General features: G+C 54.9%; 51 protein-coding genes, 1 tRNA gene and 7 pseudogenes (1 of these 59 running past the window's edge). 29 read left to right on the forward strand and 30 right to left on the reverse strand.

Features of this window, described 5'->3' with window-relative positions; genetic code table 11:
- Positions 1-1115 (reverse strand): multidrug efflux RND transporter periplasmic adaptor subunit MexE (gene mexE / locus F8N62_RS16815; RefSeq protein ID WP_150711784.1); only part of this gene is annotated, 1115 nt, incomplete at its 3' end.
- 305 nt (positions 1116-1420) lie between these two features.
- The gene (locus F8N62_RS16820) at positions 1421-2338 is read right to left on the reverse strand and encodes a LysR family transcriptional regulator (RefSeq protein ID WP_150711718.1); all 918 of its coding nucleotides are present in this window, start codon (positions 2336-2338) and stop codon (positions 1421-1423) included.
- Between the two features lie 268 nt (positions 2339-2606).
- On the opposite strand from F8N62_RS16820, the gene F8N62_RS16825 reads away from it, so the two are divergent.
- The 4 genes from F8N62_RS16825 (at position 2607) to pgm (ending at position 8834) form a co-directional block, all read left to right on the forward strand.
- A complete protein-coding gene (locus F8N62_RS16825) occupies positions 2607-3629 on the forward strand; it encodes a zinc-dependent alcohol dehydrogenase family protein (protein WP_150711719.1) in 1023 nt (340 codons plus the stop codon).
- Between the two features lie 561 nt (positions 3630-4190).
- Positions 4191-5678, forward strand: coding sequence for a hypothetical protein (locus tag F8N62_RS16830; RefSeq protein ID WP_150711720.1), 1488 nt, complete (start codon positions 4191-4193; stop codon positions 5676-5678).
- Positions 5675-7075, forward strand: a complete 1401-nt coding sequence (locus F8N62_RS16835; protein ID WP_150711721.1) for a PLP-dependent aminotransferase family protein — start codon at positions 5675-5677, stop codon at positions 7073-7075. The genes F8N62_RS16830 and F8N62_RS16835 overlap by 4 nt, the downstream gene beginning before the upstream one ends.
- A 112-nt stretch (positions 7076-7187) precedes the next feature.
- On the forward strand, positions 7188-8834 hold the full coding sequence (gene pgm / locus F8N62_RS16840; RefSeq protein WP_150711722.1) for a phosphoglucomutase (alpha-D-glucose-1,6-bisphosphate-dependent): 1647 nt from the start codon (positions 7188-7190) through the stop codon (positions 8832-8834).
- A 179-nt stretch (positions 8835-9013) separates the two neighbouring features.
- Here the strand turns inward: pgm and F8N62_RS16845 are convergent, their stop codons facing one another.
- Positions 9014-9709 (reverse strand): pirin family protein, encoded by a 696-nt coding sequence (locus tag F8N62_RS16845; RefSeq protein WP_150711723.1) that lies wholly within the window; start codon positions 9707-9709, stop codon positions 9014-9016.
- Positions 9710-9947: 238 nt separating this feature from the next.
- Here F8N62_RS16845 and F8N62_RS16850 point away from each other — a divergent pair, with 238 nt between their 5' ends.
- Positions 9948-12422 (forward strand): UvrD-helicase domain-containing protein, encoded by a 2475-nt coding sequence (locus F8N62_RS16850; RefSeq protein ID WP_150711724.1) that lies wholly within the window; start codon positions 9948-9950, stop codon positions 12420-12422.
- A 70-nt stretch (positions 12423-12492) separates the two neighbouring features.
- On the opposite strand, the gene F8N62_RS16855 is transcribed toward F8N62_RS16850, so the two are convergent.
- A complete protein-coding gene (locus F8N62_RS16855) occupies positions 12493-12765 on the reverse strand; it encodes a DUF1652 domain-containing protein (RefSeq protein ID WP_150711725.1) in 273 nt (90 codons plus the stop codon).
- A gap of 262 nt (positions 12766-13027) precedes the next feature.
- Between F8N62_RS16855 and F8N62_RS16860 the strand changes: the two genes are divergently transcribed.
- The 6 genes from F8N62_RS16860 (at position 13028) to F8N62_RS16885 (ending at position 18514) form a co-directional block, all read left to right on the forward strand.
- On the forward strand, positions 13028-13843 hold the full coding sequence (locus F8N62_RS16860; RefSeq protein WP_150711726.1) for a helix-turn-helix transcriptional regulator: 816 nt from the start codon (positions 13028-13030) through the stop codon (positions 13841-13843).
- Positions 13844-13893: 50 nt separating this feature from the next.
- Positions 13894-15300, forward strand: coding sequence for an NAD(P)/FAD-dependent oxidoreductase (locus F8N62_RS16865; protein WP_150711727.1), 1407 nt, complete (start codon positions 13894-13896; stop codon positions 15298-15300).
- A gap of 42 nt (positions 15301-15342) precedes the next feature.
- Entirely contained in the window at positions 15343-15684 is a 342-nt protein-coding gene (locus F8N62_RS16870) for a cupin domain-containing protein (RefSeq protein ID WP_150711728.1), read from the forward strand.
- 46 nt (positions 15685-15730) lie between these two features.
- A complete protein-coding gene (locus tag F8N62_RS16875) occupies positions 15731-16816 on the forward strand; it encodes a polyamine ABC transporter substrate-binding protein (RefSeq protein ID WP_150711729.1) in 1086 nt (361 codons plus the stop codon).
- 114 nt (positions 16817-16930) lie between these two features.
- Complete coding sequence (locus F8N62_RS16880; RefSeq protein ID WP_150711730.1) at positions 16931-18013, forward strand: AI-2E family transporter; 1083 nt, start codon at positions 16931-16933, stop codon at positions 18011-18013.
- A gap of 36 nt (positions 18014-18049) precedes the next feature.
- Positions 18050-18514, forward strand: coding sequence for a MaoC family dehydratase (locus F8N62_RS16885; protein ID WP_150711731.1), 465 nt, complete (start codon positions 18050-18052; stop codon positions 18512-18514).
- A gap of 12 nt (positions 18515-18526) precedes the next feature.
- On the opposite strand, the gene F8N62_RS16890 is transcribed toward F8N62_RS16885, so the two are convergent.
- Entirely contained in the window at positions 18527-19216 is a 690-nt protein-coding gene (locus tag F8N62_RS16890) for an MliC family protein (protein WP_150711732.1), read from the reverse strand.
- A gap of 152 nt (positions 19217-19368) precedes the next feature.
- Positions 19369-19548: pseudogene (locus tag F8N62_RS16895) on the reverse strand (helix-turn-helix domain-containing protein); the annotation flags it as partial.
- A 183-nt stretch (positions 19549-19731) separates the two neighbouring features.
- On the opposite strand from F8N62_RS16895, the gene F8N62_RS16900 reads away from it, so the two are divergent.
- The gene (locus F8N62_RS16900) at positions 19732-20340 is read left to right on the forward strand and encodes a dTMP kinase (protein WP_150711733.1); all 609 of its coding nucleotides are present in this window, start codon (positions 19732-19734) and stop codon (positions 20338-20340) included.
- Positions 20341-20403: 63 nt separating this feature from the next.
- Here F8N62_RS16900 and F8N62_RS16905 read toward each other — a convergent pair whose 3' ends face one another.
- Positions 20404-20772, reverse strand: a complete 369-nt coding sequence (locus tag F8N62_RS16905; RefSeq protein WP_224791372.1) for a hypothetical protein — start codon at positions 20770-20772, stop codon at positions 20404-20406.
- 184 nt (positions 20773-20956) lie between these two features.
- On the opposite strand from F8N62_RS16905, the gene F8N62_RS16910 reads away from it, so the two are divergent.
- Entirely contained in the window at positions 20957-22024 is a 1068-nt protein-coding gene (locus tag F8N62_RS16910) for an NAD(P)/FAD-dependent oxidoreductase (RefSeq protein WP_150711734.1), read from the forward strand.
- 32 nt (positions 22025-22056) lie between these two features.
- On the opposite strand, the pseudogene F8N62_RS31525 reads toward F8N62_RS16910, so the two are convergent.
- The 10 genes and pseudogenes from F8N62_RS31525 to F8N62_RS16960 all read right to left on the reverse strand — a co-directional run.
- Positions 22057-22173, reverse strand: a pseudogene (locus F8N62_RS31525) (transposase domain-containing protein); the annotation flags it as partial.
- Between the two features lie 32 nt (positions 22174-22205).
- Positions 22206-22331, reverse strand: a pseudogene (locus F8N62_RS31530) (transposase); the annotation flags it as partial.
- 240 nt (positions 22332-22571) lie between these two features.
- On the reverse strand, positions 22572-23459 hold the full coding sequence (locus F8N62_RS16925) for a DUF2950 domain-containing protein (RefSeq protein WP_150711785.1): 888 nt from the start codon (positions 23457-23459) through the stop codon (positions 22572-22574).
- Between the two features lie 26 nt (positions 23460-23485).
- Positions 23486-24931 carry a DUF3300 domain-containing protein gene (locus F8N62_RS16930; protein WP_150711736.1) on the reverse strand — a complete coding sequence of 482 codons (1446 nt, stop codon included), beginning with the start codon at positions 24929-24931 and terminating at the stop codon, positions 23486-23488.
- 232 nt (positions 24932-25163) lie between these two features.
- Entirely contained in the window at positions 25164-25820 is a 657-nt protein-coding gene (locus F8N62_RS16935) for a MarC family NAAT transporter (RefSeq protein ID WP_150711737.1), read from the reverse strand.
- A 57-nt stretch (positions 25821-25877) separates the two neighbouring features.
- A complete protein-coding gene (locus tag F8N62_RS16940; protein ID WP_150711738.1) occupies positions 25878-26456 on the reverse strand; it encodes a hypothetical protein in 579 nt (192 codons plus the stop codon).
- A 1549-nt stretch (positions 26457-28005) separates the two neighbouring features.
- Complete coding sequence (locus F8N62_RS16945; protein ID WP_191632390.1) at positions 28006-28989, reverse strand: TniQ family protein; 984 nt, start codon at positions 28987-28989, stop codon at positions 28006-28008.
- The gene (locus F8N62_RS16950) at positions 28955-29791 is read right to left on the reverse strand and encodes a hypothetical protein (protein WP_150711740.1); all 837 of its coding nucleotides are present in this window, start codon (positions 29789-29791) and stop codon (positions 28955-28957) included. The genes F8N62_RS16945 and F8N62_RS16950 overlap by 35 nt, the downstream gene beginning before the upstream one ends.
- Before the next feature lie 8 nt (positions 29792-29799).
- On the reverse strand, positions 29800-30621 hold the full coding sequence (locus F8N62_RS16955) for a TniB family NTP-binding protein (RefSeq protein ID WP_191632391.1): 822 nt from the start codon (positions 30619-30621) through the stop codon (positions 29800-29802).
- Positions 30622-30679: 58 nt separating this feature from the next.
- Entirely contained in the window at positions 30680-32527 is a 1848-nt protein-coding gene (locus tag F8N62_RS16960; RefSeq protein WP_191632392.1) for a Mu transposase C-terminal domain-containing protein, read from the reverse strand.
- 288 nt (positions 32528-32815) lie between these two features.
- Between F8N62_RS16960 and F8N62_RS16965 the strand changes: the two genes are divergently transcribed.
- Positions 32816-33685, forward strand: coding sequence for a hypothetical protein (locus tag F8N62_RS16965; RefSeq protein WP_150711743.1), 870 nt, complete (start codon positions 32816-32818; stop codon positions 33683-33685).
- Positions 33686-33696: 11 nt separating this feature from the next.
- Here the strand turns inward: F8N62_RS16965 and F8N62_RS16970 are convergent, their stop codons facing one another.
- Entirely contained in the window at positions 33697-34128 is a 432-nt protein-coding gene (locus F8N62_RS16970; RefSeq protein WP_150711744.1) for a DNA-binding protein, read from the reverse strand.
- A 466-nt stretch (positions 34129-34594) separates the two neighbouring features.
- Between F8N62_RS16970 and F8N62_RS16975 the strand changes: the two genes are divergently transcribed.
- Entirely contained in the window at positions 34595-35044 is a 450-nt protein-coding gene (locus F8N62_RS16975; protein WP_150711745.1) for an antitoxin Xre/MbcA/ParS toxin-binding domain-containing protein, read from the forward strand.
- A gap of 138 nt (positions 35045-35182) precedes the next feature.
- Here the strand turns inward: F8N62_RS16975 and F8N62_RS16980 are convergent, their stop codons facing one another.
- Complete coding sequence (locus F8N62_RS16980) at positions 35183-35467, reverse strand: helix-turn-helix domain-containing protein (protein WP_150711746.1); 285 nt, start codon at positions 35465-35467, stop codon at positions 35183-35185.
- An 86-nt stretch (positions 35468-35553) separates the two neighbouring features.
- On the opposite strand from F8N62_RS16980, the gene F8N62_RS16985 reads away from it, so the two are divergent.
- On the forward strand, positions 35554-36081 hold the full coding sequence (locus tag F8N62_RS16985; protein WP_224791373.1) for a hypothetical protein: 528 nt from the start codon (positions 35554-35556) through the stop codon (positions 36079-36081).
- 683 nt (positions 36082-36764) lie between these two features.
- Here F8N62_RS16985 and F8N62_RS16995 read toward each other — a convergent pair.
- Positions 36765-36947: pseudogene (locus tag F8N62_RS16995) on the reverse strand (lipocalin family protein); the annotation flags it as partial.
- A gap of 626 nt (positions 36948-37573) precedes the next feature.
- Here F8N62_RS16995 and F8N62_RS17000 point away from each other — a divergent pair.
- The 8 genes and pseudogenes from F8N62_RS17000 to F8N62_RS17030 form a co-directional block, all read left to right on the forward strand.
- Positions 37574-38323 (forward strand): aspartate/glutamate racemase family protein, encoded by a 750-nt coding sequence (locus tag F8N62_RS17000; protein ID WP_224791374.1) that lies wholly within the window; start codon positions 37574-37576, stop codon positions 38321-38323.
- A gap of 23 nt (positions 38324-38346) precedes the next feature.
- Entirely contained in the window at positions 38347-38736 is a 390-nt protein-coding gene (locus F8N62_RS17005) for a nuclear transport factor 2 family protein (RefSeq protein WP_150711748.1), read from the forward strand.
- 144 nt (positions 38737-38880) lie between these two features.
- Complete coding sequence (locus tag F8N62_RS17010) at positions 38881-40998, forward strand: FAD-dependent oxidoreductase (protein ID WP_191632393.1); 2118 nt, start codon at positions 38881-38883, stop codon at positions 40996-40998.
- Between the two features lie 56 nt (positions 40999-41054).
- Entirely contained in the window at positions 41055-42203 is a 1149-nt protein-coding gene (locus tag F8N62_RS17015; RefSeq protein WP_150711750.1) for a hypothetical protein, read from the forward strand.
- 49 nt (positions 42204-42252) lie between these two features.
- Complete coding sequence (locus F8N62_RS17020) at positions 42253-44115, forward strand: sigma 54-interacting transcriptional regulator (RefSeq protein WP_150711751.1); 1863 nt, start codon at positions 42253-42255, stop codon at positions 44113-44115.
- A gap of 101 nt (positions 44116-44216) precedes the next feature.
- Positions 44217-44519 (forward strand): hypothetical protein, encoded by a 303-nt coding sequence (locus F8N62_RS31920; RefSeq protein ID WP_224791378.1) that lies wholly within the window; start codon positions 44217-44219, stop codon positions 44517-44519.
- Positions 44516-44692, forward strand: a complete 177-nt coding sequence (locus F8N62_RS31925) for an OprD family porin (RefSeq protein ID WP_263597217.1) — start codon at positions 44516-44518, stop codon at positions 44690-44692. Before F8N62_RS31920 ends, F8N62_RS31925 begins: the two co-directional genes overlap by 4 nt.
- Positions 44625-44804 (forward strand): annotated as a pseudogene (locus tag F8N62_RS17030) (hypothetical protein); the annotation flags it as partial. The gene F8N62_RS31925 and the pseudogene F8N62_RS17030, both read left to right, overlap by 68 nt.
- Here F8N62_RS17030 and F8N62_RS32320 read toward each other — a convergent pair.
- Positions 44800-44880, reverse strand: a pseudogene (locus F8N62_RS32320) (hypothetical protein); the annotation flags it as partial. The pseudogenes F8N62_RS17030 and F8N62_RS32320 overlap by 5 nt on opposite strands.
- A 154-nt stretch (positions 44881-45034) precedes the next feature.
- Complete coding sequence (locus F8N62_RS17035) at positions 45035-45754, reverse strand: hypothetical protein (protein WP_150711752.1); 720 nt, start codon at positions 45752-45754, stop codon at positions 45035-45037.
- 127 nt (positions 45755-45881) lie between these two features.
- On the opposite strand from F8N62_RS17035, the gene F8N62_RS17040 reads away from it, so the two are divergent.
- Positions 45882-46625, forward strand: coding sequence for a hypothetical protein (locus tag F8N62_RS17040; protein WP_150711753.1), 744 nt, complete (start codon positions 45882-45884; stop codon positions 46623-46625).
- 67 nt (positions 46626-46692) lie between these two features.
- Here F8N62_RS17040 and F8N62_RS17045 read toward each other — a convergent pair whose 3' ends face one another.
- From F8N62_RS17045 to F8N62_RS17060, 4 genes and pseudogenes are all read right to left on the reverse strand, one after another.
- Positions 46693-47403 (reverse strand): hypothetical protein, encoded by a 711-nt coding sequence (locus F8N62_RS17045; RefSeq protein ID WP_150711754.1) that lies wholly within the window; start codon positions 47401-47403, stop codon positions 46693-46695.
- 471 nt (positions 47404-47874) lie between these two features.
- On the reverse strand, positions 47875-48057 hold the full coding sequence (locus F8N62_RS17050; protein ID WP_150711755.1) for a DUF1289 domain-containing protein: 183 nt from the start codon (positions 48055-48057) through the stop codon (positions 47875-47877).
- 22 nt (positions 48058-48079) lie between these two features.
- Positions 48080-48429, reverse strand: a pseudogene (locus F8N62_RS17055) (hypothetical protein).
- Between the two features lie 358 nt (positions 48430-48787).
- Positions 48788-49696: an MBL fold metallo-hydrolase gene (locus F8N62_RS17060; protein WP_224791376.1), complete on the reverse strand. Its 909-nt coding sequence runs from the start codon at positions 49694-49696 to the stop codon at positions 48788-48790.
- A 162-nt stretch (positions 49697-49858) separates the two neighbouring features.
- Here F8N62_RS17060 and F8N62_RS17065 point away from each other — a divergent pair, with 162 nt between their 5' ends.
- Entirely contained in the window at positions 49859-50851 is a 993-nt protein-coding gene (locus tag F8N62_RS17065) for a GlxA family transcriptional regulator (RefSeq protein WP_150711756.1), read from the forward strand.
- A gap of 207 nt (positions 50852-51058) precedes the next feature.
- Here the strand turns inward: F8N62_RS17065 and F8N62_RS17070 are convergent, their stop codons facing one another.
- Complete coding sequence (locus F8N62_RS17070) at positions 51059-51277, reverse strand: hypothetical protein (RefSeq protein WP_150711757.1); 219 nt, start codon at positions 51275-51277, stop codon at positions 51059-51061.
- 225 nt (positions 51278-51502) lie between these two features.
- Positions 51503-51592: transfer RNA gene (locus F8N62_RS17075), tRNA-Ser, on the reverse strand.
- A 308-nt stretch (positions 51593-51900) separates the two neighbouring features.
- Here F8N62_RS17075 and F8N62_RS17080 point away from each other — a divergent pair.
- The 3 genes from F8N62_RS17080 to F8N62_RS17090 all read left to right on the forward strand — a co-directional run bounded on the left by F8N62_RS17080 (position 51901) and on the right by F8N62_RS17090 (position 54630).
- Positions 51901-52590 (forward strand): crotonase/enoyl-CoA hydratase family protein, encoded by a 690-nt coding sequence (locus F8N62_RS17080; RefSeq protein ID WP_150711758.1) that lies wholly within the window; start codon positions 51901-51903, stop codon positions 52588-52590.
- A 214-nt stretch (positions 52591-52804) separates the two neighbouring features.
- Positions 52805-53527 (forward strand): lysophospholipid acyltransferase family protein, encoded by a 723-nt coding sequence (locus F8N62_RS17085; RefSeq protein ID WP_150711759.1) that lies wholly within the window; start codon positions 52805-52807, stop codon positions 53525-53527.
- A 131-nt stretch (positions 53528-53658) separates the two neighbouring features.
- Positions 53659-54630: a magnesium and cobalt transport protein CorA gene (locus F8N62_RS17090; protein WP_150711760.1), complete on the forward strand. Its 972-nt coding sequence runs from the start codon at positions 53659-53661 to the stop codon at positions 54628-54630.
- Positions 54631-54684: 54 nt separating this feature from the next.
- Here the strand turns inward: F8N62_RS17090 and F8N62_RS17095 are convergent, their stop codons facing one another.
- Together F8N62_RS17095 and F8N62_RS17100 are read right to left on the reverse strand one after the other, a co-directional pair.
- The gene (locus F8N62_RS17095; protein ID WP_150711761.1) at positions 54685-55413 is read right to left on the reverse strand and encodes an amidotransferase; all 729 of its coding nucleotides are present in this window, start codon (positions 55411-55413) and stop codon (positions 54685-54687) included.
- 94 nt (positions 55414-55507) lie between these two features.
- Positions 55508-56988, reverse strand: partial view of a 3-hydroxyacyl-CoA dehydrogenase NAD-binding domain-containing protein gene (locus tag F8N62_RS17100; protein WP_150711762.1) — the 3' portion only. It continues 661 nt past the right edge of the window; 1481 of the gene's 2142 nt are visible here — the last part of the coding sequence; its start codon lies beyond the right edge, outside the window; it ends in the stop codon at positions 55508-55510.

Genomic DNA, 56988 nt, shown 5'->3' on the forward strand with positions numbered 1-56988 from the left:
GGGATGACTTCAGGGCTGACCGGGGAGCCGGGACGAACCCGCTGCAGCCCCTTGACGATGACCGTGTCCTCTTTGCTCAAACCGCTGCGCACGATGCGCAACCCTTCGATCTTCGGACCCAGTTCCACCGAGCGGTAGACGGTCTTGTTGTCGGCATCCATCACCAGCACGAATTTTTTGCCGAGATCGGTGCCGACTGCTTCGTCGTTGATCAGCACGGCGGAGTAGGTGCCGCTGCCGACCAGTTTCAACCGGGCATACAAGCCAGGGGTGTACTGTCCGTCGGCGTTATCAAAGACCGCACGACCACGAATGGTGCCGGTTTTCGGGTTGACCTGGTTGTCGACGAAGTTCATCACGCCCTGGTGCGGGTTGCCGTCTTCGTTGGACAGACCGAGGTAAACCGGAGTGGTCGCACCGCGTTTGCCCTGGCGAGCGAGCTGGGTGTACTTGAGGAACACACGCTCGTCGGCGTCGAAGTAGGCGTAGACCTTGTCGGTGGAGACCACGCTGGTGAGCGCGGTGGTGTCGGCGGTCACCAGGTTGCCGGCGGTGATTTCCGCACGGCTGACGCGACCGCTGATGGGTGCGGTGACGCGGGTAAAGCTCAGGTTCAGTTTCGCCAGATCCAGTTGCGCTTGCAGGGCGCCGACAGCGGCGCGGGCTTCTTGCGAAGCGCTGGTGCGCGAATCGGCCAACTCGGCGGAAATCGCATTGCTGGTGCGCAGGCGCTCGCCGCGCTGGGCTTCGTTTTCGCTGCGGGTCGCGTTGGCGCGGGCCTGGGCAACCAGGGCTTCGAGGCGGCGGACTTCAGCCTGGAATGGGCGCGGGTCAATCTGGAACAGCAAGTCGCCTTTCTTGACCAGCGCGCCTTCGGTGAAGGCCACGTCATCGATCTGGCCGGAGACCCGTGGACGAATCTCTACCGTTTCCGGCGCTTCAAGGCGCCCGGTGAATTCGTCCCACTCATTGACCGGTTGTTCCAGCACCTTGGCGACGCTGACTTTCGCCGCAGGCAGGGTCGCGGCAGACTCCGGAGCCTTGCCGCACGCGCTCATCACCAGCACGGCCAACAAGGCCAACGGGAAGCGCAAATGTTTGAGTGATTGTTCCATGGATGCATCCGCCAATGTATTGAGAATGGGCGGATGATGCTCGGCGGGGGAGGTAACGCACGAATCGAATGAAGCGAAGGTAACTATCATTCGGAATGATATAAGTCCGAACACAGCCCTCTAGCATGCACCTGGGATCGGGACGCGATCAATGTGCCTGATGGCAACTCTGTGTTGCCCGGAATGCAAAGGAAAGTCGTTAGACCGAGTCGCTTCCTTCGCGGGCAAGCCCGCTCCCACAAGGATTGCGCTGAACCTGTGGGAGCGGGCTTGCCCGCGAAGGGGCCATCAGCCCCGACACAAGATCAGGCCAGACTGTCCGGATCCCCGAAAAACATCTGAATCCGCGACCTCAACCAGCGTTCTCCCGGATCGTTGTCCTGCGAACCGCGCCAGGCCATGTGCAATTCAAAGCTGCGCACTGGCAGCGGCGGATCTTCAGCCCGAACACCGCCGGCAGCGGTCAAGGCGTCGGCCGTGTAGTCCGGCACGGTGGCAACGATATCGGTGCCGGCAAGCAGCGTGCTCAGCCCGTTGAACTGCGGTACGGCGAGCACCACATGCCGTTTGCGCCCGAGTTTTTCCAGTTCTTCGTCAATAAAACCGCTCAAGTCACCGGCGAATGACACCAGTGCATGCGGCCGCGCGCAGAAGTCGTCCAGGCTCAACGGCCCGGGCACGGTGTCGGCGCGCAATAGCTTGGGCAGGCTGCGCCGCAACACTTTGCGCTTGGCGTTCGCCGGCAAGTCGGCGGTGTAGCTGACGCCGATCGAAATCTCGCCAGAGGCCAACAGGCTCGGCATCAGGATGTAGTTGGCTCGCCGCACCACCAGCACAATCCCCGGTGATTCAGCGCGCAGGCGCTTGAGCAGCATCGGCAGCAAGGCGAATTCGACATCGTCCGACAGGCCAATGCGAAAGACCGCAGTACTGGTGGCCGGGTCGAAGTCCGCCGCACGGCTGACGGCGGTGGAAATCGAGTCCAGGGCCGGAGAGAGCAGGGCGAAGATTTCCACCGCCCGGGCGGACGGCTCCATGCTGCGCCCGGTGCGCACGAACAACGGATCGTCGAACAGCCCGCGCAGGCGTGAGAGCGCCGCACTGATGGCTGGCTGGCCGAGGAACAATTTCTCCGCAGCGCGGGTCACACTGCGTTCATGCATCAATGTTTCGAATACGATTAACAGGTTCAGGTCGACACGACGCAGGTCATTACGATTCATCTGGAGTCCTGGCAGAGTCATCAAGCTTGACGAGAGCGGCCATATGAGAACAATGGCCGGCATGAATATTACGGGGAAAGGCTGCTACTCTGCACCGAGTAATTCAGATTTCCTACAAAGGCTGCTTCGGTTTCTTACGACATCAGTGATGTCGCCGGCGCTGCGGAATCAATGACAGGCATGTCGACTATTAATAGCCACTGATGGTCTTGGGTAGAAAGCCCAGATAGAGTTCAGGGCATTAGAGGTTTCTTTGACGAGGTTTGCGATGTCCCGCACGATCCGTTTTCACAAGTTTGGTCCAGCCGAGGTGCTCAAATGCGAAGAGCATGCGGCCGCTCTCCCTGCGCCGGGCGAAGTGCAGGTGCGTGTCGAGGCAATCGGCATCAGCTGGTACGACATTCTCTGGCGCCAGAACCTGGCGTCCTCCCAGGCACACCTGCCTTCAGGCCTCGGCCATGAAATGTCCGGTGTTGTCACGGCTGTCGGCGATGGCGTCGATGACCTGGCAGTCGGCGACAAAGTCGCCAGCTTCCCGGCTGAAAGCCCGAACGACTATCCGGTCTATGGCGAGCAAATCGTTCTGCCGCGTTCGGCACTGACCCGTTATCCGGACGTGCTCAGCCCGATTGAAGCTGCCGTGCATTACACGCCACTGTTGATCGCCTACTTCGCTTACACCGATCTGGCACGGGTCAAACCCGGGCAATTCGCCTTGGTTACCGACGCGAGTCACTGTGCTGGCCCATCGTTTGTACAACTGGGCAAAGCCTTGGGTGTACGGGTGATTGCCGCTACCAAATCTCCGGAAGAACGGGAATACCTGCTGTCGCTGGGTGCCGAGAAAGTCATCGTCACCGAGGAAGAAGATCTGTTGATGCGGATCAATAAGATCACCGGCAATCGCGGCGTCGACGTGGTGTTCGATGGCCTTGGCGGCCCACAGATGTCGTTGCTGGGTGATGTGCTCGCACCGCGTGGAAGCCTGGTGCTGTACGGCTTGCAAGGCGGTAACCAGACGCCATTCCCGGCCTGTGCCGCGTTCCAGAAGAACATTCAGTTCTTTGTGCACTGCATCGGCAACTTCACCGGCAAGCCGGAGCTGGGCATCGTCCAGGACCAGGTTGCACTGCAACGGGCCTTGCGTGACATCAACCAGATGACTGCCGACCGCGTTCTGCTGCCGCTCAAGACTCGGGTCTTCCCATTCTCCGAGTTCGTCGAAGCACACCGCTACATGGACGAATGCCCATGCCGCGAACGGGTCGCGCTTCAGATCGAACCCGCGTAACACCCCCTCAAAAGTCCGTGCCTGCACGGACTTTTTTGTTGCCCCTCTGGTAATTCGAGTGTCTCACCGAAGCGTCGGTGGGCCAGTTCAGCAGCTGAACTGGTTTTTGCCCTCAATCTGTATCTTCTAATCAGCATCTAAGCCCTGATAATTGAATGATTACTTTCATCTCAAGGAATGAGTCATGGCTGGGTATCTGGTTGATACTTTTCAATGCACATCGTTAATACTTTTCCGACAAACAGTTAAGCAACGTACCGGTCCGTCAGAAACTTGTGCGACTTCTTTCTTTATTTTTTGTACTCAATGGTTGTGGGACGTTGTCGGATATTTCCTAGGATATCTTCCGTCAGCCCAAGGTGCCGGTTCTAGAGGGCTTTGCAGCACGCCGGGTTGCTGCGGGTCAGTCACGATGTTCAGGTGTTTCAAATAATGACCAGAAACTTAAGTGCTAGCATCTGACAATCACAGTCCGCACTTTAATTCGTGGCAGGCAGCACATTGCCCACTGCCTATCGTTGTTTGCGCACTCTTGAACTTACGAGCATCAGGTATATATAGATGACCCATATCCACGACCAAGCGATGAACTATGTCTATCAGCAAATGCTGCAACGGTTGCTGAGTTTCTTCTCCCGCGCCGAACGCACGGCCCTGCAACTGATGATTCAGCGTCTGGTGGTCGCCGCCGGCGGCATGGAGCACATAGGCGAGTACAAGGTGCTGGCGATCCAGAACGGGTCCCGGGACAATTGCTACACCCTGGCGTTGCTACGCGCCGCACAATTGAGCATCGCCGGCCGGGCCCCCGCGACGTTTCGGTTGCGGGTCGCATCGTTGCGCATGAATGGCACCCGCTCGACGGCCCAGGAAAATATCCATCGCAGTTGCAGTGCATTGTTCCTCTTCGACGATCCGCGGGTAGAGGTATTGATGGCCGATAACCGAGAGGTGTTGCCTTTCAGTCATTCGGTGCCGATTTCCGACGCGGGCCGTGAAACCAACCGGCTCAACCTGTTGATGATGGGTCATCGCCGAGACTGGAACGGGCCGATGGACCTGTGGGACGACGGCTATCTGGCGGTCGGCGAGTTTTACGGGCAGATCGCCCGCTGGGACGGCGGCGTGGATGCGCTGGTCAGCAGCGATACGCCGCGCCAGCAAAAGCATTTTCTCCAGGGTTTGAAGCGCGCGGCAGCCAAGGCGGGGCTCAACGCGTCGCATCACCCTGACGCCGGTTTTGAAGAACTGTTCGCGGTGCTCGACCAGCTTGGCAGCGATTGCTATCGCGCCTTTTACGGCGAGCAGGGACCAGCCCCCTGGCGACCGGCCGAGCGGTTCGAGGCTTGCCGGCGCACGACATTCATCGATATTCACGACATGCTGGTCAGCAACCTGGAAGAGCGCTGGCCGCTGCTCACCGAATTTCTCGGCTTTCAGCCGGATGAATTGTCGGCTCAGCTCAGCGACAACGAATTTGTCAGCCTTTCTGTCTCTGCACATGTGCGCGGGTTGCAGGCGTGCTTCATGCAAAGTCTCAGTTATGAGGCCGGCGTGGCCGCGTATTTGCAACGGGCACTGGTGATGATGCGTCGCAAGCGCCTGCCTGAGCGGTTATGCGAGCAGGCGGTCGAGATGTTCGGCAGCCCGGCGAGCCGGTCCGAACAACGCGCGCTGGCAGCGGCCGAGGCTCAGCAGAACCTGGGGTTGAGCGAAGCTCAGTTGGTGTGCCTGCTCTTTGCGCCTTTTGTCGAAAACGGCGCGGCACTTGAGCGTTTTCTGCGCCAATGTCACCCGGGCATGCTGGTCGCGATGCCTGATTTGCATCGGGCGATGCAGGGCCACCCGGTGCCGGAACAGGTTGCCCAATGGATGGTTGACGTCAGCGGATTGCCCGTCAGCCATATCGGCAGGCTGTACCGCATGGGACCGGTGCGAGGCGTCGAGGGCAGGGGGGCTGATGGCGAAGCCGATGGCATGGACGGTCACGCCGCAGCCGACGAACCGGACGCCACATCGGTGGCGGGTGAATGGTCAGCGGGACGTTGAAAGGACCACGCGAGACCGATTTTGCTTATCAGGCGGTTTATCGGTACCTGACCCATCTGATCAACGAGCCGGTCGGTGACACGCGCGTGCGCCTGCCATCCTTGCGCCAACTGTCTGACCGTCTGAACGTGTCGATCTCGACCATTCAGTACGCCTATTCGCTGCTGGAGAAGGAAGGGCGCGTCTATTCCGTGGCCAAGTCCGGCTACTACGCGTTGCCAGTGTCGCCCATCAACTTGCTCGACAATGGTCACGACCTGCTCGAAACCGTCTATGTCAACGCCAGGCGTCCGGGCATGCTGGTGCTGAGCGCAGATGAGCCCGCACTGCTGCAACCGCTCGACAGTCCATTGCTGCTGTTGGAGCGAGAGCTGCTGCGCCAGTACCCGCGCTTACCCCAACCATTGGCGCAACCTTGCGGCGAACTGGAGCTGCGCACCGCCCTGGCGGCGCGCTACACCACCTCGGCGTTGCGCTGCTGGCATGCGGATGATGTCTACCTTGGCGCAGACTTGCGCGGGGTCCTGGAAATACTGATCGCCGTGCTGGCCCTCAAGGACGCCACGGTGGTGGTCGAGTCGCCGTGCGACTGGGCGATCCTGCGGCTGTTGCAAGCGGCAGACGTTGAGGTGATCGAGTGGCCGTTGCGCGGGGAGGGTGAGCTGGACGTCGAGCGGCTCAAGGAGTGGCTGGAAAGCCGTCCGGTGCGGTTGGTAATAATGTCATCCGGCCTCAACATGCCGCGGGGCAGTCTGGCCCCCGATGACAATCGGCAGGCGATTGCGCAGTTGCTGGAAAAACATGGCAGTTGGGTGTTGGAAAACGATTGTTACCGCGAACTGCAATTCGAACCCGATGGCTTGCGCTTTCGCGATGTGCTGGACCCGGACCGCCTGATCGTCTTTTCCACCTTCGAGAAAACCATCGGGCCGGAAGCGCCTTATGGGTATTTGCTGTCGCGCCATTTCAGCGCCGAATTGCAACGCCACTTCCTGCTGCGCTCATTTCGCTTGTCGCCGATTCGCCAGAAGGCCATCGCCCGGTTGTACGGGAACGGGCGCATCGATCAGCACCTCCAGGTGCTGCGCCGATTACTCAAGGAACGCAAAGCACAGATGACCCACCTGTTGCAGGAGCGCTTGGGCGATGCCTTGCATTTCGTCGAGCCCCAGGGGGGCGCGACGATCTGGGTGCGCTCACTGCGCCAGGTCGATGTGCGCCGGGTGTTCCAGCGGTTGCTCAAGCAACAGGTGGTAATTGCACCCGGAGAGCTGTTCAGCCTGCAGGGCCTTCACGCACAGCATCTGCGTCTGAGTCATGCGTTTGGCGGCGATCATGACCTCGGCGCCGCCTTGGGACTGTTGGGGGATGCGTTGCGCCTGGAATCGGTTGACTGAGCGCGGGGGGAAAACTTCGGTGGCGTCGTAGGATCGATCCCATCGCGCTGCGGTCAAACTGCCAGTAAACTGCGTTCCACTCCCTGAACCACTCGATCCCAGAGGTTTTTGCATGACACTCAGTCCTTTTGCGGGTAAACCGGCACCGGCAGAATTGTTGGTCGACATCCCGCGACTGGTAACGGCCTATTACACCGGCCAGCCCGATGCGGCCATCTCCACCCAACGCGTCGCTTTCGGCACGTCCGGGCACCGGGGCAGCTCGTTCGACCTGAGTTTCAACGAATGGCACGTTCTGGCCATCAGCCAGGCGATCTGCCTGTACCGCGAAGCTCAGGGCATCGACGGGCCGCTGTTCGTCGGCATCGACACCCACGCGCTGTCCACCCCGGCCGGTGCCAGCGCCCTTGAAGTGCTGGCTGCCAATGGCGTCACGGTGATGATTGCCGAGGGCGACGAGTACACCCCGACGCCGGCAATTTCCCATGCCATTCTCTGCTACAACCGCGGCCGCACGTCCGGGCTGGCCGACGGCATCGTCATTACGCCGTCGCACAACCCGCCGCAAAGCGGTGGCTACAAATACAACCCGACTAACGGCGGCCCGGCCGATACCCACATCACCAAGTGGATCGAAGCCAAGGCCAACGAGTTGCTGAGCAACAAGCTCGCGGGCGTCAAGCGCATCAGCTACGAGCAAGCGCTGAAGGCCGACACCACCCATCGTCACGATTACCTCAACACCTATGTCGCTGACTTGATCAACGTCATCGACTTCGATGCCATTCGTGATGCCAAGCTGCATTTGGGCGTTGACCCGTTGGGCGGGGCAGGTGTGCGCTACTGGTCGGCGATTGCCGAGCATTACAAGCTCGACCTGGAAGTGGTCAACACACAGGTCGATCCGACGTTCCGTTTCATGACAGTCGACTGGGATGGGCAGATTCGCATGGACCCGTCGTCCAGCCACGCCATGCAGGGGTTGATCGGCCTGAAACAGCGGTTTGATGTGGCGTTCGCTTGCGATCCTGACCACGACCGTCATGGCATCGTCACCCCGTCCGGTGGTTTGCTCGCGCCGAACAGCTATCTCGCGGTGTCCATCGACTATCTGTTCCAGAACCGTCCACAATGGCGCGCCGACGCGGCCGTGGGTAAAACCGTGGTCAGCAGCGGTTTGATTGATCGCGTCGCGAAACGCCTGGGCCGTCGCCTGTACGAAGTGCCGGTTGGTTTCAAATGGTTTGCCGACGGTCTGTTTGATGGCTCGTTGGGTTTTGGCGGCGAAGAAAGTGCGGGTGCTTCGTTCCTGCGCAAGGATGGCGGCGTCTGGAGCACTGACAAGGACGGTTTGATCCCGGCACTGCTGGCGGCAGAAATGACCGCTCGCACCGGTCGCGACCCAAGCCAGGCCTATCGAGCGTTGACCGATGAGCTGGGCGAGCCGTTCTCGGTACGGGTCGATGCCAAGGCCAATCCGCAGCAGAAAGCGCTGCTGAGCAAGTTATCACCGGATCAGGTGACCAGCACGCAATTGGCGGGCGAGGCGATCCAGAGCATCCTCAGTCACGCACCAGGCAACGACCAGGCCATCGGCGGTTTGAAAGTCATGACCGAAAACGGCTGGTTTGCTGCGCGTCCTTCGGGCACTGAAGACATCTACAAGATTTACGCAGAGAGCTTCGTCAGTGACGAACACCTGAAACAATTGGTGGCCGAAGCGCAAACCCTCGTGGATGGAGCGATTTCTGCGAAGTAAGTGAGGGCCCCTGTGGTGAGGGGATTCATCCCCGTTGGGCCGCGAAGCGAGCCCGGTTCCGAATGAATTTACGACTGCTGCGCAGCCGAACGGGGATGAATCCCCTCACCACAATAGTTGGCGTGCAAAAAAGGGGCGATCATAACGGTCGCCCCTTTTTTTGTCTGGCATTCAAAGCATCAAGCCAGATCCACCAACACAATCTCACTGTCCTCGACAGCAGTCACCCGCAACACCTGCTCATTCGCTACCGCTACACCGTCTCGAGCTTGTGCGCGCAAGCCATTGACTTCAATGACACCCGTCGCCGGAACCAGGTAGGCCCGACGGCCATTGTCCAGACGATACTCGGCAGATTCGCCGGCTTTGAGATTCGCCGCCACCAATCGCGCATCGGCACGAATTCGCAGGCTTTGATCATCCCCGGCCTTGCCGCTCGCCAACGTCACAAACCCTTCGCGCTGACCTTTAGGGAACGGTTTTGCACCCCACGAAGGAGCCAGTCCGGTTTCATTTGGGATGATCCAGATCTGGAAAATCCTGGTTTCCGTGGCTTCGAGGTTGTATTCGCTGTGGGCAATGCCGGTGCCGGCGCTCATGACCTGGACATCACCCGCCTCGGTACGGCCCTTGTTGCCAAGGTTGTCTTCGTGGGTGATTGCGCCTTCACGGACGTAGGTGATGATTTCCATGTCCCGGTGCGGGTGTTTCGGGAAACCGGTGCCGGAGGCGATCACGTCGTCGTTCCAGACCCGCAAGTTGCCCCAGTTCATGCGTTTCGGGTCATGGTACTCGGCGAACGAAAAGTGATGATGCGCGTCCAGCCAGCCGTGGTGGGCGCCGCCCAGGGAGTTGAAGGGTCTGAGTTCGAGCATGATCGTCTCCTGAAAAGGGTAGTTGATGGCGAGCATCATCTATCAGGCACTCATCGATAAAAAGCGTAAAAAATGCTGCAATACGATCGAATAAGTTGATTGAACGTCACCTCGAAATAGTCTCATCCCACCTTCACTTCATCGCATAAGCCGATGAGCTGTAAGCATTTCACTAGAACTCATAAGCAAATACAGACACCATAGCCTTCAACAGCCTCACACCCTGGAGTCAGTCCGCGTGCCGCAACACACCCCCGATCTTCCTCCTGAACTTCGTCCCCTGGCCGAGATGCCGCTGCTTAAACGCCTGGCCGCCCGGTTCTTCGGTCACGGCCTGACCCGGCTGCGCGCCCAGCACCGTGCCTCATGGCTGCATGGCCAGGCCGACGGCTTTCGAAGCGGGCACAGCGCCGGGGTGGACTATGGCTATAAGGAAGGCAAACTTGAGGGGTTGGAGGAAGGTCGGCAGGTACTGCTGATCCGCGACTCGCGTTGCACTGAACACCGGCCGCCGAATGTCGATGACAACCTGTTCGACGACTGGCGCCTGCCGTTGACCGTCGAGCTGAAGAAACGCATGAAGGCCGATGTCGCCCGATTGCTGCCCCCTCACGCCCAGCCCAGCGCCGCGCAATGGAAAATGATCTTCAGCGACACGCCATCGACCTCGGTGATCGCGGGTGCAGGGGCGGGCAAATCAACGACGCTGGTTTTGCGGATTCTGCTCCTGACTCACTATCTGGGCTTCGAGCTGAGTTCGATGACCGTGGTGACGTTCACTCGCGAATCGCGCAAGGACTTCATCAATAAGCTGATCGAGCTGTTTGCGGTGTGGGGCCGGGCGCTCAGTTTCAAGGAAGCGAGAGATCTGGTGCGTACGTTTCACTCGCGAATCCTGCCGATGGTGCGCAGCCTTCCGGGGTTCGAAAGGCTGCAAGCCTTTGAAAACCTCAGCAGCCGGCCACAGAGTGGTGATGAGGACGCCGACAGCAATCCTTTCGACTTGCGCATCAATGAAGCGCAGCGCCAGCAGCTCAACGCCTGCTATCACCAACTGCACAGCCGCGATGAACGCTTCCGCGAATTGATCAAGCCACTGTCTCGCCATGCATTGCAGCTCAAAGAGCTGGAGCGCGACCACCCGGATGTGCAGAAGCGCATGGCCGTCACCGAACTGGCGGCCAAGCGTGACGAAGAGTTGTGCGATGCGGTGGAGGATCTGTGGTTTCGCGCGGGTGCCTGGCCGATCAAGGGCATCGAGGCGAAGCGCCAGTCATTCGATATCAACGGGTCGACGTTCTACTGTCATGGCTACATTCCAACACTGGATGCCTGGGTGATGCTGGGGTTTGATTCCGGGGAAAATCCTCAGGTCAGCCGCCCGAATGCCAAACTCTCGGTCCGCGCAGAGTGGGCGGTCAAGCGCACACTGTTTCAAGCTTTCTGTCGTAAGCCATTGATCTGGATAGATAGTTACGAATCGTCAAAGCGTGTTTTAGCGTCGCTGGCAGGCGATGCCAGTGCCGGGCCGGGATTTGATTACAAGGTCAAGGGAGAGCTGGCTTCCGCGCCGCTGCTCGACTGTTTCGTCGCCGCCGCCGGGTTTATCGAGAACCTGGGCCTGGACGTGCCGAACGCCGTCAGCCAGATGAGTTTCGCCAAGGACGACCCTGACCGCTTTTTCTTCGAAGCCTTGAGCCTGTACTGGCGAGCGCTGGAAGATCATCTGCTGGATCAGAAGCCGCCGGTCATGACTTACAACCGTATGTTTGCCCTGTTCAGTGAACACTCACCGGAAAACCTGAAGCTGCTGAGCGATGAATTATTGCGACCACTGTCGCATCTGATGATCGACGAATTTCAGGACGTTTCGCCGCAAATTGTTTCCTGGATACGGGCCAGCCTCGCCGAGATTCGCAGCCGTGGGCCGGCCATGCATGTCGGGCGAGGCGCTCAGCGTTCGTCTTTGCTGTGTGTGGGGGATGACTGGCAGTCCATTTACGGCTGGCGCGGCAGTTCGCCGACGTATTTCATGGAATTCAACAAGGAATTCCCGTCGCCGAGCAGCACCAAGGTCATGCTCAGTGACAACTATCGCAGCCATCAGCACATCATTGATGCCGCCGAACACATCGTTCGAGCCGCACCGGCCATTGCTGGCAAAAAGGCCAAGGCGAGTGGCGAGGCGAAAGCGCTGCAGCCGGTCAACGTTCTGGATCGGGATGACCAGGGCATGGCCAAGCGCTTGATGGAGCATTACAGAAACGGCGATTCAATCTTGATGCTGTATCGAAAAAGTAGCGATAAGTTATTGATAGAACAGCATATTCAGTCTGTAGTTAATGTCGATTCTAGCTTGCCGTTTGAAAGCCGACGCTTGAAGCAACTGACCTATCACAGCGCCAAAGGCCTTCAGGCTGATGCCGTGTTTTTGCTCGGGGATTGCCAACACCTGACCAGCTCGCCATACAAGAATCAGGTCTACCGCATGGCCGGTCTTGGAAAGCCTGGCGACAACGAGGCTTACGACAACTCGCAGAAAGACGAAATTTTGCGTCTGGCGTATGTCGGCATCACGCGGGCGGTGAGCCATTGCTATTGGTACGTCGACGGTCAGGACACCCAGGCGGCAAATATGCCCAAGGCTTCCGACCGGGTTGGGCAGGGTAAGGCGTTTTTTGCTGATCACCGACAGGCTAAAACATTGGCGTGAAACGGAAAGATCGCAGCCCTGTAGGAGCTGCCGAAGGCTGCGATCTTTTGATCCTGCAAGGTTTACCCCGTCAGGCATAACTCCTGAGCGCCACCGGCGGGATGAACGACTCAAGCTCATCCTCCACCGCTTCAATGATCCGCTCCACATCCGCAGCATTCATGACCGTGGCACAGGGAATACCGGCTATGGCGATCATGGTCTCGCCGCTGGCGCGGTCAAACAGACGGGCGATCATGCTGCCCGGCGCGTCCATGCTCGCCTCAAACCCCATGGGATGAAAATGCCAGCGCATCAGCTGGCAGGCGTTGGGAAAGGTGACCTTACTGAACCCTTTATTCATATGTTGCCCGCCTTCTTCATCGAGCGCTTCCGTTAGCTCATTAGGAGGGAAGAGCCTTCATTGGCTCAACCGGTGACTGCCTTTAAAAGTAGCATCCGCGTGTGAAAATAATGTGGAATTTTCAGGCCGTTTGGCGATTGGTTGAGTTTTTTTTGATCCGGGTCACATCGATGCGATTTTTCAGCAGTAAGCCATCACCGAGAGATCATTGAAGCCGGAGCCGAATTTCGGCAAGCTCGGCTTTTTTCTCACCGAGCCCTTTATGCACGTCGAGGATGATGGCCCGTTGCAGACCCAGGCCACGAGCGACACGGTCATGCGCTACCACTTGCGCTGGAAACACCGGGATCTGGACGGCGTCATGGCGCTGTATCACCCGGACGTCCAGTACAGCGACTTCTTTCAGAACCGTGTGATGGGGCTGGACGAGTTGCGCGAGTACGTGCGCAGCAGCATGCCGCGCGACCCCGACGAAGCGCTGGAACATTCGGACCGCATTCGACTGGACGGCAACACAGCGTTCATTCAATACCGCATCACCCTTCGCGGTGGAGAGGGTTTGGTGTCTTTTCGGGCCAGTGAAGCGATCACGGTTCGCGACGGGCTGATCTGGCGCGTCAATGAATACGCCTCGCTGGTACACGAACAACCGACCAGCAAAACCGCCAGCCATCAGCGTCTGGCCACCAGTCGGCTAGGCTTGTCCCCGCGCCAGCTGAGTTTCATGGCGGAAGATTTGCAGCAGTATTTTCAGCGTCAGCAACCCTACCTCGACCCCGAGCTCGACCTGCAACGGGTGTCGAAGGAGTGCGGTTACAGCCGCAATCAAATGTCCTATCTGCTGAATCAGGTGTTGGGCCAGAGTTTCTACCGCTACGTCAACCAGGCACGGTTGCAACATTTGCTCGCGGCGCTGGACAGCGCCACGCCACCGCTGCGCATCGACGATCTGGCGTTTGCCGCGGGTTTCAATTCGCTATCGGCGTTCTACAGCTGCTTCCGTCAGCACACCGGCATGTCGCCCAAGGCCTACGTCAAACACATTTCTTTGCGTGCACGCGCGCAAGACAGCCGCTGAGCTCACGCACTAGGATCAACGCCATCGAAGTTTGAGTGGCGGAGTCTTGCATGCCGGCGTGGCGCACTATCAGTTTGTGGATGGACCAACTCGACGAGCCGCTGCTGGCGCGCCCGGCGCTTGAACAGGATCTGGACGTCGACGTCGCCATCATTGGCGCGGGGTACACCGGGCTCTGGACCGCGTACTACCTCAAGCGCCTGGCGCCCGGCCTGGACATTGCCATTGTTGAGGCGCAGACCGCCGGCTTTGGCGCCTCCGGACGCAACGGCGGCTGGCTGATGGGCAACATCCTTGGTGAGGACCGCTTGCTCGCCGATTTGCCGGCCGAACAGCGTCGTGCCTCATACGAGCTGCTGCACAGCATCCCTGATGAAGTGGAAATTGTCCTCGAACGCGAGGGCATCGCCTGCGATTACCGCAAAGGCGGGGCGCTGTATTGCGCCGCGCGTTATCCCGAGCAGGAAGCCAGCCTGCGGCATTATCTGGACAAGCTCTATTCCCAAGGCCTGAGCGAACAGCACTACCGCTGGCTCAGCCCCGAGCAATTGGCGCAACAGATCAGAATTGCCAAGCCTTACGGCGGGATCTACGCACCGCACGTTGCGACCCTTCACCCGGCAAAACTGGTGCGAGGGCTGGCCCGGACGGTGGAGCGCATGGGCGTCAGGATCTACGAGAACAGTCCGGTGACTCACTGGCAATCGGGCAGCCTGCGCACGGCGAAGGCGGCCGTGCGCAGCCGCTGGATCGTGCCGGCAGTAGAAGGCTACGCCGTAACATTGCCACCGCTGGGCCGTTATCAGTTACCGGTGCAAAGCCTGATTGTGGCGACCGAGCCGTTGTCTGCCGCCATGTGGGACGAGATCGGCCTGAGCCGGGGGCAGGCGTTCGGCGAGAGCAGCCGTCAGGTCACTTACGGCCAGCGCACGGCGGATAACCGCTTGATGTTTGGCGCGCGCGGCGGCTATCAGTTCGCCGGCAAGCTGCGTCATGACTTCGATCTGACCCGTAGCGAAGTTGAACTGCGCCGCTACCTGTTCAGCGAGCTGTTCCCGCAACTGAAAAACGTGCGCATCACCCACGCCTGGGGCGGCAATCTAGGCATGTCGCGCCGATTCAAGCCGCACATGCTCTGTGATCAGGCCAGCGGCATTGCGTTGTCGGGCGGCTATGGCGGGGAGGGCGTCGGCGCCAGCAACCTGGGCGGGCGGACGCTGGCCGATCTGATTCTGCAACGCGACACCGAACTGGTTCACCAGCCGTGGGTCATCCCGCAGGGCGGTCTGAATAGGCTCAAGGCATGGGAGCCGGAGCCCTGCCGCTGGCTGGGCTACAACGCGATCATCCGCAGCTTCGTCCACGAAGACCAGACCCTGGCCAACCCGGCAACCGCGCCATGGAGACGCAAACTGGCCAGCGGCGTGGCGGGGTTCATGGAAGGTTTCATGCAGTAATCGCCGCTCTTTATCCAGCAAGGCTTATCGACAGGTACTCCCATGCGCATCACCCAATTCAAGAACACCGCAACCCTGAAGCTCGATGAATCAAACCCGGTCGCTGTGCCACTGGGAACTCCCGTGGCGGTGGCTTCGACCACCAGCGTCGAACGCGACGACGGTGTCGAAACCGGCGTCTGGGAGTGCACCCCCGGTCGCTGGCGCCGGCAGATCGTTGCCCAGGAATTCTGTCATTTCATCCAGGGCCGCTGCACTTTCACCCCGGATGATGGCGAAACACTGTTCATAGAAGCCGGCGATGCACTGATGTTGCCCGCCAACAGCCTCGGGACCTGGGATATCCAGGAAACCGTGCGCAAGACCTACGTTTTGATTTTTTGATTTTGATCGCCTGCCAACAAAAATAAACGCCTACAGGAATCGACTCATGATCCGAAAGACACTGACCCTGGCTCCGCTTGCACTCGTCGCGACCCTCAGTCACGCCGCCGAAACCGTCAAGATCTACAACTGGTCGGACTACATCGCACCGGACACCACGAAAAATTTCCAGAAAGAAACCGGCATCGCCTTCAGCTACGACGTCTACGACAGCAACGAAACCCTCGACGGCAAGTTGATGACCGGCAAATCCGGGTACGACGTGGTGTTTCCGTCCAACCACTTCATGGCCCGGCAGATTCAGGGCGGGGCGTTGAAAAAGCTCGACAAGAGCCAGTTGCCGAACTGGAAGAACCTCAACCCGGTGCTGCTCAAAGCCTTGCAGACCAACGACCCTGGCAACGAGCACGGTTTTCCTTATCTGTGGGGCAGCACCGGTATCGGCTACAACATCGCCAAGGTCAAAGCGGTATTGGGCGACAACGCGCCCGTCGATTCCTGGGACCTGATCTTCAAACCTGAAAACATGGCGAAGTTGCAGAAGTGCGGCGTGGCAATCCTCGACAACGGCCCGGAATTACTGCCCGCCGCCCTGAACTACCTGGGCCTGCCGCATCACAGTAAAAACCCGGAAGACTATAAAAAGGCTGAAGCGCTGCTGATGAAAGTCCGGCCTTACGTCAGCTATTTCCATTCGTCCAAGTACACCAGCGACCTCGCCAACGGTGACATCTGCGTGGCCGTCGGTTTCTCCGGTGACATCTTGCAGGCCGAGAACCGAGCCAAAGAAGCGAAAAACGGCATCGACATCGGCTATGCGATTCCCAAGGAAGGCGCTGCCATCTGGTTTGACATGGTCGCCATGCCCGCCGATGCGCCGGACGAGAAAGCCGGCTACGCCTTCATGAATTACCTGCTGCGCCCGGACGTCATGGCCAGCATCAGCAACTACGTGCATTACGCCAACGGCAATGAGCAGGCCGACAGCCTGATCGACCCGGCGATCAAGAACGATACCAAGGTGTACCCGAGCGCGGAGATGATGGGCAAATTGTTCGCGCTGGAAGCGATGCCGTTAAACATTGACCGCATCCGCACGCGCGTGTGGAACAAGGTGCGCACCGGCAGTTGAACCATTGATGTGTGGCTGACGCAGGCCTCATCGCGAAGAGGCCTCGCGTTTTCCATCGAGCGTCTATGCTGGGCTAACCGATTCCATCCTGCTGCATTTATCAGGGAGGCATTCATGGAGCCCACGTCTTTCTCCGAGAAAACGCTGACACGCACGCTGCTCGACGTCTTCATTCGCGCCGGGCTGATCGCCGTGCTGGTGCTCTTTTGCTTTGAGATCTTCAGCCCGTTCCGCGACCTGATGCTGTGGGCGCTGATTCTGGCGATCACCCTTTACCCGTTGCAGGCACGGTTGAAAGGGCCCCTCGGTGAAAAAGACGGGCGTATCGCGACGCTGATTATCCTCGTCGCCATCGTCATTCTGGTGCTGCCGATTTACTTTCTGGGCACCTCGATTGCCGACTCGGTCGAGCGTGCGATGGAAGTGGTCAAGGGCGGTAACTTCCACATCCCGCCGCCGTCTGAATCGATCGCCAGTTGGCCGGTGATAGGCCAGCCGCTGTCAGATGTATGGTTGCAGGCCTCGACCAATCTTCCCGACCTGACTGCCAAGTACGTACCGCAGATCAAACACGCCAGCATGGGCCTGTTGAGCAAACTGGCTGGCGTCGGCATGGGGTTCCTGACCTTCATTTTTGCCTTGATCATTGCTGGCATTTTCATGGCCCATGGCGAGGGCGGCAGCCGCGCCGCCGTGCAGATCACCTCGCGCGTCAGCGGCCCGGCCAGGGGGCCGAAAATCGCTGCCCTCTGCACCGCGACGATCCGTGCGGTAGCGCTGGGCGTGGTCGGTATTGCGTTCATCCAGATGCTGCTGGTGGGGCTGGGTTTTGTCTTCAAGGGTATCCCCGGCGCCGGCTTGCTGGCCCTGGCGGTACTGTTGCTCGGCATCATGCAACTGCCGGTGACGCTGATCACACTGCCGGTGATTGCTTTCGTGTTCGCCACCGAAGGCGCCAATACCATCACTATCGTCTTTGCAATCTACGTGTTCGTCGCCGGTCTGGTGGACAACGTGCTCAAGCCATTGCTGCTGGGTCGCGGCGTCGATGTACCGATGCCGGTGGTGCTGATCGGCGCCTTGGGCGGCATGGTCACCAGCGGGATCATCGGGCTGTTCATCGGCCCGGTCGTGCTGGCGGTCGGGTATCAATTATTCTGGCAATGGGTGCAGGATCGGCCGGAAGGAGGAGGGTAACTCCGGCGAATGTCGTGCAACACAGAGGGATGGACCATGAGCGTGCATGCGTGGGAAAAACTTTACCTTGATGACCTGCGCCTGGACCAGGCGTTCGAAAGCGACCCGGTTCGTGTCGTGCCAGAAGCGATGTTGGCGTTCGCACGGGAATACGACCCGCAACCGTTCCACCTGCGCGCAGAGGACGGCGCATTGAGTGTGTTTGGCGGTCTGGCGGCGAGCGGCTGGAACACCGCGGCGCTGACCATGAAAATGCTGGTGGCCAGCGTGCCATTGGCTGACGGCATTATCGGTCTGGGCATTGAGCTGAGCTGGCCGACGCCGACTTATCCGGATGACGTGTTGCGTCTGTTCAGCACCGTGCAGGCGATCGATCCGTCCGCCTCGAAACCGGATCGGGGCGTGGTGACCCTGTTCATGGAAACGCTGAACCAGAACGACAAGGTGGTGCAGCGCGCGACCGGGAAGTTGCTGGTGTTCCGGCGACCGGCGCCTGATTGAACATCTCGCCCGCTAAGGCATCGCCTCTGCAGCACGGGCAGGTTCGTTCATTGAGGGCTCGGCGTTACAGCTCATTTCTTTGAAGCCAGGCGCGAGGAATCGAGCCGTGTCGCCGGCCTGCCAAAAGCTGAAGTTTCCCCGTTGATCCTTGGCGGTATAGCGGACGCCCGAATCGCTCTGCACCTGGCTCAAGGTGACCGATGTGTTCGCCCATTTCAGGTACACGACACCCGGCTGCGTGGTAATGAAAGTGGCCGCCATCAAGGTGTCGAGCCCGATGCAGCGAAAAGTCACCGGGCCTTCAGTGATTCGGTCCGGATCCCGGGTTCTCACAATCGCCGAGCCTTGGCGCAGCTGGTGCGCGCGCTCGGCATAACTGCGGATCGCACACGCCTTGGGATCGGCGGCGGAAGCACACTGATTGCGGCTCTGCACCCAGAACTGCTGGTCGATCATGACTTTGTCTGGAGGCGGTCTTGAGCGCTCATCGGTGAGGGCCAGCCGGTAGAGACGCATCAGCTCGACGTCGATCCGGGCCAGTTGCGCATCGCGACAGATCAGTTGTTCGATAGAGGCCTTGGTTTGCGTGCAGTCGAAACTGGTGGTGAAAACGGGTGCGGGGGCGGCATGGGCACACGGGCTCGTCGCCGCGTAAACACTGGCAACGACGAGGCTGCTGAAAAGGACATTAGATGACTTCATCTTTCGGTGAGTCCTGAGTCTTCCAGATGGTTTATTCAGCTGGGGGCGGTGAAGTGTTCATCACGCAGGCAATCCCTTTATAAACTTAAACCCCGGTGAGCAGGATAGTTGAGGTTCATCGGGTTTGTTTTTTGACTGTGAATTGGGAGAACTCAGCGTCTGCGCTCATACGTCGCTCGATAACTACTCGGCGCGACGCCAAAGAAGTCACGAAAGCGCCTATGGAAGTTGGCGAAACTGCAAAACCCGGTCGCAATCGCGATGTCGGTGATCGGCCGATTGCTCTGCAAAACGAGCTGTCGCGCCCGGGTCAGGCGCAGCTCAAGGTAGTACAACGGCTACCATGACCGATGTTCATCAGCGGCTGTAACCCTGGATTTTGAAACCCGCAGTCATAAACCCGGTTAAAGTGTTCGTCTGTTCATAAGGACCCTCCACTCGATTCGCATAGTCGCACCAAGCGGTTCCAGCGGACGAGCCGGGAAAAAAAACGTATATCAATCGTTGTTTGAAGAATGAATCGTCCGCTGTTTATTTCTCTAGATGGGCCCAAGGGCGCCGGCAAAACCACACTGTTGGAAGCCGTGACGAAAGTCCTGAGGGCAGATAACAAAATGGTGATCCGACTTTGCGAGAAAAAAAGCGATCCCTATAGGAGTGAAACAATGGCCCTCGTTAACCAACTCGTCAGAAATCCCACCCGGGATTTGGAGTTGAGGGTTTGTGAGCGCTTTGCGGATAGCCGTAGCTGGATTTCCCGGCACGTGCTGACTAAACAGCCATTAGGCAGCATCATCTTGATCGATCGCTGGTACCCATCTGATGCCGCGTTTCGCCGGTTAATCCCGTTTTCAGAGATTTTACAGTTGAACATTGATCGAAACGTGCGGGTGCCAGACTTGCATGTCGGGGTTGTCACCGACCCTGATATTTCATGGGCGAGGGCAGCTGCACGAGGGCGTGGGCTGGGCAGTACGGTGATCCATAAGCTGGAAGAACATGTTGCTTGTACCAAGGCCTTTGAGCGAGCGATTGCAGATCACGGCTGGGTTTTATGCCGTAATGAAGGAACGATCGAAGACGCAACGATGCAGGTGATTTCTGAGATCTATAGAGTCCTTTGATGCAGGTAGGAAAGACTTGGCTGTTGTTCACGAAGAAACCCTGCCTGATTCTTTTGTCTGTCCCTACGGTATCGCATAGACCTTGAACAGCTTTTTATCCGTGTCGCTGATGCCTCCAAGGTGATTGACGTATACCAGCTCCATTTCGCCCGTTCGATACATTTCACTCAACACAGTGTCGACAAGTAAACGAAAGTTTTCATCGTACCGATCAACTGCCATTGATGTCGGTGAATACTCAAAAACCCGATCCAGCAGGAGCAGATTTCCCGCCGGGTAGTGATGGTCTAGAAGATTCTTCAGCAACATGCGTTCTGCGACAAAGGCATCCACTCTGCTGGGGCTGAAACAGGTGTACCCCGGCAGCGCGGTCGGATCAACAAATGGGCAATCCCCAAGCAGTTCAAATTCGTAATCGGGTGGCGAATACATCTTTTCGACTTTCAGACAAAGATGTTTGTGTGTAACCGTAAGACAAAGTCACCTGCCCGATCTCAGCGATATCTGCCAGAGCTATGCAAGGTGACTCAGGCAGACGCTTACTCATGAGCGGTCAGGTTCGCATATCGATAGATAGGCTGTGTAACATCGCAAGGTCGACAGAACAGGGGGAGACATGGGAAATCCAGACAAACGAATCGTTATTGTCGGTGCAGGAATCGTGGGCGCGTCTCTGGCTTACCACTTGGCAGGTAAAAACGCCAAAGTCACCCTGGTCGAGGCTGAATATATAGCCTCCGGAGTGACTGGAAGCTCGTTTGCATGGATCAACGCCTCACACCCCGAACCAGACCCAATTGCGCAACTGCGCGGTACTGCAATCGAAGAGTACCGCAGGCTCGAGACGCAACTGCCTGACCTTAAGATTCGCTGGACGGGTGCCTTATCCTACTGCGCAAGGTCATATGAAGTGCCGGCCTCAGGTCAGCTGGCGTCGGCAGATCTCGTATCCAGATCGCAGATTCTAGACCTTGAGCCAAATCTCAAAAATCCTCCCCAGTATGCGTTGTATGCGGCAGCGGAAGGGGCGCTGGACGCAGTGGCAGCAACTTTTGCGTTGATCGCAGGTGCCCAGGAAAATGGGGCTGAAATACTCACCCACACGCGCGTTCTCGGCTTTACAACCAAAGGCAAAAAGGTCACAGGGATTGAAACCGCGATGGGCATCATTAATGCCGATATTGTCGTACTGGCGGCGGGTACAGGCATCACGAAGTTGACAGATATGCTTGGAGTGTCCCTTCCTATAGAGGCCTCACCCGCCATTTTCATCCGTTACAAGTCACAACCCAACCTCGTGCACACCTTGATTTCAAGCCCAGAAATGGAAGTCAGGCAAAGTTCGGACGGTGCGTTGCTGGCGGCCGAGGATTACTTGGATGACTCATTGCAAAACCAGCCAGCAGCGGTAGCACTACGAACGGCTAGAGCGATCCAGAACGAACTGCACGGGGTTGTTTCCATTGATGCGGAAATGGCCTGCGTCGGCCTCAGACCAATGCCTGAGGATGGCATCCCCATCATCGGTTATCTGTCACAAATCGGCGGCGTATACGTTTGCGCCATGCACCCTGGGGTTACTCTGGCGGCAGTAGTAGGCCGCCTTGTCAGCGAGGAAATTATCGAGCACAGGGCCTCATCTGCCCTTGCCCCCTGTCGGCCAGATCGATTCTTCCAAGATTAGGTGGCCTGATCGCGGATTGGCGCTCTTATTATTCAAGTAGCAGCACGTATGTGGCAGTAACGTGGATGCGGTAAAAGCTGCTCAATCTCACTGGCCTTCTGCGTTGGCAACCGCCTAAGCACATCTTTGAGGTAATCATACCCATTGAGCCAAAGTGGAGCGTGGAATCGACAATCCATTTATGGACGAGGTTTGCGTTGAGGCTGTGGCTGAGCGCGATGCTGGCAATCGAAGCGCCGGGCTGGGGGCACTCTTGAATGACCTGGGCCTTGAAGGACTTGGAATAGGAACGGCGTGTTGCCTGCATGAAATACCCACTTAAAAGGCTGGAACTGGTGCCCACTTAAATTCAAGTGCACACCATGTCTGGGCTTTGCGGGGTGGGGTAGATGACTTGGCCGGACGGATACTCAAATTCGTCAACGAGATCCCGAAGACCAGCGTCGGCAAAATCAACAAGAAACTCATCCGGGAGGGCGAGTTGAGCTGAAGGGCGTGAGTGGGTTCGGGTCTCACTGACCATCACCGGTGAGACCCGTTAAAACTGCTATTCGGGATCTACCTTGACCACCTTCCAACTGTCATCTGGATCAAAGCGCTTCATGGATTCGGCCAGTTTGGCTCCATTGGCACCCAGGTCTTTCTCGAAGACTTGTCCTTCATGGCTGATCATGAAGCTCATCACACCGGTGTCGTCGTACTTCGCCGGCCAGGCGATCAGCGCAAATCCACGGCTCATCTTGTCGCCAATGAGGTAGCTGAAGGCGCCGCCAGGTGCCGAAGGACCCTGGCCCTCAAGGATACGGAAGTGGTAGCCGTGCCAATCTTCACCGGCAATGGTTTCGCCGAACAAAGGCCCCAGCGGGCTGATCTGGCCGCTGTCGTCGTCGGTCCAATAGAGTCCATCATGCGTGCCGGGTGTGCTAAGGATTTTCTGCGCATATTCGAGTGCGCCGTCACCGTCACGATCCACTGATGCGTAGTCCATCTGGGCATCGTGATAGGTCAGAACCGCTTGCACGGCGTCGAGTTCATTGCGCCCGATTTGCCGGGCGCGGATTTCTGCTTTACCCGCCTTGATGTCGAAGTGCCAACCTTTTTGGCCTTTGACCAGCGGTATTGGCAATGTCCACTGTTCACTGCCCACCGACAGTAGCGCCTTTTTGTCGTCGGTTTTTTCAATGCGATGCTGCTCGCGGTATTGCTTCAAAAACGCGTCTACATCGCTGCGCTGCACACCTTCGCGCGGGATGTAATTGTGCCATTCATCACCCAGCAACTCGGTGAGGCGAGCCTTGTCGGCGTGTTCCGTGCCCAGCGCCTCGACAAACGCTTCAGCGGCCTTTTCAGGCGTTGGAAAGGATTGCTGCGCCGTCGCCATGCACGACCATGCGACACCGGTCGCAATCGCCAATAGGGGATAAAGCGCGCCCATGAGTGACTTGACCCGAGACTGTTTTTTCAACGACGGCCGCCCCTTGAACGTGGTGGACTGGAAGGTCTGCTGATTTGATGACCGGCTGATCGCGCCGCACTCGGGCGCTGGGCAGACACCTGGCTGGCCCGGCCACGGCTGGCTTGTGCGTTGGACTGAGACGGCGAGCGCGCCCCGGCGAATGCATTGTTACGAGCGCCGCCGGCGGACGCGCGATTTTGCGCAGCCTGGCGCGGCTGCGCGGAGTCCTGTCTGCGTTGATTTACCTGAGCGTTCTGTCTGCCCGAAGGCTGATTATCCCGAGTGGTTCTAGCAGTGCCTTGCCCCCTGTCAGACGGTTTCGGTCTGTCTGTACCCGCCTGCATTCTATTGCCTGCCGAGTTTCCAGACTGGGCCGCACGGGCTCGATCACGGGCTTCGCGATTGGTGGTGGCAGGTCTCTCGATACCGGCCCTGTCCATGGAACTTCGGGCTTTCTCACGTGCCTGGGTTCGCTGTGCGTTGTCACCCCGAAAGGCTTCGCGCCGATTGGCGCCGTCCAGTTGTCGGCCGAATTGTTCGCGACTGCGATTGTCCCGGTACGGAACACCATCGCGATGAGCGGTGTTGTGCTGCCATTTGTTATTGGTGATTTGATTGTTTCGATTGATGTTGTTGTAGCGGTTGACGTCGATGTCGATGTCGTTATTGCCCCAGTCACAATCACCCCACAACGAGCCGATGATCGCCACACCGGTACCAAACGCAAGCCCAGCCATCAAAGCCTGACCGGGGTAATACGCGGGGGGAGGAGGGTAGTACGCGGGCGGTGAAGCAGGGTAGGCCCAGGTGCCGTAGGTTGTTGTCGGGTTATAGGTGGGGACGTAAACCACCTGCGGATCGGACGGTTGAATAATGATGGTGGTGCTGCTGCTGTTGCCCTGAGCCGGGGCTGACGTTTTGGGCGCGGGCGGCGCCTGAACGGTCACGTTCTGATACTGGTTGCTCTGGAGATTGCCGGCTGCCTGCGCCTGACGACGCAAGCGTTGCACGCCGTTCATGAGATCGTCGGGTTGCGCCAGAAAAGCATCACCCAGGCGCTGCACCCAAACGGGATCCTGGCCCAGCGTTGCGAGGACCTGAGGGAAGGCTACCAGCGCCTGAACGCTGGGATCCCAAGGCTGGCTCGCCACTTGTTTGACCGCATCATCACCCTTGGCGTCCGGATGAGCTTTAGACCAGGTTACCGCTTCGGCGATTTCCCCGGGATACGTGGTCGCCATGAGAACCTGTGCAAGCAATGGATCGGGGTAGAGCGCAATGGGAGCCAGCATTTGATCCAGCTGTTCCTGGGTAAACACGGCATCTTTGACCGGTGTCGTGACGGGCGCTGTTTCAGCAACGTTCGAGGTTGCTTCCAGTGGCTGCGCCAGACACGAAGGTCCCGTTAAAACCAGTACGACTGACACCGCGTAAAATAGCGAAATACGCATTGCCTTACCTCTTTGTGGCCGGGCAGGTTTGGAATGGCTGGATCAATGTCGGGCAGGTCAAGCGGGCTGCTTCGATGCCCCTCACTTAGGGTAGCAAACATATTTTTTTTCATGAGATCAGCGTAGCTGCTTTATCAAACGACATTTGATTCTGGATCCGTGAGCCCACAGGCAACGACCCGAGGCAAGGAACCTGATGCGACCAGCGGTCCGTTCCTTGGGGGCGGGCGGTTCAAGGCATATTTTTATCGATAATCGTTTGTATGACCTCCAACGAACCATTGATGACAAATTGCGCGCCCATACAAACGAGTAGAAAGCCCATTAATCGTGATATTGCATCAATGCCGGATACCCCAGTCACGCGCATGACTATTCCCGACCCTCGCAAACATATCCAGAGAATAACCGCCGTGAACAGAAAGATGAGTGGAGGCGCTGTTAATAACACCCAGGCTGGAAATGCCGTACTGTTTTTGATAGTGGCGGCGGAGCTTATAATCATTGCGATTGTCCCTGGACCCGCAGTACTCGGCATGGCTAACGGGATAAAGGCAAAATTGGTTTGTTCGATCATGCTGCTGGTAGCAGTGGGCTGAGGAGGTGGCGGAAACAGCATCTTCAAACCCATTACAATAAGAATTCCGCCACCGGCCATACGCAATCCAGGTATGGAAATACTGAAAACCTCCATGACAAACTCACCTATGTAATAGGTGATCGTCATAATAAGAAATACATAAAATGAAGTCAGGAATGCTTGTTGGTTTTTCTCAGGCTGGCTGAGTCCTTTGCTCAAAGCGAGAAACAGCGCGACGGTCGTAGGAGGATTGGTCAACGGCAGTAAAGCCAGCACTCCAAGCGCAATAGCGTTAAACAAATCTGTCATGTCGAAACGTCCTTGAACTGTCTCGGTTTTCGTCAGCACATTTAACAGCCGCGTTGCCTAGCGTGAAGTTCTAACCTCCATGACTTCGGTGTAGATGGCATTGACTGTCTGACCCACCTGGAGTTTCTTCATGCGGGCCTGAAGGTTAGGGGCCTCGACCTTCAAGACTTTCAATTTTCCTTCGGGGGGAAGCAAAGTCACTTCATGTTTCTTCAAATCGATGTGAGTGATTTTCGAAGTGACCTTGACCTGACGAACCGCCTCGCCGCCAGGATTGGGATTGTCCTTGCTGGCGCGCAGGGTCATTGATTCGTCGCTGACACCTGGTTCGCCGTCGACGTTGGTATCGAGCACATAGGCAACTGAACGAACAACATTGATGTCGACCTTGTCGCCAACTTTCAAGTTATGCAGGGCTTTGGCTTCGTCCGTAAGCTGGAGAGTCACCGGGCTTTTATCTGCTCCTTCAATAGTGACCTGATAATTCGCCGGATCGACGGCCAGCACCTGCGTAATGAAATGACCCTCCATCGTATTACTACCCAGCGGCACTTCGGCTGCACTGACCGAATAGCTGGTTGTGGACAGGACTAAGGTAAGGGCACCCATGTGGGCAAGAAAGCGAATCGGTTTCATAGGGCTGCTTTTCCTGATGACAATTGAAATAGCCGCACGATAGATCTCGAAGTAGATCTACTGCGCACATTCTCCAGAGCATAGCCACCGATTGCGCGTTCCGGGCGGGTCAGCGTGGGAATGCTTTGGAGTTGAGTATTTGCCAGGCTTGTCAGCGTCCGTAATTAACCGGAGCTCGGTAAGCCTTTGATAGATAACGATTTCCGGTTAATTTTTGCTATTGACCGGAAAAATTATCGAATATTTCGCATTTTTTCCGGTTAATTACAGATCAGAATGCTCTCATGTTCCATAGCATATGGTCTCGCCCTAATTCAGATATAGTTTCCTTCTCCCTTGCACTCTGAGATCTACATTCGATAGGTCAGCAAATTAACTCGTCTAAAGATTTAGGCCATCTCAATCGGACGCTATGAGGGCGCCCTAATCCGAGGTGTATGGATATGCGCAAATCTTAATCAATTAAGTTCAAAGTGAAGGCTGCCTGCCTGATGCTAAGCGAGAGGAGTCGGTCCCCGAGGCGAGCGCAAGTCTGGATATCGGTCCTTCGACGTTGCGCCGTTGGGTCTATCAGGTTAGTAAAAGGCGCTTGGGTTCGACTGCGGTGGGGCCTAGGCGAATATAGCGGATCAGCGATTGATGCGGTGGCTCAAAGCCTTGCTGATGTAAAAGGACCTGGATATCGAAATCCTAAAAAAGACTAGTGCTCTCCTGTTTTTTGGACACCCAATATCACTCTCGTTGATAGAGGAGTTAGACGAGCAGTACGGCGCTAACAACTGCTACCGGGCCCCTGGGATCAACCGGGTTGCTTTTAAGTACGGCATGAGCACCATAGGCAACGTGATTCTGATCGGGAAAAGCTCAAGGCCTTGTTGATCGAACATTACAGGGCTCCGAAGGAGTCTGAGGGCGTTCGCAACTTGGCCAAAGACCAGCAGGGAAGGTACATGGTCCGCAGTTTAATGCACGAACCTGCTATGGTCAGCCGTAAGCACCGACGCCATAATCACAATTCGCCCTGTGTTGAGATTTTGGTGGCGGCACACGTCCTCTGCTTTTGAACTAAACGTCGTCTACAACCAGGCAGCGATTTCGCTTTATCTGGTCTCGAATTAAATGCAACGCTAGACGTGGTGTGAAAACCCAAGTACTCAACAGTGAGCTTAGATAGACTGACGGTATATCAAGGAGTGCATCTAAAAAATGATCCGAGCCAACTTTCAATGTTACGTTTGAATGCTTGCTTGATTTTGCAATGCGAAGATACGAATTCGGTGTATATAAAATATAGGGGGAGGTTATGAAGAAGGGGTTATAGCTGACTGGGTTATGTATCCATTTATTGATATCTTTAAAGTTCTCTGAGATTTGTAGTTTTAGTAAATTTAACGCTAAAAATATAGGTTTTTGATTAAGCAAGAGGTAACCGATAATTCGACTATTTGAGGTGGCATAAACTATGTATAGTCCTGAGCGGGAACTACCGTAAATATCAGTGACTACTAAGCCGATATTGAGATAGCGAAAGTCAATTTTCTTATATGTGTTATTCACCCTTAAACCCTTTCAAGAATTGCAGATAGTTTTGACTTGGAAATGCCGAGCCCAATTTTTCAAGGCGACGTATTATTGGATCACTTTCGTCTGATGGAAATACGTTACTAAATCTCCCAATCTCATAAGCGGAGCATGAATAAATCGAACTGTGCTCGTTTGATATTAATTCTAGGGCGCGGGAGTCTAACGGTGAAAATTGCCCAACGACATAACCTGTTAATATCAATGCGCACATGCGTTCAAAGGGCGATGCAACTAATGCCCCTATCAGCATCAGCGCTCGTGCTCCCGAATGTTTTAGTGCTCCCCGCTGTCTGGTTGACTTCGAATACATAAAACAGGCAAGGCCTCTATATTCACCTGCACTCATGAACAACTCCATAACAAAGCGGTAAGCGGTGATCATTTTCTGTGCGCTATTGTCTGCAGAGTCTTCCAGGCGACATATATGTCGCTGCATTTTTAAGGCTAGTAATATTAGGGTGTTAAGATTTTTACCCACAACGGTGCATTTGTTAGTCGCAAGGTGATTGCCGAAGAACGCCCCGGTACTGTATTGCTGTTTAAACGGCAATTGACTTAAAAGACACTGATGCACAGGGCAAACTGGGCGCGCAACATATCTCCAACTTTTTAAGAATACATAACAATGCTTTTCTTTTAAAGATTCTATAAGGCACGATACGCATGCGGTTTGCCAATTTGAATAAGGGATTACCCATCTAGATTGAGAGGTGAAAATTTTCAGTAGTGTTTGCGGGTCGATATTGATCACGTCATAGACTGTGGTTGATAATAGTATTCCCTCAGAAAAATCAGGATCTAAAATTGGATAACAATCTATGCTTGAGTAAAAAAGAGCGTCTATTTTTGTTGATGAAAAGCTGCGGGGGGATAATTTTAACTCACATCTCCTGATCCAGGATGTAAAAGACTCATCATTGACTGGATTTAGCAGCGAATAAAATAGCATTATGACGGACCACATTCTTTAGTGATAGACACTCAGTTACTTGCGAGTCTGCATTTGATGGGGAAAGTAATTCCGCCACGGCGTACTCACGAACCAAATTCAAAAGATTTCCGGTGTTTCCGTTGCAAAGCTTGTATAGTTGATTTCCATGTGCGCTGAAATTTGCCCCGATCTTATACTTAACCCGAAGAGATTCTTGAAGTTCGCCAATAAATAATGAAAATTGCAGGTTCTCTTCCCACTCATCAATACGATGGCATGTAACTGACTCTTCATTTTCAAACCATCCAGCAGAAGACGGATTGTGAGTTGATAATATTACGTCCACACAAACGGAATTGCGGGCAATACTAAACCAAGCTTTTACTGCTTGTTGCTTCTCCGCTGACTTATTAAGACCTTCTGAGAAGTCTTCAAAAATAATACAATCGATTGCCGCATGGGCGATTAAATCAATCACTAGGCGGGGAATAGAGGTTTTTTTTGTCTTTAAATCAGATTCATCAAAGTAAAGCCCATAATGTTGCAATAAAAGTCTCCATGGGTTGAATTCTTCATTAAGCGGGGCGGAGCGCAACAAAACTATATTTTTAAATTTGCGCCGCAAGCGTTTGCGACACATTTGAATTACAGTTGAACACCCGGAGCCAGTTTTGCCCAAAATAATATGGATTGAGCCTACTTTATTGGTGTTGAGAAGCGCAGCAACAATAGTATTGGTAGCGCTTACCACTTGAGGAGTTGGCGAGCTAAATTGATTATGAATTCGTTTGATTTTGGCGGTGAGGTTGTGCTCGGTCATTTCGTTTATCATTTGATTTGCCTAAGTAAAGACACACCATATTTGGCTGCTAAGAGAGGCGCATTAGTGATGAGTTCAATTGTGATTTTTTCTGTGCCAGACGAAACAGCTTCCGCGGCACATACCTGGATTATTTTCACTACGTTATCCATCACACCATTTGCTTGCTTTAGTATGGCGGTTACCAGCTCCTTACTGTGCAAGTGCGAGGGCTGTTTCAAGGGGAGTGTGCGCTCATAGGCAGCAACAAATGCTCTAAATTCTTCGTCCAATTTCCATTTCTCTAATGGCCACTGCAGATAGCGGCGTTCCAGTTGTGGGTCGAGACGAAGAGCTTTGCTTGCCTTATCTACGCCAAATGCAAACACGCAAAGGTTATACTGATCACCGGACAAGTTTTTGAGTAAGGATAGGTTGATTTTTTGTTGCATTGTTGAGAGAGTTACAGCGTCGTGGATCTCGTCAATGACAATGCCTTTGATATTATTTCTTTCCACGGTGTGGGCAAATTCTTTCGACGCATTATATCCGCTAAATTTTTTAGTGACCTCCATTCCAAATGCTTCGAGCAACAGCTCCCTAAAGTTGTAATTGTTTGGGTTCTGTCTGAAACTCATGAACACCAATTTATGTTCCTCATTTTTATTAACTTCTTTGATTTTATTGATGATACTTGTTTTGCCATAGCCACCGCTGCCCCAAACCAGCATACAGGGCGCTTGGACCTTATTTTCGGCGCGCAACATATAGTGCATTGCACTCAAAATCGCCTGCGATTTGGGATACTCGATAAAAACATCTTGCAAACAAATCATGAGGCGCTTGTCCATGGGAAGGCTTAACAAATGTTGCCTTGATTGACGCACATGGCTCATATCAGTAGGGGTATTAGTCATTTTGGTCAAATAGTTTAGGAGTTAGTGAAAAGTTGACTTCGGTTTCGTCAACGGAAAAATTATCAATGGGCAAAGCATTGGCATCCCAGATAGATTTAGGAATACCATGATTATTGTTCTCCGCGTGGTGGCCTCTTGCTTCAGGGTGCTTATTCGCTATTTTGGCGCTTCGAGTGTTCTGCCGACTAATTTTTATCAGTTCGTTATTGGCACGCATCTGCCTTAATGCATTCTCGTCAGTGATAGTGCCAGGTGGTAGTTTTTTATTGTATTGGCGCTCGCAACGATAGTCTTCATAGCTGATATAGTCCTGCTCCGAGGAAATTTGTGGAACTTTGATGTATTCTCCCTCAACGTTTACCCACACTATTGTCATATCAAAAGGGTCAAATTTTACGATAACTCGGCTTCGTCCTTGCACGTTGTTTAGCTGGTTAGAATAATAGCGTCTATTATTAAGTGTAATGCCGTTGTTTCTCACAGGCTTTATTGTTTCTGGTAGAAAATCCAAGTAAAGCGCTCGGGGATTTATCGGTACTTCAGGAAGTTTATCTTGCGCGGTGTCGAATGCTTTCTCCCAAGCATCCTTTGGAGAAATACCTAGCTCGGAATGAACTGTCCCGTGATATATTAATACTTGACCCGCAAACCACGTGCAGAACTCCTTAAAGGTCAATGCTGATTGTTTTTCGCTGTCGTAGTCACCACGCTGCTGGGTATTAGAGAACGTGGTTCCAGGTAAAAAGTGAACAGCAGAAGTCATAAATGTTCCTATCAATCGTTCTATATGACCACCCATGTGTTTTTTGCCTATTTTTCGCCACTCAGGAATTATTTTGTATTTGTGCAGGGCGGCTACAACTATCGGGGATCGAAACTCCGCAGCATTGTCCATCAATAATCGTTCCGGAAATCCGTAATACGGGTAATGACTTGACTCACTAGCTAACTGGAAGTATCCAGTGTTTTTAGGTAACATCGCCATACCCATTGTTTGTTGCACTGATATAATAGATGGTGAAAACATGGTTAAGTAATAACCTAATATCACCCGCGTGTGTAAATCCATGATTAAGGATAGCCAAGGTCTTCCTATGATTTTTGTGCGGTCATGTTCTGCACGGAGCAGAAGATCCACGCGCGTATGATCCATTTGAGCAACTTGTAATGGATAATCGGTGTGAGCAATACCTGGTCGGGCTTGGAAAACTTGATTTGAAGCGTCGAGTCCGTGCTTTTTTCTGTGAGTAGCCTTCTTATCAAAACTCTTTATTACTTTTTTTACAGTTGATCTACTTGGGGAGCTCAAACCCTTACCGAAGCATTCGCTCTGCACTTGTTTCCATACGTTTGAATAAGAGGCTGAGCGGCCGTGATAGTGCTTCTCGTAGCATTCAGTGATGATGGGCATAATTTTATCGGCAACCCTTATGCTGCCTTGCTTAGGCCCTGGGTTGTTTTTCATTAACGTAATTGGACCTAAGTCGCGACTGTATCTTTTTTTTAGATCGTAAAATGCCGATTTTTTTAAGCCAAGCATGTCGGCAGCTTGTTTAGCTGAAACTGAGCCGTCCAAGTAAAACTCAAATATTACCGATCTCTCACCTGCTAATATGATTTGTGAAGCGTTATGCTCGGTAAGTAAACCCTCTGTTTCTTTATGAGTCTCCGAATGGTCTGGCGATTGGGGAATTGGTTGAATGTTTGACACATCAACGACAGAAATATCTCCGCATCCATACTCACTGACCGTCACCGCACCATTCTTGCCAATATCCCTGACAATCGACAGTTTTCCATTGGCAACTACAAATTTGCCGCGCTTAATCGAGATCCTCAATGAATCCTCCCGTAGTTTCCCGTTCATCCATCGTATGGGCTCGTAGATCTTTAGACGGTACGTAGCGGTTGGGGTGTTTGCTGATACCGTCACTGGCTGTAAAATGCTAACCAGCGGACGCCACAATTTATACGTGCAATTTATAAATATTTTTTACTGGAAAACCCCAACAAACACTGGGGAAATTGATGTGTAAAAAATTTCGCATTGGCGACGCAAAAAAAAAAGCCTGATTCAGCCCTATTTTGTACATTATGATGTTTTATGTATTCGGTACGGAATTGATCGATGGGCCGGAAGAAGAAAACTTCATTACAAATATTGAAGGCATCAGCGTTGGCATATCAACTTGCGGTACTTGCTGGTGTGAAGCCTACTGGGCATCATCTTGCGAGATGGTACGAGAGAAGGATGGCATTACCTTACGGGTCTGAATCTGAAAGCACTTGGAGGAGGTTTCTAGAAGGTACAATGCCTCAAAAACACAGGATTACTATATTGGTTAAATTGGAGCCAGAACTTCTTGACTTGTTTAATCACCCATTGTGGGTTGCATTGAATGAGGAGAGTAATCTTTTGGATATTTTTGCGATACTAAAAACCCAGGTATACCCCTCGAAATCATATAAAATATCTTCGCTTGAAGATGCTACAAGCGCAATGCCAGCGCTGGACCGAATCTCATTATTTATATTAATGATACTGTCATCTGCTAAGCATGAATACATCATTTCTCCGGCAACCGCGTGGCTCGCCGATAGCTACGCTCAACTTAAACTAGAGCCTGGTTGGGTTGATTTGAGTGGGCCTTTAATGTACTTAATTTTAGTGAGGTTTGAAAGCGTACCTTTGTTTTCAAACTCTAGATTTTTTTCATGCAATACCGATTCAAATCATAAATTCTGGAGTGACATTTATGATGATTACAGAAAAAATCAACCAATATCTAATTCTACCGCTTGGGCAACATGGTGCAGCTCGATATCTCGCTTGGATTGGTTGGAGCGAAAGAGATATCTCGAATATGTAAATGGAGTTAACAGTTGCAGCCCTGAGGAAAACAATAAGCGCAGAACAGTTTATAAAAAAGTACGAGACCAACGATACAAGCTTGTCCGGAAAACACCAAAGATATCGATTCAGTTGTTGAGTGGTTAGAGTTTTACGGGTTATTTTAACGACTCTACAAGTTGCTGTTGAAAAAACCGCACTGCACCCAACAGATGTTCGTATTTTAAATTTTCCTCCGTTAGCTCGGAAAATATTGCCATAATCTCTTCTGTCATTTGTGGGTTAGACGTGGCGGCGCCAAACTTGTCGAGAGTGCCTAATAAGCGAACGAGGTACTTACTATGACTGAATGAGTTAGCATTATTTCTGAAACGAACATCAGGGATGTAGAGCGTGCTCATCATGCGTGAGCGCGCAGAAAAACTGTCCATATTTTTAGCTTTCAAGGCTCGTAGATGTTTCACTATTGTGGTTTTGGACCCATGATTACCGAGCTCAGCGCGTATAGCATCCAGCGTTGGTTTTACTCCATTGCTTTCTAGTTTTAGTACAGCTTGTTCAACCAGTACTTCACTAATAGTTGGTCGCATAATTTCATCCGTCGCCAGTTCAAGTGACTATATTACCATAAGCTTTTATGGATGTGATCTATAGCAGGTCACGGTAGGCCAGCCTGAGGTGTCCACTGCCGATACCAAAACAGTTAGTGCATGCGCTGTCCGGTCAGGGTCGCTTTGTCGTCGAAATTGTCGCCCCTTCCTTTATGGTAAAAACCTTTCGCTCACGAACAGCTTAACGATGTGTGCTGCGATTCCAAGTAAAAATAGTGATTTGGAGAGTTGTCACGGTACGTTCTGTTGTACTGTGAGTATCTTCTCGCCTGCCGTTTAGTACTCTAATAAATGATCGAGGGTGCTCAGTCGTGAACCATGCAACGACCTATTATCTCAATACTAACGGCTAGTTATGGGATCAGAAAGTGGAAAATCGGCTTCACTCTTCACTGATTTTGCAGGATGCTATCTGCCAAATATATCTGCGCAAAGGTCGTCTTTTATGTTTGTTGATCCCACGCGATCCATCAAAAGCGCCACTTATCGGGCTCGTTTAGAAGCGATGCTTCTGATTCCTGTGGATTCATCCGATGAACGCATACACACGCTAATCGCAGCAGGCTTCAAGAGCGACAGCGTCAGTCGCCTGTTGGAACTTGGCATAATTAGCGCTGCGGTGCGCGATCAAATTATTCCATACACAACCCTTAAGCGTAGGTTGGCACGTGGACAACGCCTATCAGCGAGCGAGAGTGATCGCTTGTTTCGTATTGCACGCGTTATTGCCATGGCCGGGGTGGTTTTTGGCGACGAGGAAAAAGCCAAGCGCTGGCTCTCCACATCCAAATGTTGCTTTTCTGGCAAAAATCCGCTTGCGATGCTCACTACCTTCCAAGGCTCTTACCTGATTGAGGAGATGCTGAACCAGGCAGCAGAAGGATTCACATTTTAATCTTTGACGCCGTATGAATTTATTGGTGACTTAAGAAGGTGGCTGGTAAGCCTCTAGCGCGCCACTTCGCTATTGACCTGGTCATCCGCGGGGCGAGGTAAAAAAACGAGTCTGGTTAAATATCAGGGAGCGACGCTCCTACTCACGCTGGTTTGTATCGATTTCGCGCCGAATACGCTCCATAAGCGAATCGAAATTCGTATCTGGATCGAGGATTAAAAAACTCTCCACCAGCAGAGTGAGCGGGTGCACGTTCATTCTCTGAGCAAGCTCTGAGGCCTTTTCCAACGTGACATTTTTAAGCCCACGCTCGAGCGTGCTGAGGTAGGTCCTGCTGCTTATTATTCCGAAGTCCTCTTGTGTCAAGCCGCTATGAAGTCGTGTGGTGCGTAGTGCGATGGCAAATGCCTCTTTGAGTTCCATTTTGCTCGATCCACAAAAGGAACGATGAAGCCTTTTTGAGATCTATAGGGCTACAATCTATAGTGTTCATTTTATTGGAGAGTGGTATGACCTCACTGAGAATTGGCTCCAGGCAGGTAGCTTCAACGAGCAATGCAGATAGCGCCTCAACCATGGTTTTAGTAGCTGTTGCCAATGTCATTCATCCGGAGCAAGGGGTCGAAATAGTCAAACGCCTGTCGGGGCAAAATCTGGTCGAACTCTTTCTAGAGCTGGATCATCCAGATTCCGAAAAAGATGTCGTTGGTATCGTGCTTGCGGTTCCTCCAAAGCTGAATGGTTCGCCCCGGTGGGGAGCGGAGACTGTGGTCGATTTCGCTCAAGTAAAACTCCGAACTCCCGACGGTCCTTGCTTGGATACCTTTGCGTATCGCCTCGCATCCGAGGACGTGTTCAGCGACAACGAGAAGGTCGATCCAGCGGATGTTCTAAACTGGCATTCACTTTATGAAGTATGTACGCCTGATGGCCCCGAGGGTGCAGAACTTCTTGCTCACCAGACTTGGCTCTCCGTTGTCATCGGTCGGTTAGTGAATGCGGTTAATGCTCCAGAGGACACAGGTGCTTCTGGGTGATCTACGCTGTTTTCTTGGTGCGTCCTGGCTGTTGCTCCAGCCACAATGCTGGTGGGTCGTACCGAATATCTATACGGGGCAAAAATGAAAGGAAAACGCAAAATCAAAAACGTCAAATGGCGTTTATTGGTTCAATTTCAGGTTGAAGCCCGTCGTACATGCGCAAAGCGATCGAAAAAGGTTTCCAATAGATTCCTCGACTCTGTCTCGGCGTATTTAATGGATCACGAGCCCTGTGGAAGACTTGCCGGTGGGGCACCCCCGACCATCAGTCAGTAGCTTCGCTCTCAAGGTACCCGCGTCCCATGCTCAATTCGAACCTCGCAGATCTTCTCGCTCAGACTGTGGATGCAGTGATGCAAGCCGTTGAATTACTCGTTGCCGAATGGGAGAGGGTAGAGGGCCACACGGTAAAGGTGACAAAGCAGAAGTGGATATGGAAATCTAAGCTGTTCGCTGCCAATTTCTGGACTTTCTTTGCTGTGATTTTTGGGGGGAAGAGACGGGGCATAATCTCACAAGACATTCGTAGTGCTGGGTCGTCGATCCCTACGACGGTACTAGCGACTTTCTGAATGGCCACCCTTATGAGATAGCTAGTCACGCCGACCAGTAGGCAAGGGGGATGAGGTAGCTTTGCGTTGTATTAGCTGAACTGCTGCCTACGCACCATTACAAGTTGACTAGGGCTTGGTCGGATCTGCCGTACGCCAGATTAGTTTGCTGGTGTCATATCCCTGTTTCTGAGCAATCTCTTGCAGCTGTTCGCGCTTGACACCATTAATTTAAGATGCGCGTGAAAGCACCCATAGATATTCTCGGTTTGGGTGGCCGACCAGTGCGAACTGGTAGTCAGGGGAGTGAAAAGTGCTATCGATTTCTTGATGGTGGCGTCCACTGCCGGCATGGGCCGTTTTCTGCCCCTGGTGAGAGGCAGAAAACGACCCCAAGCGGATGAGCGCGGACCTTCTTGAGACCTCATTCAATCAGACATAACTGACGGTCGTTGACTGTTACTTTGTAGATATACTATTTGCGATTTTTTCCATCATCGGACATCGGACCCATCACGGATGAACGCGCTTTTCCGCTCCCTGCTCAGTATCGAGAGTCGCGCGTAGATATACCGGAAGGCGGCGCTTCGCTGGAGTTCTGATTAGATTTACGTGAAGCAGTTTTAGAAGTTTGTCAGTCACTGACCTCCAGGGCAGTTGGAGGCTTCGAAGGCGCTCCTTTAGCGTTGGCGTGAGTTCGAGAGGTTGAATCGCGAGGCAAGGGCGGCGAGCGCACGCCGGGTATTTCTCATTGAAATATTTTTTTCAGTTTGCGTGTTTTCCGTTTCCGGGGGCTGGAGAGGGGACTCCTTCATCCTCATATAAATCATGACCTTGCTGATTATTCGCCGAGTTGGCCCTGTGCTTGCAGTTGGTACAGAAACAACTAAGCCCTGGCAGTCCGCACTCCCTGCCAGGGCCTTCTTAAGGAGGCATGCGTGGATCAGCGTATCAAGGTCATCATTCCCATCCCCATGGACCAGGCGAGCGCCGCTAATCGGGCGTCGCAGTTACCGGCCAAGTTCATTCTTCCCGGTTTTCATCCCGAGTTTGTCCCCGTTACCAAAGGCGCCTCGCTGGGGGACAGCGCTTACGATGTGCTGCTCATGGATTTTTCCGTGGTCCAGGCTGGCCTTCGTGCCCAGGACGAAGGTTACAGCGCGGTCTGCATTGATACGGTTAGCGATTCCGGTCTGGCCGCGCTGCGTTCGCGATTGGACATTCCGGTGGTGGCCCCCGGTATGGCGGCCTTCCATACCGCCTGTATGCTGGGCAAGAAGTTCAGCATCATCACCATGTGGGACGAATGGTTCCCCTTGTACGAGAAGACGTTGACCGAATATCAGCTCTGGCCGCGAGTGGCATCGTTGCGCTCAATCAAGACCCGGCCCGACCTCAGAGAGTTGCTCGAAGGCAAGGAGGAGGTGGTCTGCGCCAAGCTCGAAGCCGAGGCAAGACGGGCGATGGAGGAGGACGGGGCCGATGTGATTGTGCTTGGTTCGACCACCATGCATCAGTCCCACGCCTACCTGGCCGAGCGCCTGCCGATTCCGGTCATCAACCCCGGGCTGGTTGCCTACAAGTTGTGTGAAATGATGCTGACATTGGGTCTCAAGCAGAGCCGCAAGGCTTATCCAGCCCCTCAGTGCCTGAATGACGCGGCTTATCACGGTTTCGCCGGCCAATAACGACAATAAGGAGAACAACCACCATGAGTCATCTTTCCCGCGAGCAACTGATCGATCTGGCGACCCGGCAGTACTTCGCCAATGTGGACAACAAGAACATGCAGGCCGTCCTGGACTGCTGCCATGAAGACGTGGCGTTCACCATCCAGACCGACAACCTCACGCACAGCGGCCATGGAGGTGTGCGCAAGATGTTCGACAATCTGTTCAATAATTTCGAGGAAATCTGGCACGGCGATTTTGAAGTCGCTGCCGACGTTGAGGCCCAGACGGTCTGTGCGCGTTTCAACGTCTTCCTCAAGGACGCGCAAGGCAATGAAACTCGTCTGCGTAACTGCAACTTCTGGTACGTCGAGGACGGCAAGTTCCGCCGGGTCTTCGTCTTCATGAGTGGCGAAAACGTGCTGCGCTGATCCATCGCGAGTACTTCCCGGGACATCGCCGTGGATGCCCCGGGAAGCCCTCGGTATTCGCTTGAGGGCCGCGCTTGACGCGATCCAGTGTCTGTCCGTATCGACGGGCAACGCTCACCAGAACAAGAACAAAGGATGAGTAAAATGACCCAGCCCACGACGCCGGGGGAGCTTCGCTATCCCGCGCTTTTTACCCCCCTGAAGATCGGCAACATCACCGTGCGCAACCGGCTGATGCAAACCGCCCACGCCAAGGGTTTTACGTCGGCCGATGGCCTGACCAATGATCGTGACATCCATTACCAGGCCGAGCGGGCCAAGGGCGGCATCGGCCTGATTGTGACCGGTGCTCGACACGTTCACCCCAACTCCACCGGGCCCAATCGGTCACTGGCACGGGGTAACCGCGACGAGATCATCGAGCGCGATGCAGAAATGGTTAAGGCCGTTCACGCGTTCGGCGGGCGCATCATCGCCCAGTTGATTCACTTCGGCCCCCAGGGGCGCAGCGGTGCACTGGATGACTACCGCGTGCTCTGGGGGCCTTCGACCATGAAGTCGCCGGCCTACAACGAGTGGGCCCGGGAAATGACCAAGGCGCAGATGGACGAGGTGTCCGAGCACTTCGCCCTGACCGCGCTCAACTCCAGAGCCTCCGGGTTCGATGGGGTGGAGTTGCACTATTCCCACGGCTACCTGCATCAGCAATTTCTGTCCTTCGTTTACAACAAACGTACTGACGGATACGGCGGCAGCCTCGACAACATTGTGCGTTTCCCTCTGGAAACCCTGGCCCGGGTACGCGAGGCCGTCGGGCCTGATTTTGTGGTGGGCATCCGAATTTCCCTGGACGAATGCACGGTCGACGGCATGCACGCCGATACCGCCATCGAGATGACTCGGCGACTGGTCGCGTCAGGGCTGGTGGACTATGTGAGTGCCACGGCGGGTACTTATGCGGCCCATGCGGACCAGATCCCCCCGGGGGATTACCCGGAGAACTGGCTGGTGGAAGATGGGGCGCGCCTGCGGGCGGCGTTGCGCGAAATCAGCGATATCCCGGTGTTTATCGTTGGCCATATCGTCGACGCGGACAAAGCCGAGGCCATGGTTGCCAGCGGGGCGACCGACATGGTGGCGATGACACGCACACAAATTGCCGACCCCGAGTTCTGCAACAAGCTGCGTGAAGGCCGCGAAGATGAGATCAACCACTGCATCCGCTGCAATCAGGCCTGCATTGCCCGATTGATGGCCGGCAACGCCATCTCCTGCGTGGTCAACCCGGCCGCCGGACGTGAGCAGCGCTTTGGCCTGCACACCCTGCAACAGGCGAGCACGCCGCAACGCTGGCTGGTGGTAGGCGGTGGTCCGGCCGGGATGAAAGCTGCGCTGACCCTGCGCCAGCGCGGCCATCAGGTCACGCTGCTGGAAAAGGCAGAGCGTCTGGGCGGTCAGTTGAATCTGGCGGCCCGGCTGCCGCGTCGGGAAAAGTTCGGCTTTATTCCGCGGGATCTGGAGCGGCAACTGCGCAAGGCCGGGGTCGAGATCCGTCTGAACAGCGCAACGAGCGCTGACGAGGTACTGGCATTCGGGGCCGACGGGGTGATTCTGGCGACAGGTTCGACCCCGCTGAAAACGGCGTTTACTTCGACCCGGCCGGCGGTTGATCGGGTGCCGGGTACCGAGCAGGAGAATGTGCTCAGCGTGGTCGAAGTGCTTGAAAATCCGGGCCGGGTCGGCAAGCGCGTGGTGCTGTTCGATGAAGACGGCGGCCGCTATGCGCTGGGCACGGCCGAGTACTTGCTCGACCGCGGGCATCAGGTGCACTTGGTCAGCCGCTTTATCGCGCTGTCGCCGAACCTGGCGTTGACCCTGGATCTGCCGGTGAGTTATCGCCATGTGTTCGCCAAGGGGCTGACTTACACCCTCAACAGCTGGGTACGCACTATCAATGGGCAGCAGGCGCAGTTACTGAACCTGTTCACCGATCTGGACAGCGAGTGCCTGGGAGCCGACACCTTCATCATCGCGGCCGGTCACAGCCCGGACGATGCGTTGTACCGGGCCCTGCAGGGGCGAGTTGCCAAACTGCACTGCATTGGTGACGCCTGTTTGCCGAGACCTCTGCAGGACACCCTTTATGAAGGCATGTTGGCGGGTCGCGAGCTGCTGGATGATCCCGCACGTTTCATTGAGCAAGGCGAGCTGGAAGGCTTTGGTGCCGATTGGCGCAACGCCATGGGCGCACCTGCACACTGATCCGGCTCAAGACTGACCCGCAGGCGGACTGTTCCCGCCTGCCCTGGAGAACTGCAATGACTGTCGAACGTTATCCGCACCTGTTTGAACCCTTGCGGCTGCGCGGGATTACGCTGCGCAACCGCATCATGCAGTCGGCCCATGCCATGGCCTTCAACTCGCCCGAGGGGCTGACCAATAACCGCGACATTTACTATCACGCGGCCCGAGCCAAGGGTGGGATTGGTTTGATGATCACCGGAAACCGGCTGATTCATCCCACGTCCAATACCTTCTGCCGGGGTTACTCCTATGGCTACCGCGAGGAAATGGTCGAGCGCGATCGGGCGTTGACCGACGCGGTGCATGGTTTCGGTGCCCACATTTTTGCCCAGCTCAACCACTTCGGGGTCATGGGCGAGACCCATGCAATGGATGACTACCGGGTGCTCTGGTCGGCTTCCAACATCAAGTCACCCATATTCGGTGAAATGGCCAAGGCCATGGAGCGTGCCGACATGGACGAGATCGTGGAAGGCTGGGTGCGCTCGGCGCAATACTCGCAACAGGCCGGCTTCGATGGCATCGAGGTGCACCTGGCGCACAGCTACCTGCTGCACCAGTTCATTTCCCCGCTGTTCAACAAGCGCGAGGACGAATACGGCGGCAGCTACGAGAATCGCATGCGCTTTGCGCTGGAAGTGATCAAGGCGGTGCGCGAGGCGGTCGGGCCAGACTTTGTGGTCGGCATCCGCTTGTCGATGGACGAAATGGTGCCGGGCGGGATGGAGATCGCCGACTGGATCAAGGTCGCCCAGACGGTCGAGGCGACCGGCCACATCGACTACATCATGGCCACCGCCGGCGTGTACCAGTGGGCCTTGCGCGACTTTGGCGTACGGGTGGTCATCGCCCCCAGTTTTGGAGATATTTTTCGCAATAACTGCTTCAACAATGGGTTGCTGCCGCTGACGCTGGAACAGTCTGTTATCGACCAACTGCTCAAGCAGGCACAAGCCTGTCCGGGGCTGGAAGTTGAAGTCGACGTGGAACGACGCTTGCTTTCGGTAGGGGCCGAGGTATGGTGCTTTGACCTCGATGAAGGACGCCGCCAGCGCCTGCTCCATGGCCTCGACGAAGTGGGCGAAAGCCTGGGTTACGCTTCACGGATCAGAGCCTACGAAGAACAGCGCCAGCTCAGCGAGCCCTGGCTTTTTCGTCGTTGAGTGTCCCTGAACCTGCGCCTTATAAAAATAACAAAGGGGGAAGCAAACCATGGAATTCGCCAACGCGGAATTCGACCGCGTCCGGATCTGCCTGATCGGTAACTCGCAACTGAGTCAGGTGGTGCACAGCCTGATACCGGAATTCGAGGCGCTGGCCAACATCACCATCATCGACAACATTTTCAACGATGCGGTCAAGGCAGCACGCGACCTCATCGAGCGTCAGCAGGTCGATATCTTTATCAGCGCCGGGGCCAATGCTTTTTACCTGCAGGACACGCTGCCGACCCCGGTGCTGGCCCTAAAAGTCGAGCAGGCCGACCTGATCCAGGCCGTGCTCACTGCACGGCGCATTTCCTCGAAAATCCTGTTGCTAACCTACGAGCGGCAGGAAACCAACGTCGAGCTTCTCGGCCTGTTCGACGGCGTTGAACTCACACACCACACCTACAGCACTGCCGAACACGCCAAGGAGATATTCCACAGCCTGCGTGACGAAGGCTTCGGGGTGGTCATCGGCTCCAGTTATGCCTGCGACCTGGCCGAGCACGCGGGGCTGCAGTCGGTGCTGCTGTACTCACGCGAGTCCTGCCGGAACCTGCTGCGCAAGGCCATTCGTCACGCGGGTCAACACAAACGTGAGCAGCAGCAGTTGGCGATCGGCCAATTCCTGCTAGAGCAGAATACCCAGCCGCAGATCCTGACCAACAGAAGCGGCGGGGTGGTGGCGTGGAATGCCGCGGCCAGCCTGCTCATCCCCACCATCGGCCGGCGGCGCCGGCTCGATGGCCTGCTCGACAGCAAGATGCTCGATGCCCGCAGCCTCAGGGCCGAAGGGCTGCTGCTCGGCGACCGCTTGTGCAGCCTGAACAAGCACCCCTTCGAACTGGATGGCGATCTGGTCGGCTTTCTTTACAGCTTCCTGCTCAGTCCGCTGGCCTTGCCACGGGACGATAGTCGGCGACTGGTGTTTCAGTCCGCCCGCATGGCCGAGGTGCTGAATCAACTGAACGTGTATGGCGCAACGCCCGGCACCGTCATGATTCGTGGCGAGACCGGCACGGGCAAGGAGCTGGCAGCGCGTCAGGTGCATGTTTCCAGCGCCAATGCCAAGGGGCCGTTCGTGGCAGTCAACTGCGCGGCCATACCGGCCGAACTGTTCGAATCCGAGCTGTTCGGTTACGCCGATGGTGCGTTTACCAGTGCCAAGAGCGGCGGCAAGTCCGGCCTGCTGGAAAGTGCCAACAACGGCACCTTCTTCATGGACGAAATCAACTCACTGCCGCTGCCACAGCAAGCCAAGCTGCTGCGGGTACTTCAGGAGCGTGAAGTGAGCCCGGTGGGCGCGCGGCGGCCAATTTCTCTGAACATCAAGTTCGTTGCGGCCTGCAACGTAGACCTCATGGATGAGGTGCGCGCCGGCCGGTTTCGCGAAGACCTGTATTACCGGATCAGCACCTTTGCCGTGCACATCCCGCCGCTGCGCGAACGCGCTGAAGATATTCCGCTGCTGACCAGCTACCTGATGCGCCGTGAAGGCCTGCGTTACGCCCTCGACGTGGAACCCGATGCCCTGATCAAAGGCGTGGCCTCGATTTTTCGCCGTTACCATTGGCCCGGCAACGTGCGTCAGCTGGAAAATGTGGTCGAACGGCTGATCGTTTCGCAGCGTCTCTACGGCAGTTGCGAGGCGTTGCTCGAGGCATTGCCGCGAGTCGTCCCGGAGTTTTACGCACCGTTGAGCGAAGGTGAGGGCGGTGGGCATTTGCACCACGTCGAGCAGGAGGAAATCGTCAAGGCTTTGCAACTATTCGGTGGCAACAAGAGCATGGCGGCGGAATACCTGGGCATCAGCCAGACTACGCTGTGGCGGCGCCTTAAGCGATTACAGACTGGGGAAAACCAGGCTTGAAAAGTGATTTCACTAAAAACCACCCGGTCGCAAGATGCCACCCATGGTTTTCTCGAAGACCAGCACCTCTCGGGTCTGCCACGCAATTGGTACTCACGCGAATGATCTACTGGCTCCCCGCTTTACCGCTTTTTTACAAGGCAGATGGTATTCGGGTGGGAACTAACCAGTCGGGATACCTGGGTGCAGGGGACTATCTGAACCATTCGTCCGGTTTTACTCAGGGACAAGTCGGCTTCAGTGGCGAAATTGCGGGATTTAACACTATTGCCCTGGTGCGTGATCGGGCGGCGGTAGCGGGGCCCAACAACCGTCCGTTGGCCGACAGTGATGGTGATGTGCTGGGGAATGGAGCAAGTTGGGTATCGCCAATCTTAAGACGCGTATTTCCAACACCACGTTGACCATGGGTCGACAGGGCATTAGTACGCCGGTCCTTGCCGATTATAATAACCGCGCTCCACCTTTGAGTTTCGAGGGGGCAAGTGTCGTCAGTGAGGTGTTTAACAATCTGTCACTGCGCGCAGGTTCTTTCGACCGGGTCTCGCCACGCATGTCGGTTAGAAAGCCCGCTTAGAGTCAGAGATATCTGGGCCATCCGGGTCAGGCTCCAGCTTGCGGAGAAGACACGGGATCTGGCGCTCTTCAACTTGGCTATCGACAGCAAACTGCGTGCCTGCGACTTAACACCTTAGGCTCAATCTGGCCGAAGCGGTCCAACACGCCGTGGATACCGAAGTCCGGCGAACAGGAGCTCCACACCGCGCAGGTCTGAGTTGGGCATCGTGAATCCTCCATGGACAGTTCAGCCTAGCAGTCAACAATCGACGCGGTGTCTGTCCAAGGAGATGATACTTCCAAGGTCCGCAATTGGCCGACTGCTGACTGTCTTGAACATCACCAGGGTCGGGTGTCACGGCTACTTCGACGCGCAGACTTTGCAGCTTTCGACTTCAAACGTTTTGTTCGTGATTTTGGTCAGGCCCGCAGCATGTTCCATGGCGCTATTTGTGTTGTTGAGCACCGTGAGCATTGGCGTGTTGTCGATGTAATAGCTTACCTTTGAACACCTTGGGGCTGAAGACGTAACCTTAAAGTCGGCACCAGTTGATCTTTTTTTCACAACAACAACTGTCGCATTGCAGATTCCAGCCTCCTCCCGGCAATTGCAATCACCTGTACTAGATGTCTGTGGAGGCTTTTTGGCAACTGACGATCCTTTTTTTGAAGAAGTATCTGATGCGCGTGATTGCCAATCGTCGTTACCCATTGACGCCTCGAACGAGTCCAGAGATTGGAAGTTTCTTTGCGTCTGCGAACTCTGCCGTTGCTCACGCTCGGAATTGGCTCGCTCCTGGTCGATCCTCTGTTGCTCCGCTTGACGCGCTTGCTCATCCTGCTTGTCGAGAAACGTGCCAATAGCTTCGAGAGCTGATGCCGCGGCAGCTACTTTCGCCTGATCGCTTGCCTGGTTGGATATACTCGGGACGGCAGCAGACTCTCCATCGTAGCGGTACTTACTGTTAGCCCCCGAACAATCATTGTTGGTCGTGTAACAGGTAGCATTGGCACCAAAGCTCAGGCTGAGGATTGCCGACATAACTGCAGCCGTTATAAAAAATTGGGCGCGGGGGTACATTTGGGTGCTCCATGTGTGTCTATTTTCATGCAGTATTGCCCCAGCTTTGCTAGCTTTCCATAGCCTTCTGGCGGTTGATGAAAAAGGTGCGTTCAAGCCTATGCTCATTGTACATTAAGGGATCCGTATGAACCGACTGACTATTGCAGCACTGAGCGCCGTGCTCCTCGCCTACGTAGGCCATGCATCGGCTGAACTTAAAAAACTACGGGATTGGCCAGCTGCGTTAGAGGCACCTAGCCCAGAAATAAGAAAGCAGTATGAGTACGATCCTGAAGCTGGAGCGGCGACATCAAAACTCCTGAGTTCCACCTCAAGAATTTTCAAAGATGGGGCCGAAGTAAATACACAGATAACGAACTATCGAAACTCCACGCCGGTTTCTGGCACTGGAAGCTGGAATACGTTGTTGCCCGCATATCATGGGTTTTCTGCTTTTTTTACATCGCCCATGAAAACTACAAAGCTAAAGTACTCATCCAGCGGGCCATGGCCAGCTAGCGAATTCAAGATTTTTAGCGAGAATATAAATCCTCAAGGTGTAGGTAAAAGCGCTACTGCCTGTAAGCAAGTTAAAAACCTAAAAGCGGATAGGTATCTTGCAACCTTGCCTGGGAATATTTATACCTACGAATGCCTGATGAAGTATGGTGGTACTAGCGGGGATTTTACTTATGCGCCGGATGCACTGTCGCTGATAAATATGTATTCTGACTACCTCGGCATTGTCATCTCTTCTTTCTACATAGACCCCTCAGTAACTCCCGGGCTGAGAGTAAGGGGGGAGTACAAATTCGTAGATGTAAATGGTAAAGAGCAAATTGTGGTGACAGAAGATGCTGACATGCGGTCTAAATTTTCGCAGCTATAGCTAAACCCCACAATTGTATGGCAGGCCTGAGTAGGCCTGCCTTTTATAGTCAGATTCTTTAGTGATTTTATCGCTCTTGCACCTTGGTTGTATGTGTTGCTTGCTTTTCTTTTGCTGGGTCTGAATACGTTTGGCCAGAAAAAATAACAGTGCTTTCACACCACCACTTTTTTTGGTGCTCACCAATTTTACAGGTAGGGGTAGGCCTGTTTGTGATTTTACCGCTTATATGGTTTAGAAAAGGCTTAGATGCGTCTTGCTCCGCTTTATCAATGTCTTTGTTCAAGGCTCTTAGTGCTTCCTCTTGGGTGTTAGCACCAACAGGGCTCTTGAAGTTTGAGGTGTTAACATAAGAATAAATTTTTTTGTTTTGAGTTTTTTGCTTTTCAGATTCAGCCTTGCTCTTGTCTGCTGCAATCTTGCTTTTTTCAGTGCTCGTCTTGTTTTTCTCCGCTACGATCTTGCTCTTCTCAGGACTATTCTTATTCTTCTCTGTTACAGTCGTCTTCTTCTCAAGTGCCGCTGGTTCTTTCGCACTTTCCTTTTTAGTTTCCTCGCTTCGAAAACTACGAGCGGCTTTTAACATTTTCTCCCGGTGAGTTTCGGCGCTATCGCCTCCGCCATAGTTCGGGATCACTATAGAAGCTTCGTTAGCGTAAGCATTCATCCCGAAACAACATAGCGCACCGTAAAGCGCCAATCGACTAATTGTCATTAATTTAACCCCAGTCATAGAATTTTTTTTGTGGCCATGCTTATTATCGGCGCTGAGGCTCATAAAAAATGAGGGCCCCTACAGGCTTCGTGAAATGTAGTTCAGTTTGTTTCGAATGGCCACGGAATTAATGCGCCTCAGTAATTAGCTTGCTAAGAGCTAGCTTGGTGGCTTCTCTAACACAACACATTGCGCATCGTTGTATTTGTCATAGGGAGCGCTTCAGCGGAGGATTTTTATATCAGGAAATGCGACGAACAAAGAAAGTTCTCGTCGAAAAAATCACTTATTTCCGCCCGCCGGCGGGCTTTGTGACACTATTTTGTGCAAATGGGACGTGGGGTGAAAAGGTTGCGTCCGCCCAAGCCCGCTGCGGGGATTGGGGCATTTTGCACTGACACAGATTGCAAGACTTTGCAGAGGAGTGGTGGGGCATTACTGCGACTCCGACAGTCCTAGGTGGGATGCGTCTACAGTTCGCTCCTCGTCAATTGTTGCCTAGTGTTAAATGCTGCAAAGGATCACCCAGGATGACTATCGTTGGGCTTTCTTCAGACTGTTCAAGCGCACATTCGCCCTTTGCACAGCAGCCATTTTTTCAGGCCGCTTCATGCGTTTCCACTTCCTGATATCGTCCTTGCTGCGCCCGCAGCTCACACACATGTCACCGCTCAATTGGCAAACCGAAATGCACGGGTTTTCGATTTCTTTAGCCATCGTCAATCACCTTTGGTATGCGTTATTGCGCAAGACGCTTCTTCCAATCACCGCCGTGAGTGCGCAGGCACTCCTCCTCAGAGTCGAACCGGACTAGGTGATCTGAAGTCTTCACCTCGATGTTGCCTCGATCAGCGCAATAGACATTAGCTCGAATATCCGCGCTTTTTCGGAAGCCTGGGCGAGCTTTTTGTCTACCTGAGTTTCGACAACCCAAGTCACTTGGAGGGTTTCAGTCAACGCGTTCATGTCGGCGGTGTGGGTAAGCCAGGCAAAACCTTTAATCTCAAGTTTTGCTGTTTCGCACGCTTCGGTGAGCGTGGCAACCAACCGTCGTTCGATCCGTGCCAGTTCACATTTACCTTGGGGCATTGCGGGATCCTTCGGTGAGTAGTGGGAAGAGTTGAATCATTCCGGTCGGATCTACGAATTCTGCTGATTGTTGCCTATCACGAAAGTCCGTAATCGACCCAACGCTGCCGGTCAGCACCGGTAGTAAACGGCCACAACCGGACCTTCTGACCTGACCTCCAGCATCGCCAAAAGCAGACTTTTGGGCCGTCGGTTTCTCGTCACTTTTAAAATTTATGCAGACCCCCGAGACAGAGCAATGAACGGAGGGAAGTGGTCATGCCGTAGAAGGCAATGCAAGCAGTCTTGAGGTGTTTGGTCGATGAAGTCATTTGTAGAGTCTGAGAGGCTGCCTAAATTTCTAGGCAGCCTTGTTTCATCAGAACTTCATGGACTCACCATCCTCAGGAATCATCACCTGATCCTGAATTTTGTTTTCTTGCACAAAAGCGCGTAATTCCTTACGGCTGAGCGACATGTGGTTCACGACATCCATGTGTACGGCAACGATGGCCGCATTGGGCGCTGCCTTAGTGGCCTGCAGTGTGTCTTGCTTGCCCATGATGATGGGATGCTCCTCAAAACCGCTCATGAGAGCGCTGCCCGTGTTCAGGATCACCACGTCTGGCTTGTGCTGCTTCAATGCTTGATCCACTTCCGGGCGCCATACGGTGTCGCCGGCGACATAAACCGTTTTGGCTTTGGGAGCAGAAAACACGACGCCCATGACGGGGCCCATCGCTTCAGCACGTTCAGGGTCTGCAAACCACAAATCACTGCCGTGCTGGCCGCCGGTCTTGCTCAGCTTCACGCCGTTGAACGTGGTTGTGCCCTTGAGGACACGCACATCCTTAAAGCCTTGACCCCGAATTGTTTTGGCATCGACTTCATTTTGCACAAACATAGGCATGTTCTTGGGAATCTGCTTTTGCGCAGCTTCATCCCAGTGGTCCGTGTGGGTGTGGGTCACCACGACGGCTTCGACGCTGTTCAACACCTCATCAACCGAGAAAGGCAGGTCTACCAATGGGTTGCGCAATTCACTGCGGTAGGTGCCTGGAAAGCCTGGGAACCCACCCTTGGCTGAGAGCATGGGATCGACCAGAAACGTGGTGCCAGCGAAGTCGATCTTGACGGTAGCGTTGCGAATTTGCTGGACTTGGACTGCGTTCGCCACAGACGTGGACGCTGCCGGGTCGCTGGTGCCGGAGTATGCGGTGCCGCAGGCGAGGAGCATAGCGATGCCACTCAGGGCAATGCCGCTGCGCAAAGGGCTCAAGACTTTCATGGGGTTTTCCTTTTCAATAATTTGCTGATTGCGCGTAATGGAGGTTTCGTTTGTGCGTTAGGGTCAATTTTGCGGATCGGCAGGATTTTGCGCCATTGGCCCAAATGACAATGATAGATATAATTGGGCCATTATTGTTGTTCACTTGTTTCTGGAGACTCCATGCAGCCCGTCCGTGTCGCCGTGCTTGCTTTCGAAGGTGTCAGCCTCTTTCACCTCTCGGTGCCTGGCATCGTGTTCGGCGTGGCGCCGGCACCCAGCGGACTGCCTCCGTACGAAGTGCGGTACTGCGCGCCGACGCCTGGCCGTGTTCGTTGCGACCAAGGCATGGAGATTGAGGTGCCTGGCGGCCTCGACGCCATGGAGGATGCCGACCTTGTCATCGTTCCTGCTTGGAACCATCCCGAAAACGTTGCTCCCGCTGTCCTGTCGAAAGCCCTGCGCAAAGCCCACGCTCGCGGTGCCCAGGTGGTCGGCCTGTGCCTGGGCGCCTTCGTGCTGGGTGATGCAGGCTTATTGGACGGGCGGCGCGCGACGACCCATTGGGCCTGCCGCGACCTCTTCGCCAAGCGCTTTCCGCTGGCGAACTTTCTCCCTGACGTGCTGTATGTGGACGACGCCAACGTCATTACGTCTGCAGGGACGGTTGCGGCGATTGACTGCTGCTTGAACCTTGTGCGTCAGCGCCATGGCGCTGACGTTGCCAACCGCGTGGCGAAGTTGCTGGTGACACCACCGCACCGTCAGGGCGGACAAGCGCAATACATAGAGCAGCCGGTGCCGGCACTGCCCAGCGAGAACCGTTTACCCGGAGTGCTGGAGTGGGCACGCGAGCATTTGTCGGAGCCGCTGTCACTGGATGTATTGGCCGACATAGCGCGCATGAGCCGGAGAACCTTCACCCGACGGTTTCGTGAGGCTACGGGAACCACCTTTGTCAAGTGGCTGGCTGCCGAGCGTATTGCGAGGGCACAGCAGTTACTGGAAACCACGGATTTGTCGATTGAGCGCGTTGCGAGCGAGGTAGGCTTTGGCACCGCGCTGTCACTGCGTCAACACTTTGCAAGCCAGCTGCACACGTCACCCTCTGCATACAGGCGGCTCTTCTGTGAAGGCCAACAAGGCTATTTGGACGCCTCAATCAAAAGAGAGTAGAGACCGCCCAACCATGCCTGTGAACAGTCAGCCATCAGTATCATCTATGGATGGGTATGGCCGCTTTGGCGAAAGACGTATGTCTCTTTTGGGTCAAAAGGGATCAATCCCGAGAGGCTGCTTCTGGCGGATTGCTGCCTACTGTGAAGGTCTGAAAAGGACTCATAGTTGCCAGTCATTTGAGTTTGCAGAGCCAGGGGCGATTCCCTAGGACTGCCGTAGTTGCATAATCGCATCTGTAATCGCTTTTGCATTTGTGTCCAGGGTTTCCATGGCCACGACTGCGTTATCTGCCACACTCTCTACGCCATTCTCTGAAAGCCACTTAGTGATCTTTTCTATCGCCGCACCCAAGGCATGTTGGTTGTGAAGAAGCAATGCCAGAGCGTCTGCCGCGGCAATCTTGCAGTCTGAATTATCTAGCATGGCGGCCGTCCTTCATGAGTGGTGGAGAGAGCCTAGTTCAAGTGGGTCAGAACAGCTTCCAGCACAAACGCTGGCGTTTGAGTCCATTGAACCTTTTCCGACTACTTTACGCACCAGAACAGGGCGCCAGTCCCATATCAGTCCCATATGGCCTTTTTTCAGACGCCAAAAACCACAAACCCCCGACTTTCTCTAGGAAAATCAGGGGTTTGTGTTTTACAAATTTGGCGGTGAAGGAGAGATTCGAACTCTCGATACAATTTCTTGTATACACACTTTCCAGGCGTGCTCCTTAAGCCACTCGGACACTTCACCGTATCTCTTCAAACATGTTCTGTCTGTCGAGGCGCGCTAATGTAGTCGAAAGCTTTTCCGATGGCAAATTTTTTTTGCAGAATTTTCATGTGCTTAGCGTTTTAGACGTTCCGCAGGTTCTGGGTCATGGCAAACCTGCCAATCTCTGGCTGCGCATCTGCTTCTATATAGTCGGTAACGTGCGTCAGGCATGGCTGGCCGCGCGTGCCCGGAAGGTGAAACGGTGACTGACGGGTCAGTCACGGCGCTTTACCTGGCCGGCGGCGGTGGGTAACGTCTGCTCCAACTTTCATACAAGGAATAGCGTCATGAGTGAGTTGATTTCCTACCACCTCGAAGACGGTATCGCGACCCTGACCTTGAGCAATGGCAAGGTCAATGCCATCTCCCCCGACGTGATTGCTGCGTTTAACGCAGCGCTGGATCAGGCCGTGACTGATCGCGCGGTGGTGATCATTACCGGCACGCCGGGCATTCTGTCGGGCGGTTATGATTTGAAGGTGATGACCTCCGGCCCGAAACAAGCCGTGGCGTTGGTGACTGCCGGTTCGACCCTGGCTCGCCGCCTGTTGTCGCACCCCTTCCCGGTGATTGTCGCGTGCCCTGGGCATGCGGTGGCCAAGGGTGCGTTCCTGTTGTTATCGGCGGATTACCGCATTGGGGTCGACGGCCCGTTCAGCATTGGTCTGAACGAAGTGCAGATCGGCATGACCATGCACCACGCCGGTATCGAGATCGCGCGTGATCGTCTGCGCAAGTCGGCGTTCCACCGTTCGGTAATCAATGGCGAGATGTTCAATCCACAGAGCGCCGTGGATGCTGGCTTCCTCGATGTCGTGGTGTCGGCCGAAGAACTGCAAGGCGCGGCATTGGCAGCGGCTCGTCAGTTGAAGAAGATCAATATGACGGCGCACAAGAACACCAAACTCAAAGTGCGCAAGGCGCTGCTGGATACGTTGGACAACGCGATCATCCTCGATCAGGAACATTTGGGTTAAGCCTGAACGTGCCACACAGAAAAGCCCGACCTTAGTGTCGGGCTTTTTCATACACGCTTGGTTGAAAAGCCTACAACCGCTCTAGAACGCGTCTGACACGCAAGTCGGAAACATACGCTCAAACATCGCCTATCTCCTGCGTCACCAGGGGTAATTGCCGAAAACAGTGCACATCCGTACACTGCGCCACCTTTTGTTCCGGTGGGGCCTGTAAATGCTGTTTGTGTCGCGTATGTTCTTGATGGGACTGCATTTTATTCTGGCCGGTGTGCTCGGGGTGATTTTGGGTCTGTGCCGGCCATTCAATCCGGACAACAGCCGACTGTGCGCGCGCCTGTATGCGTGGCCGGCAATGTGCATTCTGCGTTTGCGGGTGAAAGCCGAAGTCGGTCCGTTGATGGACAAGCCTGAGAGCTGCGTGATCATCGCCAACCATCAGTCCAACTACGACCTGTTTGTGTTCGGTAACGTGGTGCCCCGCCGCACCGTGTGCATCGGCAAGAAAAGCTTGAAGTGGGTGCCGCTGTTTGGTCAGTTGTTCTGGCTGGCGGGTAATGTGTTGATTGATCGTGGCAATGCGCACAAGGCACGCCAGTCGATGCTGACCACCACCCATACTTTGCAGCATGAGGACACCTCGATCTGGGTGTTCCCGGAAGGCACACGCAACCTCGGTGAAGAGCTGCTGCCCTTTAAAAAAGGCGCGTTCCAGATGGCGATCGCAGCGGGTGTGCCGATTGTCCCCGTGTGCGTCAGCAGTTACGTCAAACACATGCGATTGAACCGCTGGAACGGTGGGAAAATTCTGATCCGCTCGCTGCCAGCCATTCCTACGGCAGGCCTGAGCCTGGACGACATGCCGCTGCTGATAGCGCAGTGCCGCGAGCAGATGCGCGAGTGCATCGCCTCGATGGATCGGCAACTGCAAGCCGCGTAAAACAAACCCGCCGTGTGCGGGTTTTGTTTTGCCGCGAACTCTACGGATTTTGCTGACTCTCAAGCAGCAGACAAGGCTAAGCTGAACGCTGCTTGCCACTGCCACCTGCTAACAAGAAGTGAAGCTGAATCATGGGTAGAGTTGTTGCTGCTGCGGTTTACAGCGCTGGTAAAAAAGTCACCAATATTACCCTCGACGAAGGCGCGGCCTGGGCTGCCAAGCCTGGCCATTTTGTCTGGATCGGTCTCGAAGAGCCGGATGCCCAAGAGTTGGCCAACCTGCAACGCCAGTTCAACCTGCACGAACTGGCCATCGAAGATGCCCTGGAAAAACACAGTCGGCCCAAGCTTGAAACCTTCGGCGACGCGCTGTTTATCGTCACGTATTCGCCGATCCGTCACGAAGGCAAACTTGAGTTCATCGAGACGCATATCTTTGCCGGTAACGGCTACATCATTACCGCGCGCAATGGGCATTCGGCGTCCTACGCCCACGTCCGACAACGATGTGAGGCACGTCCGCTGCTGTTGGAACACGGGGAAGATTTCGTACTCTATGCCCTCCTCGACTTCGTCATCGAAAACTACCAGCCGGTGGGTGAAGCCATTCATGCCGAAATCGACGATCTGGAGCGCAACGTGTTGTGCAGCTCGTTGAATGAGCACGACATCCAGAAACTCCACAGCCTGCGCAGGGACGTTGTGCGTTTGCGTCGTTACGCGGCGCCCATGGTGGAGATCAGCGAGGAGCTGCAGAAGCTCAACTTTCCTTTCATCGACAAAAACATGCGCCCGTATTTCCGCGATGTGCAGATCCACGTGACACGGCAAATGGAAGACCTGTCGACCTTGGCGGATATCGCCAGCCAGACCATTGAAATCGGGGTATTGCTGGAAGCGTCACGGCAGAGCGTGGTGCAGCGCAAGTTTGCGGCGTGGGCGGCGATTCTGGCGTTCCCGACGGCGGTGGCCGGGATTTACGGGATGAATTTCCAGAACATGCCCGAGCTGACGTGGCATTACGGGTATTTTGCGGTGTTGGGGTTTATTGCGGTGGGGTGTGTGAGTTTGTGGGTCAGTTTCAAGAGATCGGGGTGGCTTTGACAAGCCTATGTGGAGAGGGAGCTTGTTCCCTCTCCACAGGTGATGTGCCCGCCCTTAAACCGAATGGGTATCCGGTTTGTGCGCCACAAACCGCATCATCCACTCCGCAACCGTGGTGCCGTGGTGTTCCTGCTCAAGGCTCGCCATACCTTTGGAATAAATCTGCTCGCCCAGCGCTTCCTGGCGAATATCCAGCAACGCCCGCGAGTAATCGTGAATGAACTCCGGATGTCCCTGGAAGCACAGAACCTGATCGTTGATGTGGTACGCGGCGAACGGGCAGAATTCGCTGGAGGCGATCACCGTGGCGTTTTCCGGTAGCGAGGTGACCTGGTCCTGGTGACTGATCAACAACGTCAGCTCTTCGCGCAGCGGGCTCATCCACGGGGCCTTGGCCGCGAGTTTGTAATTGTGCGTGCCAACGCCCCAGCCCTGGGTCGCGCGTTCGCTTTTGCCGCCCAACAGCAACGCCAGCAATTGATGTCCGAAGCACACGCCCAGCAGTTTGTCGCCACGCTCGTAGCGCGTCAGCAGGTAGGCCCTGAGGGTCTCGATCCACGGATCGGTGCCGAAGGAATCGGCTTTACTGCCGGTGACCAGATAGGCGTCAAAGGTCAGATCATCGCTCGGGTACTCGCCCTGCATCACGTTGAAGACGGTGAACTCGGCCTCGATGGGTTGCTGCGAAAACAGACGCTGGAACATCTGCCCGTAACCCTGATATTGATCGACCAGTTCCGGACGCAGGATGTCGGTTTCCAGAATGCAGATGCGTAACGACATAAAAAATACCTGACACATGATGGGAATAATGCACACCTCAGAGCCTGCCTCGAAACACGGTGACAGGCAAGCCCCTGAGTGCGTCATCGGTCCCTTAAAACGCCTCCCCTTTCGCCGCTTTTTCCAGCAGCAGCGCGGGTGGCGCAAAGCGTTCGCCGTATTGCTCGGCCAGGTACTGGGCGCGGGCGACGAAGTCTTTCACGCCGTACTGGTTGATAAACTGCAGCGCGCCGCCGGTCCACGCCGCGAAACCGATGCCGAAGATCGAGCCGACATTGGCGTCCGCCGTCGAGGTCAGCACGCCTTCCTCGACGCAACGTACCGTCTCAATGGCTTGCACGAACAGCAGCCGATCACGCACGTCCTTCGGCGAAATCTGCCCGTCGGGTTTTTCGAAACGGCTTTTCAGCTCTGGCCATAAATGCTTCTGACCAGCGGCCGGGTACTCGTAGAAACCACCGCCAGCGGCCTTGCCCGGACGTTTGTATTCGAGCAGCAAGTCAATCACGGCGAACGCCGGGTGCTCGATCAGCGGTTTGCCTTCGGCTTGCAGGTCTTTGGCTGTTTGCTGGCGGATATGGCTCATGAGGCTGAGGGACACTTCGTCGGAGATCGCCAGAGGCCCGATCGGCATGCCAGCCTTGCGCGCCTCGGTCTCGATCATCGGCGCACTCACGCCTTCGCCGAGCATGGCGATGCCTTCGTTGGTAAAGGTGCCGAACACCCGCGAGGTAAAGAAGCCGCGGCTGTCGTTGACGACAATCGGCGTTTTCTTGATTTGCAGGACGAAATCGAACCCGCGAGCCAGAGTTTCTTCGCTGGTATTGACACCCTTGATGATTTCCACCAGCGGCATTTTTTCGACCGGGCTGAAGAAATGCAGGCCGATGAATTTGCTCTGATCCGGCACGGCAGTGGCGAGCCCGCTGATGGGCAAGGTTGAGGTGTTGGAGGCGATCACCGCGTCTGGACCAACGACACGTTGCGCGGCCGAAGAGACCTTGGCTTTCAGCTCACGGTCCTCGAAAACGGCTTCAATGATCAGGTCGCAGCCGGCCAGATCAGCGTCATGTTCAGTGGTTTTAATCAGCGCCAGCACCGCTTCCCTTTGCTCGGCGCTCAACTGGCCCCGGGCGACTTTCTTGTCCAGCAACGCCGCCGAGTGCGCCTTGCCCTTCTCCGCTGCCGCAAGGTTGATGTCCTTGAGCACCACTTCAATACCGGCCGAGGCGCTGACGAAGGCGATACCGGCGCCCATCATGCCCGCGCCCAGAACACCCACGCGACGCGTCACGTAAGGCGCAAACCCTTGGGGCCGCGAGCCGCCGGCATTGATCTCGTTGAGTTGAAACCAGAAAGTGCCAATGAGGTTTTTCGAGATCTGGCCGGTGGTCAATTCGGTGAAGTAACGGGTCTCGATCAAGTGCGCCGTATCGAAATCCACTTGGGCGCCCTCGACCGCGGCGCAGAGAATTTTCTCTGGCGCAGGCAGGCAGCCCTGGGTTTTGGTGCGCAGGATCGACGGTGCAATGGCCAGCATCTGCGCAACTTTCGGATTCGACGGCGTGCCACCGG

The sequence above is a fragment of the Pseudomonas fluorescens genome, from assembly GCF_902497785.1.
Lineage (GTDB): Bacteria > Pseudomonadota > Gammaproteobacteria > Pseudomonadales > Pseudomonadaceae > Aquipseudomonas > Aquipseudomonas fluorescens_BO.

What these genes read in the sequence shown, in the direction of transcription:
- F8N62_RS16860 (WP_150711726.1), top strand. Translation starts at nt 13,028, where the DNA reads ATGCACGTCGAGGATGATGGCCCGTTGCAGACCCAGGCCACGAGCGAC.
- F8N62_RS17090 (WP_150711760.1), top strand. Translation starts at nt 53,659, where the DNA reads ATGGGTAGAGTTGTTGCTGCTGCGGTTTACAGCGCTGGTAAAAAAGTC.
- F8N62_RS16945 (WP_191632390.1), bottom strand. Translation starts at nt 28,989, where the DNA reads ATGCTATTTTATTCGCTGCTAAATCCAGTCAATGATGAGTCTTTTACA.
- F8N62_RS16900 (WP_150711733.1), top strand. Translation starts at nt 19,732, where the DNA reads ATGAATCGTCCGCTGTTTATTTCTCTAGATGGGCCCAAGGGCGCCGGC.
- F8N62_RS16970 (WP_150711744.1), bottom strand. Translation starts at nt 34,128, where the DNA reads ATGCGACCAACTATTAGTGAAGTACTGGTTGAACAAGCTGTACTAAAA.
- F8N62_RS17035 (WP_150711752.1), bottom strand. Translation starts at nt 45,754, where the DNA reads ATGTACCCCCGCGCCCAATTTTTTATAACGGCTGCAGTTATGTCGGCA.
- F8N62_RS16910 (WP_150711734.1), top strand. Translation starts at nt 20,957, where the DNA reads ATGGGAAATCCAGACAAACGAATCGTTATTGTCGGTGCAGGAATCGTG.
- F8N62_RS16875 (WP_150711729.1), top strand. Translation starts at nt 15,731, where the DNA reads ATGATCCGAAAGACACTGACCCTGGCTCCGCTTGCACTCGTCGCGACC.
- F8N62_RS17005 (WP_150711748.1), top strand. Translation starts at nt 38,347, where the DNA reads ATGAGTCATCTTTCCCGCGAGCAACTGATCGATCTGGCGACCCGGCAG.
- F8N62_RS17065 (WP_150711756.1), top strand. Translation starts at nt 49,859, where the DNA reads ATGCAGCCCGTCCGTGTCGCCGTGCTTGCTTTCGAAGGTGTCAGCCTC.
- F8N62_RS17015 (WP_150711750.1), top strand. Translation starts at nt 41,055, where the DNA reads ATGACTGTCGAACGTTATCCGCACCTGTTTGAACCCTTGCGGCTGCGC.
- F8N62_RS16825 (WP_150711719.1), top strand. Translation starts at nt 2,607, where the DNA reads ATGTCCCGCACGATCCGTTTTCACAAGTTTGGTCCAGCCGAGGTGCTC.
- F8N62_RS16870 (WP_150711728.1), top strand. Translation starts at nt 15,343, where the DNA reads ATGCGCATCACCCAATTCAAGAACACCGCAACCCTGAAGCTCGATGAA.
- F8N62_RS17085 (WP_150711759.1), top strand. Translation starts at nt 52,805, where the DNA reads ATGCTGTTTGTGTCGCGTATGTTCTTGATGGGACTGCATTTTATTCTG.
- F8N62_RS16935 (WP_150711737.1), bottom strand. Translation starts at nt 25,820, where the DNA reads ATGACAGATTTGTTTAACGCTATTGCGCTTGGAGTGCTGGCTTTACTG.
- F8N62_RS17045 (WP_150711754.1), bottom strand. Translation starts at nt 47,403, where the DNA reads ATGAGCCTCAGCGCCGATAATAAGCATGGCCACAAAAAAAATTCTATG.
- F8N62_RS17050 (WP_150711755.1), bottom strand. Translation starts at nt 48,057, where the DNA reads ATGGCTAAAGAAATCGAAAACCCGTGCATTTCGGTTTGCCAATTGAGC.
- F8N62_RS16940 (WP_150711738.1), bottom strand. Translation starts at nt 26,456, where the DNA reads ATGAAACCGATTCGCTTTCTTGCCCACATGGGTGCCCTTACCTTAGTC.
- F8N62_RS16890 (WP_150711732.1), bottom strand. Translation starts at nt 19,216, where the DNA reads ATGAAGTCATCTAATGTCCTTTTCAGCAGCCTCGTCGTTGCCAGTGTT.
- F8N62_RS17020 (WP_150711751.1), top strand. Translation starts at nt 42,253, where the DNA reads ATGGAATTCGCCAACGCGGAATTCGACCGCGTCCGGATCTGCCTGATC.
- F8N62_RS16865 (WP_150711727.1), top strand. Translation starts at nt 13,894, where the DNA reads ATGCCGGCGTGGCGCACTATCAGTTTGTGGATGGACCAACTCGACGAG.
- pgm (WP_150711722.1), top strand. Translation starts at nt 7,188, where the DNA reads ATGACACTCAGTCCTTTTGCGGGTAAACCGGCACCGGCAGAATTGTTG.
- F8N62_RS16855 (WP_150711725.1), bottom strand. Translation starts at nt 12,765, where the DNA reads ATGAATAAAGGGTTCAGTAAGGTCACCTTTCCCAACGCCTGCCAGCTG.
- F8N62_RS31920 (WP_224791378.1), top strand. Translation starts at nt 44,217, where the DNA reads ATGATCTACTGGCTCCCCGCTTTACCGCTTTTTTACAAGGCAGATGGT.
- F8N62_RS16830 (WP_150711720.1), top strand. Translation starts at nt 4,191, where the DNA reads ATGACCCATATCCACGACCAAGCGATGAACTATGTCTATCAGCAAATG.
- F8N62_RS16880 (WP_150711730.1), top strand. Translation starts at nt 16,931, where the DNA reads ATGGAGCCCACGTCTTTCTCCGAGAAAACGCTGACACGCACGCTGCTC.
- F8N62_RS17060 (WP_224791376.1), bottom strand. Translation starts at nt 49,696, where the DNA reads ATGAAAGTCTTGAGCCCTTTGCGCAGCGGCATTGCCCTGAGTGGCATC.
- F8N62_RS16955 (WP_191632391.1), bottom strand. Translation starts at nt 30,621, where the DNA reads ATGGACAAGCGCCTCATGATTTGTTTGCAAGATGTTTTTATCGAGTAT.
- F8N62_RS17080 (WP_150711758.1), top strand. Translation starts at nt 51,901, where the DNA reads ATGAGTGAGTTGATTTCCTACCACCTCGAAGACGGTATCGCGACCCTG.
- F8N62_RS16975 (WP_150711745.1), top strand. Translation starts at nt 34,595, where the DNA reads ATGTTTGTTGATCCCACGCGATCCATCAAAAGCGCCACTTATCGGGCT.
- F8N62_RS16930 (WP_150711736.1), bottom strand. Translation starts at nt 24,931, where the DNA reads ATGCGTATTTCGCTATTTTACGCGGTGTCAGTCGTACTGGTTTTAACG.
- F8N62_RS16925 (WP_150711785.1), bottom strand. Translation starts at nt 23,459, where the DNA reads ATGGGCGCGCTTTATCCCCTATTGGCGATTGCGACCGGTGTCGCATGG.
- F8N62_RS16845 (WP_150711723.1), bottom strand. Translation starts at nt 9,709, where the DNA reads ATGCTCGAACTCAGACCCTTCAACTCCCTGGGCGGCGCCCACCACGGC.
- F8N62_RS16950 (WP_150711740.1), bottom strand. Translation starts at nt 29,791, where the DNA reads ATGACCGAGCACAACCTCACCGCCAAAATCAAACGAATTCATAATCAA.
- F8N62_RS16820 (WP_150711718.1), bottom strand. Translation starts at nt 2,338, where the DNA reads ATGAATCGTAATGACCTGCGTCGTGTCGACCTGAACCTGTTAATCGTA.
- F8N62_RS16985 (WP_224791373.1), top strand. Translation starts at nt 35,554, where the DNA reads ATGACCTCACTGAGAATTGGCTCCAGGCAGGTAGCTTCAACGAGCAAT.
- F8N62_RS16905 (WP_224791372.1), bottom strand. Translation starts at nt 20,772, where the DNA reads ATGTATTCGCCACCCGATTACGAATTTGAACTGCTTGGGGATTGCCCA.
- F8N62_RS16980 (WP_150711746.1), bottom strand. Translation starts at nt 35,467, where the DNA reads ATGGAACTCAAAGAGGCATTTGCCATCGCACTACGCACCACACGACTT.
- F8N62_RS17070 (WP_150711757.1), bottom strand. Translation starts at nt 51,277, where the DNA reads ATGCTAGATAATTCAGACTGCAAGATTGCCGCGGCAGACGCTCTGGCA.
- F8N62_RS17040 (WP_150711753.1), top strand. Translation starts at nt 45,882, where the DNA reads ATGAACCGACTGACTATTGCAGCACTGAGCGCCGTGCTCCTCGCCTAC.
- F8N62_RS16885 (WP_150711731.1), top strand. Translation starts at nt 18,050, where the DNA reads ATGAGCGTGCATGCGTGGGAAAAACTTTACCTTGATGACCTGCGCCTG.
- F8N62_RS16965 (WP_150711743.1), top strand. Translation starts at nt 32,816, where the DNA reads ATGGGCCGGAAGAAGAAAACTTCATTACAAATATTGAAGGCATCAGCG.
- F8N62_RS17010 (WP_191632393.1), top strand. Translation starts at nt 38,881, where the DNA reads ATGACCCAGCCCACGACGCCGGGGGAGCTTCGCTATCCCGCGCTTTTT.
- F8N62_RS17095 (WP_150711761.1), bottom strand. Translation starts at nt 55,413, where the DNA reads ATGTCGTTACGCATCTGCATTCTGGAAACCGACATCCTGCGTCCGGAA.